The 55,432-nt window shown below is 70.3% G+C and carries 58 protein-coding genes (1 of these 58 cut by a window edge); 18 read left to right on the top strand and 40 right to left on the bottom strand.

The features are described from left to right. The 5 genes from VKN16_10485 to VKN16_10465 form a co-directional block, all read left to right on the top strand. Positions 1-142, top strand: partial view of a biopolymer transporter ExbD gene (locus VKN16_10485; protein ID HME94631.1) — the end only. Its footprint begins 293 nt before the window's first position; the window shows 142 of its 435 coding nt (coding positions 294-435); its start codon lies off the left edge, out of view; it ends in the stop codon at positions 140-142. After that, positions 139-1,023: a TonB family protein gene (locus VKN16_10480; GenBank protein ID HME94630.1), complete on the top strand. Its 885-nt coding sequence runs from the start codon at positions 139-141 to the stop codon at positions 1,021-1,023. Before VKN16_10485 ends, VKN16_10480 begins: the two co-directional genes overlap by 4 nt. A gap of 18 nt (positions 1,024-1,041) precedes the next feature. Further along, a complete protein-coding gene (gene tolB, locus VKN16_10475) occupies positions 1,042-2,388 on the top strand; it encodes a Tol-Pal system beta propeller repeat protein TolB (protein HME94629.1) in 1,347 nt (448 codons plus the stop codon). Positions 2,389-2,624: 236 nt separating this feature from the next. Next, positions 2,625-3,032: a peptidoglycan-associated lipoprotein Pal gene (pal, locus tag VKN16_10470; GenBank protein HME94628.1), complete on the top strand. Its 408-nt coding sequence runs from the start codon at positions 2,625-2,627 to the stop codon at positions 3,030-3,032. 20 nt (positions 3,033-3,052) lie between these two features. Further along, on the top strand, positions 3,053-3,967 hold the full coding sequence (locus VKN16_10465; protein ID HME94627.1) for a tetratricopeptide repeat protein: 915 nt from the start codon (positions 3,053-3,055) through the stop codon (positions 3,965-3,967). A gap of 27 nt (positions 3,968-3,994) precedes the next feature. Here the strand turns inward: VKN16_10465 and VKN16_10460 are convergent, their stop codons facing one another. Next, positions 3,995-4,519: a hypothetical protein gene (locus VKN16_10460; GenBank protein HME94626.1), complete on the bottom strand. Its 525-nt coding sequence runs from the start codon at positions 4,517-4,519 to the stop codon at positions 3,995-3,997. Between the two features lie 76 nt (positions 4,520-4,595). Here VKN16_10460 and VKN16_10455 point away from each other — a divergent pair, with 76 nt between their 5' ends. Beyond that, on the top strand, positions 4,596-5,216 hold the full coding sequence (locus VKN16_10455) for a CocE/NonD family hydrolase (protein ID HME94625.1): 621 nt from the start codon (positions 4,596-4,598) through the stop codon (positions 5,214-5,216). On the opposite strand, the gene VKN16_10450 is transcribed toward VKN16_10455, so the two are convergent. Beyond that, a complete protein-coding gene (locus VKN16_10450; protein HME94624.1) occupies positions 5,217-5,828 on the bottom strand; it encodes a DUF502 domain-containing protein in 612 nt (203 codons plus the stop codon). 9 nt (positions 5,829-5,837) lie between these two features. Between VKN16_10450 and VKN16_10445 the strand changes: the two genes are divergently transcribed. After that, the gene (locus VKN16_10445) at positions 5,838-6,596 is read left to right on the top strand and encodes an SDR family oxidoreductase (GenBank protein HME94623.1); all 759 of its coding nucleotides are present in this window, start codon (positions 5,838-5,840) and stop codon (positions 6,594-6,596) included. On the opposite strand, the gene VKN16_10440 is transcribed toward VKN16_10445, so the two are convergent. The 12 genes from VKN16_10440 to VKN16_10385 form a co-directional block, all read right to left on the bottom strand. After that, entirely contained in the window at positions 6,593-7,462 is an 870-nt protein-coding gene (locus VKN16_10440; GenBank protein ID HME94622.1) for a diacylglycerol kinase family protein, read from the bottom strand. The two genes, VKN16_10445 and VKN16_10440, sit on opposite strands and share 4 nt — an antisense overlap. A 17-nt stretch (positions 7,463-7,479) precedes the next feature. Continuing rightward, complete coding sequence (locus VKN16_10435; protein HME94621.1) at positions 7,480-8,163, bottom strand: MBL fold metallo-hydrolase; 684 nt, start codon at positions 8,161-8,163, stop codon at positions 7,480-7,482. Then, entirely contained in the window at positions 8,163-8,540 is a 378-nt protein-coding gene (locus VKN16_10430) for a hypothetical protein (protein HME94620.1), read from the bottom strand. Before VKN16_10430 ends, VKN16_10435 begins: the two co-directional genes overlap by 1 nt. A gap of 55 nt (positions 8,541-8,595) precedes the next feature. Then, entirely contained in the window at positions 8,596-10,368 is a 1,773-nt protein-coding gene (locus tag VKN16_10425; protein ID HME94619.1) for a DUF4340 domain-containing protein, read from the bottom strand. Between the two features lie 3 nt (positions 10,369-10,371). Next, complete coding sequence (locus VKN16_10420; protein ID HME94618.1) at positions 10,372-11,955, bottom strand: Gldg family protein; 1,584 nt, start codon at positions 11,953-11,955, stop codon at positions 10,372-10,374. Positions 11,956-11,973: 18 nt separating this feature from the next. Continuing rightward, positions 11,974-12,741, bottom strand: a complete 768-nt coding sequence (locus tag VKN16_10415) for an ABC transporter permease subunit (protein ID HME94617.1) — start codon at positions 12,739-12,741, stop codon at positions 11,974-11,976. Then, on the bottom strand, positions 12,741-13,712 hold the full coding sequence (locus VKN16_10410) for an ATP-binding cassette domain-containing protein (protein HME94616.1): 972 nt from the start codon (positions 13,710-13,712) through the stop codon (positions 12,741-12,743). The genes VKN16_10415 and VKN16_10410 overlap by 1 nt, the downstream gene beginning before the upstream one ends. A 49-nt stretch (positions 13,713-13,761) precedes the next feature. Continuing rightward, positions 13,762-15,438, bottom strand: a complete 1,677-nt coding sequence (locus tag VKN16_10405) for a formate--tetrahydrofolate ligase (protein HME94615.1) — start codon at positions 15,436-15,438, stop codon at positions 13,762-13,764. After that, entirely contained in the window at positions 15,404-15,817 is a 414-nt protein-coding gene (locus VKN16_10400) for a thioesterase family protein (protein ID HME94614.1), read from the bottom strand. Before VKN16_10400 ends, VKN16_10405 begins: the two co-directional genes overlap by 35 nt. Before the next feature lie 121 nt (positions 15,818-15,938). Continuing rightward, positions 15,939-16,916, bottom strand: a complete 978-nt coding sequence (locus VKN16_10395; GenBank protein HME94613.1) for an ATP-binding protein — start codon at positions 16,914-16,916, stop codon at positions 15,939-15,941. Positions 16,917-16,920: 4 nt separating this feature from the next. After that, positions 16,921-17,451, bottom strand: coding sequence for a bifunctional nuclease family protein (locus VKN16_10390; protein HME94612.1), 531 nt, complete (start codon positions 17,449-17,451; stop codon positions 16,921-16,923). A 70-nt stretch (positions 17,452-17,521) separates the two neighbouring features. After that, positions 17,522-18,736: an MFS transporter gene (locus VKN16_10385; protein ID HME94611.1), complete on the bottom strand. Its 1,215-nt coding sequence runs from the start codon at positions 18,734-18,736 to the stop codon at positions 17,522-17,524. 45 nt (positions 18,737-18,781) lie between these two features. Between VKN16_10385 and VKN16_10380 the strand changes: the two genes are divergently transcribed. Continuing rightward, complete coding sequence (locus VKN16_10380) at positions 18,782-19,702, top strand: hypothetical protein (protein ID HME94610.1); 921 nt, start codon at positions 18,782-18,784, stop codon at positions 19,700-19,702. Here the strand turns inward: VKN16_10380 and VKN16_10375 are convergent. The 16 genes from VKN16_10375 to VKN16_10300 all read right to left on the bottom strand — a co-directional run bounded on the left by VKN16_10375 (position 19,690) and on the right by VKN16_10300 (position 35,653). Next, a complete protein-coding gene (locus VKN16_10375) occupies positions 19,690-21,333 on the bottom strand; it encodes a sigma-70 family RNA polymerase sigma factor (protein HME94609.1) in 1,644 nt (547 codons plus the stop codon). The two genes, VKN16_10380 and VKN16_10375, sit on opposite strands and share 13 nt — an antisense overlap. 88 nt (positions 21,334-21,421) lie before the next feature. Next, a complete protein-coding gene (locus VKN16_10370) occupies positions 21,422-22,267 on the bottom strand; it encodes a PHP domain-containing protein (GenBank protein ID HME94608.1) in 846 nt (281 codons plus the stop codon). A 13-nt stretch (positions 22,268-22,280) separates the two neighbouring features. Next, positions 22,281-23,795, bottom strand: a complete 1,515-nt coding sequence (locus VKN16_10365; protein HME94607.1) for a leucyl aminopeptidase — start codon at positions 23,793-23,795, stop codon at positions 22,281-22,283. A gap of 5 nt (positions 23,796-23,800) precedes the next feature. Next, positions 23,801-24,256, bottom strand: coding sequence for an NUDIX hydrolase (locus VKN16_10360; GenBank protein ID HME94606.1), 456 nt, complete (start codon positions 24,254-24,256; stop codon positions 23,801-23,803). Continuing rightward, positions 24,253-25,083: a biotin/lipoate A/B protein ligase family protein gene (locus VKN16_10355; protein ID HME94605.1), complete on the bottom strand. Its 831-nt coding sequence runs from the start codon at positions 25,081-25,083 to the stop codon at positions 24,253-24,255. The genes VKN16_10360 and VKN16_10355 overlap by 4 nt, the downstream gene beginning before the upstream one ends. Positions 25,084-25,149: 66 nt before the next feature. Next, positions 25,150-26,631 (bottom strand): aminomethyl-transferring glycine dehydrogenase subunit GcvPB, encoded by a 1,482-nt coding sequence (gene gcvPB / locus VKN16_10350; protein ID HME94604.1) that lies wholly within the window; start codon positions 26,629-26,631, stop codon positions 25,150-25,152. A 7-nt stretch (positions 26,632-26,638) separates the two neighbouring features. Then, positions 26,639-27,982, bottom strand: coding sequence for an aminomethyl-transferring glycine dehydrogenase subunit GcvPA (gene gcvPA, locus VKN16_10345; GenBank protein ID HME94603.1), 1,344 nt, complete (start codon positions 27,980-27,982; stop codon positions 26,639-26,641). An 18-nt stretch (positions 27,983-28,000) separates the two neighbouring features. After that, positions 28,001-28,393, bottom strand: coding sequence for a glycine cleavage system protein GcvH (gcvH, locus tag VKN16_10340; GenBank protein HME94602.1), 393 nt, complete (start codon positions 28,391-28,393; stop codon positions 28,001-28,003). 9 nt (positions 28,394-28,402) lie between these two features. Further along, positions 28,403-29,524 carry a glycine cleavage system aminomethyltransferase GcvT gene (gene gcvT, locus VKN16_10335; protein ID HME94601.1) on the bottom strand — a complete coding sequence of 374 codons (1,122 nt, stop codon included), beginning with the start codon at positions 29,522-29,524 and terminating at the stop codon, positions 28,403-28,405. Positions 29,525-29,551: 27 nt separating this feature from the next. Next, on the bottom strand, positions 29,552-30,004 hold the full coding sequence (locus VKN16_10330; GenBank protein ID HME94600.1) for a hypothetical protein: 453 nt from the start codon (positions 30,002-30,004) through the stop codon (positions 29,552-29,554). Further along, positions 30,004-30,828, bottom strand: coding sequence for a 5-oxoprolinase subunit PxpA (locus VKN16_10325; GenBank protein ID HME94599.1), 825 nt, complete (start codon positions 30,826-30,828; stop codon positions 30,004-30,006). The genes VKN16_10330 and VKN16_10325 overlap by 1 nt, the downstream gene beginning before the upstream one ends. A 7-nt stretch (positions 30,829-30,835) precedes the next feature. Further along, a complete protein-coding gene (locus VKN16_10320) occupies positions 30,836-32,164 on the bottom strand; it encodes an aspartate aminotransferase family protein (protein ID HME94598.1) in 1,329 nt (442 codons plus the stop codon). An 11-nt stretch (positions 32,165-32,175) separates the two neighbouring features. Continuing rightward, entirely contained in the window at positions 32,176-33,105 is a 930-nt protein-coding gene (locus VKN16_10315) for a biotin-dependent carboxyltransferase family protein (GenBank protein HME94597.1), read from the bottom strand. Next, positions 33,102-33,833, bottom strand: coding sequence for a 5-oxoprolinase subunit PxpB (gene pxpB / locus VKN16_10310; GenBank protein ID HME94596.1), 732 nt, complete (start codon positions 33,831-33,833; stop codon positions 33,102-33,104). Before pxpB ends, VKN16_10315 begins: the two co-directional genes overlap by 4 nt. Positions 33,834-33,846: 13 nt before the next feature. Then, on the bottom strand, positions 33,847-34,635 hold the full coding sequence (locus VKN16_10305; GenBank protein HME94595.1) for a putative hydro-lyase: 789 nt from the start codon (positions 34,633-34,635) through the stop codon (positions 33,847-33,849). A 37-nt stretch (positions 34,636-34,672) separates the two neighbouring features. Next, positions 34,673-35,653: a hydroxyacid dehydrogenase gene (locus VKN16_10300; protein HME94594.1), complete on the bottom strand. Its 981-nt coding sequence runs from the start codon at positions 35,651-35,653 to the stop codon at positions 34,673-34,675. A gap of 153 nt (positions 35,654-35,806) precedes the next feature. Between VKN16_10300 and VKN16_10295 the strand changes: the two genes are divergently transcribed. Together VKN16_10295 and VKN16_10290 are read left to right on the top strand one after the other, a co-directional pair. Next, positions 35,807-36,415: a UdgX family uracil-DNA binding protein gene (locus tag VKN16_10295; protein HME94593.1), complete on the top strand. Its 609-nt coding sequence runs from the start codon at positions 35,807-35,809 to the stop codon at positions 36,413-36,415. Positions 36,416-36,591: 176 nt separating this feature from the next. Continuing rightward, positions 36,592-37,575, top strand: coding sequence for a sugar phosphate nucleotidyltransferase (locus tag VKN16_10290; protein ID HME94592.1), 984 nt, complete (start codon positions 36,592-36,594; stop codon positions 37,573-37,575). 21 nt (positions 37,576-37,596) lie between these two features. On the opposite strand, the gene VKN16_10285 is transcribed toward VKN16_10290, so the two are convergent. Next, a complete protein-coding gene (locus tag VKN16_10285) occupies positions 37,597-37,866 on the bottom strand; it encodes a hypothetical protein (protein ID HME94591.1) in 270 nt (89 codons plus the stop codon). A gap of 284 nt (positions 37,867-38,150) precedes the next feature. Here VKN16_10285 and VKN16_10280 point away from each other — a divergent pair, with 284 nt between their 5' ends. Beyond that, positions 38,151-39,548 (top strand): sigma-54 dependent transcriptional regulator, encoded by a 1,398-nt coding sequence (locus VKN16_10280; protein HME94590.1) that lies wholly within the window; start codon positions 38,151-38,153, stop codon positions 39,546-39,548. Between the two features lie 6 nt (positions 39,549-39,554). Further along, positions 39,555-39,905: a hypothetical protein gene (locus VKN16_10275; protein HME94589.1), complete on the top strand. Its 351-nt coding sequence runs from the start codon at positions 39,555-39,557 to the stop codon at positions 39,903-39,905. On the opposite strand, the gene VKN16_10270 is transcribed toward VKN16_10275, so the two are convergent. Genes VKN16_10270 through VKN16_10240 form a run of 7 tightly spaced genes read right to left on the bottom strand, consistent with a single transcriptional unit; the run spans position 39,902 to position 47,732 of the window. Continuing rightward, the gene (locus tag VKN16_10270) at positions 39,902-40,984 is read right to left on the bottom strand and encodes an IS630 family transposase (GenBank protein HME94588.1); all 1,083 of its coding nucleotides are present in this window, start codon (positions 40,982-40,984) and stop codon (positions 39,902-39,904) included. The two genes, VKN16_10275 and VKN16_10270, sit on opposite strands and share 4 nt — an antisense overlap. A 57-nt stretch (positions 40,985-41,041) precedes the next feature. After that, the gene (locus VKN16_10265; GenBank protein HME94587.1) at positions 41,042-42,943 is read right to left on the bottom strand and encodes a response regulator; all 1,902 of its coding nucleotides are present in this window, start codon (positions 42,941-42,943) and stop codon (positions 41,042-41,044) included. Further along, the gene (locus VKN16_10260) at positions 42,936-45,092 is read right to left on the bottom strand and encodes an ATP-binding protein (GenBank protein ID HME94586.1); all 2,157 of its coding nucleotides are present in this window, start codon (positions 45,090-45,092) and stop codon (positions 42,936-42,938) included. The genes VKN16_10265 and VKN16_10260 overlap by 8 nt, the downstream gene beginning before the upstream one ends. Further along, entirely contained in the window at positions 45,089-46,090 is a 1,002-nt protein-coding gene (locus tag VKN16_10255) for a SpoIIE family protein phosphatase (GenBank protein ID HME94585.1), read from the bottom strand. Before VKN16_10255 ends, VKN16_10260 begins: the two co-directional genes overlap by 4 nt. Next, a complete protein-coding gene (locus VKN16_10250) occupies positions 46,087-46,491 on the bottom strand; it encodes an anti-sigma regulatory factor (GenBank protein HME94584.1) in 405 nt (134 codons plus the stop codon). The genes VKN16_10255 and VKN16_10250 overlap by 4 nt, the downstream gene beginning before the upstream one ends. After that, positions 46,475-46,837 carry an STAS domain-containing protein gene (locus tag VKN16_10245; protein HME94583.1) on the bottom strand — a complete coding sequence of 121 codons (363 nt, stop codon included), beginning with the start codon at positions 46,835-46,837 and terminating at the stop codon, positions 46,475-46,477. Before VKN16_10245 ends, VKN16_10250 begins: the two co-directional genes overlap by 17 nt. 37 nt (positions 46,838-46,874) lie before the next feature. Beyond that, positions 46,875-47,732: an STAS domain-containing protein gene (locus tag VKN16_10240; GenBank protein ID HME94582.1), complete on the bottom strand. Its 858-nt coding sequence runs from the start codon at positions 47,730-47,732 to the stop codon at positions 46,875-46,877. A 381-nt stretch (positions 47,733-48,113) separates the two neighbouring features. Between VKN16_10240 and VKN16_10235 the strand changes: the two genes are divergently transcribed. Genes VKN16_10235 through VKN16_10210 form a run of 6 tightly spaced genes read left to right on the top strand, consistent with a single transcriptional unit; the run spans position 48,114 to position 54,121 of the window. Further along, positions 48,114-49,655, top strand: coding sequence for an ABC transporter substrate-binding protein (locus tag VKN16_10235; protein HME94581.1), 1,542 nt, complete (start codon positions 48,114-48,116; stop codon positions 49,653-49,655). Beyond that, a complete protein-coding gene (locus tag VKN16_10230) occupies positions 49,652-50,572 on the top strand; it encodes an ABC transporter permease (GenBank protein HME94580.1) in 921 nt (306 codons plus the stop codon). The genes VKN16_10235 and VKN16_10230 overlap by 4 nt, the downstream gene beginning before the upstream one ends. Then, positions 50,569-51,453 (top strand): ABC transporter permease, encoded by an 885-nt coding sequence (locus VKN16_10225; protein ID HME94579.1) that lies wholly within the window; start codon positions 50,569-50,571, stop codon positions 51,451-51,453. The genes VKN16_10230 and VKN16_10225 overlap by 4 nt, the downstream gene beginning before the upstream one ends. Next, on the top strand, positions 51,450-52,439 hold the full coding sequence (locus VKN16_10220; GenBank protein ID HME94578.1) for an ABC transporter ATP-binding protein: 990 nt from the start codon (positions 51,450-51,452) through the stop codon (positions 52,437-52,439). Before VKN16_10225 ends, VKN16_10220 begins: the two co-directional genes overlap by 4 nt. After that, positions 52,436-53,410 (top strand): dipeptide ABC transporter ATP-binding protein, encoded by a 975-nt coding sequence (locus VKN16_10215; protein ID HME94577.1) that lies wholly within the window; start codon positions 52,436-52,438, stop codon positions 53,408-53,410. The genes VKN16_10220 and VKN16_10215 overlap by 4 nt, the downstream gene beginning before the upstream one ends. Positions 53,411-53,467: 57 nt before the next feature. Next, the gene (locus VKN16_10210) at positions 53,468-54,121 is read left to right on the top strand and encodes a DedA family protein (GenBank protein ID HME94576.1); all 654 of its coding nucleotides are present in this window, start codon (positions 53,468-53,470) and stop codon (positions 54,119-54,121) included. Here the strand turns inward: VKN16_10210 and VKN16_10205 are convergent. Further along, a complete protein-coding gene (locus VKN16_10205; protein ID HME94575.1) occupies positions 54,072-54,674 on the bottom strand; it encodes a GNAT family N-acetyltransferase in 603 nt (200 codons plus the stop codon). The genes VKN16_10210 and VKN16_10205 overlap by 50 nt on opposite strands. Positions 54,675-54,718: 44 nt before the next feature. Further along, the coding region (locus VKN16_10200; protein ID HME94574.1) for a carbohydrate ABC transporter permease at positions 54,719-55,432 on the bottom strand (714 nt) is incomplete at its 5' end.

Genomic DNA, 55,432 nt, shown 5'->3' with positions numbered 1-55,432 from the left:
CAAGAACCGGCAGGACAAGACCCTGTACCTGCGGGCCGACCAGGCCCTGCAGTACGGCTTCGTCGTCGAGACCATGGACCGCATCCGCCGTTCCGGCATCGAGAAGCTGGGCATGGTCACGGAGCCGTCCCGCGCTCGATGAGCACCACGATGGCCGCCCGCCGCTACCCGATGGGGCCGCGTCCTGGCCCGCGCCCCGATCCCGGCCTGCGGCGGCTCGGACCGGCGCTGAGCGGGCGGCGCCTGCCGATGGCCGCGATCTTCTACTCGGCGCTCGGCCACATCCTGTTCTTCGGCGGGATCATGGCGTTCGTGATGTGGAGCGGCTGGCGACCCGAGAAGGTCCAGGTCGTCAACCTGGTGCCGATGGTCGCGGCGGTCGGGGTTCCCAACGCGCCGGTCGCGCCGGTCGCCCCTCGTCCGCAGGCGCCGGTCGCCCCGCGTCCGCCCGACCCGGAGCCTCAGCCGAAGGCGCCGACCCCGCCGCGCGAGGCGCCGCCCCGCGAGACGCCGAGCCTGCCCGCGCCGTCGCTGCCGACCGCGCGTCCGCTGCCCCCGCGCGCGCCCACGCTCCCTCGCCCCGGCGAGAAGGAGCTGCCGCCGCTGGCGACCCCGCCGTCGGGAGCGAAGCGCGGCGAGAAGACCGCCGAGTCGGCGCGCCCGCAGGAGTCCGCGTCGCTCGGCGCGCCGACCGGCGTCGTGACCGGGTCCGGCGCCCTCACCCTGGACGTGGGCGACTTCCCGTACGCGTGGTACCTGCGTCAGGTGCTGCAGAAGGTCGAGTTCGAGTGGCAGCGCCAGAACCAGCCGGCGGAGCCACCGCAGAAGCCGCAGATCTACGTCGAGATCCAGCGTGACGGCTCCATCGGGCCGCCCTCCATCCACAAGAGCTCGGGCAACGCGTTCTACGACAACGCGGCTCTCCGCGCGGTCATGAGCGCGAGTCCCTTTCCGAAACTGCCAGACGACTGGACGAAGCCGTCGCTCCGCATCCTGTTCACCTTCGATCTACGTCGTGGCTGACAGTGACATGGGTGAGTCATGCACAACCTGATGCGTCCCGGACGTCCGCTCGGCGCGCTGGCGGCCCTGGTGGTGCTGGCCGCGCTCGTCGGCGCGCTCTCCTCGCCGCCGGCCGCGCGATCGCAGGCCGCCGACGTGCTCCTCAACGTGCTCGCCACCGGCGCCAAGAAGCTCAACATCGTGATCCCCAACTTCACGCTGGTCGCGGGCACCGACCCCGCCGGGCTCGGCAAGAGCCTGCCCCTGGTGACGGCCCGGGACCTCACGTTCTCCTCGCTCTTCAGCGTGGTGACCGAGGTGCCGCCCATCGCGGCCGGCGATCCCGCCGCCCTGCGCGCCGCCTTCGGCAACTTCGCGGCGGCGGGCGCGCACGCCGGCCTGCACGGCCTGCTCACCCTGCGGGGCGACCGCGCCGAGGTCGAGATGCGGCTGCACGACCTGACCTCTCCCGAATTCCGGCTGATCGGCAGCAAGAAGGTCGAGATGCCGACGAACCAGGCGCGCCGCCTCGCTCACAAGATCGCCGACGAGGTGGTGATGCAGTTCACCGGGGAGCTGGGAATCGCCGACACCAAGATGGCGTACGTCGGCGTGGTGTCGGGCCACAAAGAGCTGCACATGATGGATTACGACGGGGCGAACCCGACCCGCGTCACGTCGAACAACTCGATCAACCTCTCGCCGGTGTGGAGCCCGGACACCCGCTCGCTCGCCTTCACGTCGTACATGCGCGGGTACCCGTACCTCTACCGTATGTTCCCGTTCGAGAACCGGCCGGTCCAGGTGCTCGCCGGCTTCCTCGGCATCAACACCACGCCCGCCTTCAGCCCGGACGGCCGCACGGTGGCGCTCACCCTGTCGCGCGACGGGAACCCCGAGGTGTATCTGCTGACCCTGGCCACCGGCGCCTTCCGTCGGCTCACCACCTACGCGGGCATCGATACCGAGCCGACCTGGTCGCCCACCGGGCGCGAGATCGCCTTCGTCTCCGAGCGGGCGGGCGGCGCCCACGTCTTCGTCATGGACGCCGAGGGAGCCAACGTGCGGCGGGTCACCCAGTCCGGCTTCAACACCCAGCCGCGCTGGTCGCCGAAGGGCGACACCATCGCGTTCACCTCCCGACAGGGGAACTTCGACCTCTGGGCGGTGAGCCCGGATGGATCGAACCTGCGTCGCCTCACCGCGGGCCCGGGCAACAACGAGGGCGCCTCGTGGGCGCCCAACGCGCGACATCTCGTGTTCCAGTCCAATCGCTCCGGCAACTATCAGCTCTACACGATGCTGGCCGACGGCAGCGAGCAGCAGCCGCTGCCGCGAGGAGCCGGCGAATCAACAAGTGCTTCTTGGTCACCGCGTCTTCCGTGATAGGATGACTCGGTGAAGCGCGGGGCGCACTGATTCTGACGAAGAAAACAAGGAGGATGTGACTCATGGCGCATCGATGGGGAAGCGCGCAGCTGCTCGCAATCCCAGTCCTCGCCCTCTCTCTATTCCTCGTGGGGTGCCCGAAGCGGCCCGCCACGACCGCGGCCTCGGCGCCGGCTCCGACCGGCACGCCGGCTCCATCCTCCCCGGCGCCGTCGAGCCCATCCACGCCCTCGATGACCCCGGCCCCGGCCGCGCCCGCGACCGCGGCGCCCGCCACGCCTCCGCGCCCGAGCGAGTTCGCGGAGAACGCGAACTTGAAGGACGTCTACTTCGATTTCGACAAGTACGACATCCGTGCGAACGACGCGAAGATCCTCGACACCAACGCGGCGTGGCTGAAGACCAACGATAACCTCGTGCTGATCGAGGGCCACTGCGACGAGCGCGGCACCAACGAATACAACCTGGCCCTCGGCGAGCGCCGGGCGAAGTCGACGATGAACTACCTCGTCTCCCAGGGGGTGCAGGCCAGCCGAATCACGATCATCTCCTACGGCAAGGAGCGCCCGGTCTGCACCGAGCACACCGAGGATTGCTGGGCCCGGAACCGGCGGTCGCACTTCCTGACCAAGTCTCGCTGAACCCGATCGGGGACCATTCCGTGCGCAGGACGCTGACGAAGGGGAGCCACCGGCTCCCCTTCGTTGCGTCCGCGATCCTCGCGGCCGGAGCGCTGGCCGTCGGGGGCTGCGCCGACGTCTCCGGGGATGCGCTCCAGCAGGACGTCGCCCAGCTTCGCCAGGACCTCAACTCGCTCACCCTCAACGTCCACCGCAGCCGCGGCGACACCGAAACCGTGGTGGGCCAGATCGATCGACGCACCCGCGAGCAGTCCGCCGAGACCAACAAGCAGCTCTCCGCCCTGAATTCCCGGCTCGACGCGCTGTCGCAGGACGTCGCGCGCGTTTCCGCCCGCATCGACGATCTCTCGCAGCGGGTGGAAACCCTCGCGCGCCAGCCGGCTCCGTCGGCAGCCCCGCCGCCGTCGAGCGGCGCCGCTCCCTCGGGGGGATCCGGCGCGATTCCCCCGCCCGCGCGCACCGGCGCGGGACCCGGCCCCGCGCCGGCGATCGCCGCGGTGCCGGCCCCCGCGCGGGCCGGCGCGTCCGCGGAGGAGAGCTACCAGGCCGCGTATCTGGACTTCAGCAAGGGCCTCTACCCTCTCGCCGTCTCCGGCTTCCGTGACTTCCTCCGCCGCTTTCCGGACTCGCCGCTCGCCGACAGCGCGCAGTACTGGATCGGCGAGGCCTACTTCAGCATGGCCCGCGCCACCGCGAGCCAGCCGGACAAGGCCCGCGAGAACATGGAGCAGGCGGTGCAGGAGTTCCGGAAGGTCGTGGTCGCGTACCCGCGCGGCAGCAAGGTGCCGACCGCGCTCTACAAGGAGGCGCTCGCCCTCGTCGAGCTCAAGCAGACCGCGCTGGCCCAGTCCAGGCTGCAATACCTCGTCGACCACTTCCCGCAATCCGAAGAGGCGCCGCTGGCCAAGGAGCGGCTGGCCGGTCTGAAGGAGTAGCGGGGTCCGCGCCGCGCGGCGCGGAGGCTACGATTGCTCGTCCTGTTCGGCGGGGTTGAACACCCAGATCACGGTCACGTCGTCATCCGGGTTCGAGAACACCATCACGCTGCGGTTCGGATCCGAGGTCGACACGTCCTGCACCTCGACGGGCGCGGCGATCGCCCGCGACACCGGAGCGTGAACGCTCGGCCAGAACACCAGGACGATGGCCAGCGTGGAGATCACCAGCCCGCTCAGGGCCACTCGGGGATGACCCCAGACCGGCTTCCAGTAGGGCAGCCACCAGGCGTCGCGAACCGGTGGGGGCGTCTCCCGGGCGATCCGGACGCGAACGGCCGGCCAGAACTGAGACCAGTCCGGATCCGCGACATCGGTCTCGGCGCTCCGAATGAGAGCCCGCAGCTCCCGGAGGCGCTCCACCTCGCGCCCGCAGCCCCGGCATCCTGCGACGTGCTGCGCGGCCCACCGGCCCATCCACGGGCCGAGCCCGCCATCCACGAGGCGCTCGAGCCGGGGACGATTCCAGAGACATCCGGGTGACGGCATCATGAAAAGTATACCTGTAGGCTGTGACGGCAGCCGGCCCTTGAATATTCCCGAGCCAGCCCCTAAGGTCGGGAATCGTATGGAAGAAGCGACCACCGTCGCGGTTCCGGGCGGGCCGAGCCTGGAAGCGCGCCTTCAAGGCCTCGACACTCCCGTCGGCGGGTTCGTTCTCTGCCACCCGCACCCGCTCTACGGCGGCGATATGGACAACCCGGTCGTGATCCGGGCCGCCGAAGTCGCCCGGGCCACCGGCTATGCGACCCTGCGCTTCAACTTCCGGGGCGTCGGGGCCTCTGAAGGCATCCACGACAAGGGCCTCGGCGAGCAGGACGTCCGGGCGGCCATGGCCACCCTGGCGGCTCGGCTCCCGGCCGGCGCTCCGGTCGGCGTCATCGGCTATTCCTTCGGAGCGCACGCGGCGGCCCGGGCGACCCGGCCCGGCGACGCCCCGCTCGGCCTCGTCGCGCCGCCGCTCGGCATGTACGACTGGGCCTTCCTCGGGCGCGGCGGGGGGCCGGTCCTGCTCACCGCGGGAACGCGGGACGACTATTGCCCGGCCGCGGCCCTGCATCGGCTCGCCGAAGCGACCGGCGCGCAGGAGCGCGTCATCGAGGGCGCCGACCACTTCTTCTTCGGGAAGCTCTATCCGCTGGGCGAGGCGATCGCGGCCTGGCTGGCGTCGATCCGCCCGGCCGCGTGATCAGAGCCGCTCGCGCGGGAGCCGCGAGGGGGTGGCGGTCCCGGCGGAGAGGATGATGCGGATGCCTTCCTCGACGGTGAGCCCGGTGGGGAGCGTGTCCTCCTTCGGCACCACGATGACGTCGCCCAGGTACAGGTTGTTGGTGGGCACGAACACCGTCACCATCTGGCGCTTCCCTTCGACCCCCTCGATCAGCAGCTCGGAGGTGACGAACCCGAACACGTATTCGCCCTTGCGCGGATGCTCGGCGAGCACCACCGCCTTGAACGAGTTGCGCTTCTGGGGCGAGAAGGATTCCAGCAGCTGCTTCACGGACGGGTAGATGCTGCGGAAGATCGGCACGTGGTCGAACAGCATCTCGATCCGGGCGAGCACGCGGCGCCCGAACACGTTGCGCGCGATGAGGCCCATGATGAAGATGATCACCAGCGCGGTCAGGAAGCCCAGGCCGGGAATGCGCCGGCCGATCATCTGCGTGTACACCGGGGAGAAGAAGTCGTCGATCGCGTTCCAGAAGACCCACAGCAGCCAGGCGGTGGCGATCGCGGGGACGGTGGAGAAGAGCCCGGTGATGAACCGGACCTTGATCCAGTTGCGAAAACTACCGGACATATCCAGCCGATGAGACCATACGCCCCCGGGCAAGTCAAGGAACTGACCGGCCGCGTCGCCCTCGTCACCGGCGGCGCCCAGCGCGTCGGGCTCGAGATCGCGCGCGCCCTCGCCGACGCGGGCGCGGACGTGGCGATCGGCTACCGGCGCTCCGCCGCGGCCGCGCGCGCGGCCGAGCGCGAGCTGCGGGCGCGCGGGGTGCGGGCAGTCGCGCTGCGCGCGGACATCGCCCGGCCGGCGGAGGCGCGCGCGCTCGTGGCCGCGGTGGCGCGGCGGCTGGGCCGGCTCGACATCCTGGTGAACAACGCGGCGGTCTTCTTCCGCACGCCGGTCGAGACCACCACCCCCGCGCAGTTCGACCGGCTGATCGCGGTGAATCTGCGCGCGCCCTTCTTCTGCAGCCAGGCCGCGGCACGGCTGATGGGCCGACGGGGCGGACGCATCGTCAATATCGCCGACGTGGGCGCGGTGCGCGCGTGGCCGGGCTACGTGCCGTACGGCGTCTCCAAGGCGGGCGTGATCATGCTGACCCGCGGCCTGGCCGCCGCGCTCGCGCCCCGCATCCAGGTCAACGCGGTGGCCCCGGGGGTGGTGCTGCTGCCCGAGGGCTTTCCCCGCGAGTCGGGCCGGCGCCTGGCCCGCCGCATCCCGATGGGCCGCCACGGCACCCCGGCCGACGTGGCCCAGGCGGTGCGCTTCTTCGCCACGTGCTCGCCCTACGTCACCGGCCAGGTGCTGTTCGTGGACGGCGGGATGTCGGCGGTCTAGACGAGCAGCCGGAGCGCGCCCGCCTGCGCGGTGATCTCGAGCGGCAGGCCGCCCGCGAGCTCGCCGTCGAGCTGCAGCGACGATGCCCCGGGCATGTCCACGCGGAAGGCGGGAGCGCGCCAGGAGCGCACCTTCCGGTTGGCGAGATGGCCGCCCCAGAACACGGTCGGCAGCCAGAGAGCCAGCTCGGCGCGACCGAGCCCCCCCAGCACGACGACGTCGAGCAGGCCGTCGTCCACGCGGGCGGCGGGCGCGATGCGCATGCCGCCGCCCAGGTGCGACCCGTTGCACACGAGCACGCTCGCCGCCGCGCCGGTCCACGACTCCCCGGCCGGCCCGTCGACGACCGCCTGCGATGGCCGGTAGTCACGCAGGCTGGCGAGCACCGCGGCCGGATAGCGCAGCCGCCCGCCCGCCGTTCCGGCCCGGCGGACAACCAGCGCATCGAACCCGACCCCGACCGCCGCGATGAAGAACCGCCGGCCGCCGGGCCACGCCGCCAGGCCGAGATCGCGCGAGACGACGTGCCCCTCCGCCAGTCGCCGCACCGCCCGGTGCGGATCGCGGAGCAGGCCGAGATTGCGGCAGGCATCGCGGCCGCGCCCGGTCATCACCGCGCCCACCGTCGCCGGGTGACTCTCGCGCAGCGGTGTCACCCCGTTGACCACCTCGTTGAGCGTGCCGTCGCCGCCGACCGCGACCACCAAGGGCACGCCGGCGCGCGCGGCCTCGTCGGCGAGCGCGGTGGCGTGGCCGGGCCCGCGCGTCTCGGCCACCTCGAAGGCGAGCGCGCGGCGGGCCAGCGTGTCGCTCAGCCGCGGCCACAGCCGCCGGGTGCGGCCCCCGCCGGCCGCCGGGTTGACGATGAGGAGGGCGGAGCGGGCTATGTGCGGCCGACGCGGCCGCCGCCCATGACCTGCAGGAACTCGGTCATGGACGCGAACCGCATCATCGGATTCTGACGCTTCTCGGCGCCGATGGTGGTCTGCGAGCCGCCGTAGTTGTGACCGGGCAGCACCACCGTCTCCTCGGGCAGCGCGCCCAGACGCTGGGTGAGCGACACGTACATCTCACTCGGGTCGCTGCCGGGCAGGTCGGTGCGGCCGCACGAGCGGATGAAGAGGGTGTCGCCCGAGATCAGGCAGCCGTCGATCAGGAAGCACTGCGAGCCCGGAGTGTGCCCGGGGGTGTGGACGAAGGTGAGCGGGATCGCGCCAACCTGCAGGGTGTCGCCGCCCTCGACCTTGACGAGATCCGAGCCGAAGCCCTTGAGGAACTCGCGCTCGGCCCGGTGCACGTAGACCTTGGTCGGATGCCGAGCCAGCAGCTCGGCGACGCCCGGGATGTCGTGCCCGAACAGGTGACCGCCCACGTGGTCCTGGTGCGTGTGGGTGACCAGCACGCCGGTCAGCCGCATGTCGTCGGCCGCGATGAGGTCGGCGATGCCGTCGATCTCCCAGGCCGGATCCACCACCACGCACTCACGGCTCGCCTGGTCGCCGATCAGATAGACGAAGTTCTGCATCGGGCCCAGCTCGACCTGCTTCAGGTACAGCCCCTCGGCCATCAGTAGCCGATCCAGACCTGCTGGTAGTACCCTCCGGCGACGACCTGGGGCTGATAGCCGCCGCCCACGAGAATCCCGCTCTCGGTGACGTAGCCGGGGACCCACACGTAGGTGGTGTAGGTGGTGGGCACCCACTGATACGCCCAGTATCCGGCGGCGCAGCACGGGCTGGTCACGATCGGGGGTGGGTAGCGGGGGCGATGCGGTGGGCGCACGGGCACGCCGCGATCCGGCTGGGGAGTGACCGCCGCCGGCGGCGGGGTCATCGCGAAGGGATTCGGAGCCAGCACGGTCGGCTTCAGCACGTCTCCCGCCGATGCCACGACGGGCGTCATCGACAGCAGGACCAGAGCCAGCACCACGGCCACCGTCTTCATATCCCCTCCGACGAACCGGCGGATGACCGTATTCTGGGCCGCCCGGAGGGGGCGGTCAAGCCGGGATCTCGGCGCGAGCCTTGCGCACGTCCTCCAGGTCCTTGCTGGACATCGCGTACACGCCGGGCTGGGACTTGAGCTTGACGTAGGTCACCGCGCCGTCGGTCCGCCCGACCAGGAGCGTGGCCAGCTCGGTCCCGTCGGCCTTCCACACCGTCACCTCGAGCTCGGGCTTATCGAGGCCGAACTTCGCGTCGTCACCGCCCTTCGAGGCGATCTCCTTCCAGCGGAGGCCCCGGAGCGAGACGAGCAGGCTCGCGACCTTGCCCTCCTTGGTGCCGCCCTTCACCGGCTCGACCTGCTTCCACTCGCTCTCGCCGCTCTTCTCCACGACCAGGGGCTTGTCGCCGCCGGTCACGCGGGCCCGCTTCACCTCGCTCGGCTCGAACGCGGGGATGAGCGTGCGGTCCCGCAGCTCGGAGACGGCGGGGGTCAGCTCGGCCAGGGCCTTGCCCTCGACGAGCATCACCGGCCCCTCTCCCTGCACCGCGGCCACCGCGGTGGGCTTGCCGCCGCGCTTCTCCGCGGAGGGCTGCAGCAGAAGCGACTTCGGCTCCTTCGCGCCGGCTTCCCAGAGCTTCACCACGACCTCCGGACGGCTCAGGAAGCGCCCCGCGTCGCCCGGCGACTCGGAGAGGAACGCCAGCGCGCGCAGGTCCCGCACCTTCCAGAGCAGCTGGGTCACCGCCCCGCTGTCGGCCCGGAGCGCCTCGGGCGCGGTCAGCTTCCATCCCGCGCCGTCCTTCTGGATGACGATGACGTCCTTGCCGTGGTCGACCTCGACCTTCTCGAGCTTGTCGTAGGCGTAGCTCACCACGACCTTGTCGCGCAGGGCGGCCACGTTCTTGGGAAACGCGGTCCAGAGCGCGTCCGCGGTGAGGATGACCCCCGGCTCGCCGTCGCGCTTGACGTAGACGCCTTTCTTGTCGGGCGCGGCGCGACCGACCAGGAGCGTGCGCGAGGAGCGGTCCTTGTCCTTGCCGATCCACAGGGTCACGCGCGCCGGCTTGTCGAGCCCGAAGGGCTGCAGCGACTTCGGCGCGTCGTCCACGAACTCGGTGGCCTTCGCGCCCTCGAGCTTGTCGAGGAACTCGGCGATGATGTCGGGGTCGGCGCGCAGGGCGCGCGGCTTGACGATCCGCCACTTGCCCGGCTCGTCGGCGGCGAGGCTGATCTGGTCGCCCTCGACGTCGAGGTCGATGCCGGTGACGTTGCGCCGGTCGAAGGCGATCACGCTGCGGTCGCGGAAATCGGCGACGGGCCGCGTGGCGTCGCGGGAGACGCTCTCCGAGAGCGTGATGACCGCGGGCTTGCCCCCCTCGCGCGCGTACACCCACACCCCGGTCGGGTTCTTGCTGCCGACCGTCAGCACCAGCGGCTGGGCCTGCCCCTTCACCTCGAGGCGCACTTCGGTCTGCGGCGGGTCGAGGCCGAAGTCGGCGGGCTTGGCCGGGTTGGCGTCGATCTCACGATCCATGCGGGCGGTGGCGAGCGTCGTCACCAGGTCGTCCACCACCGCCCGATCGCCGCGGGCCTTCACCGGCTCGAGCATCTCCCAGCCGTCGCCGGTGCGCTTCAGCCGCACGGTGCCGTCGGGGCGCACCAGGGTGACCGCCTCGACGTCCTTCGGCTCGACCGTCCAGATCCGCCCCTTGGCGGACTCCGCCTTCTCGCGTCGCGGGTTCAGCCAGTAGGTGTCGTAGTAGAAGAAGCCGCCGAGACCGGCGGCGAGCAGCAGCAGGACGACGATGGTCTTCCAGCCGGCCATGGGCTAGCGCGCGCGGCGCCGCTGCATGACCACCGCGATGCCACAGATCAGCACGGCTCCCGGCAGGACCAGGAGCGGCAGCCCCAGGACCAGATTGGATTGCGCGGAGGTCAGCACCACCGGATTCTGCTTCGGATCCTTGGCGCGGATGGAGATGAGATCCTCCTCCTCCGCGAGCCACGACACCACGTTGAGGAAGAAGTCGCGGTTGCCCTGCGCACCCAGGAACTGGTTGTCCGCGAAGTCGGCGGTGCCCACCACCACGATGCGGGCCTTCGGGGCCGGCTTCTTCGCGCCCTCGCCCGCGTCGGCCTTGGGCTCTCCCGGCACGTCCACCGTGGCCACCACCGCCACCGACAGCGGCCCCGTCTTCTCGCTCGGATCCGGGGTCGCCTTGCCGGTCTGGAAGACCGTCTTGTCGGTCTCGCCCCAGGACTGGCGGCTGGTCTGCGCCAGCGGCGAGGCCTGCACGCCCTTGGGCATGGACTTGGCCGGAGCCACCGAGCGGGTGAGCGGGAACAGGGTCATGATCCCGCCCATGTCCTTGGTGATGGGATGCGGATCGTACTGCCCGACCACCGGCACCAGCGGCCCCACCCCGAACAGCTGACCGAGCGGGTTCAGCTCGATCACCACGTCGTCGTCCACCACCACCCCGTACTTGCTCAGGTGCTTGACCGTCGCGTCGGCCTGGAACGGGCCCGACATGTAGAAGACCTTGCCGGCCTTCCCGATGTAGCCGTCCAGGGCGGCCAGCTCCTGCGGGAAGAGGTCGGTCTTGGGCGCGGGCACCATCACGATGCTGGCATCGTCGGGAATCTTGGGATCGCGGGCCAGGAACAGCTCCTTCACCTCGTAATTCGCCTTCTCCATCTGCTCCTTGGCCTGGCTGAACCCCCCGCGGTCGGTGGCTCCGATCTCCCGCTCGCCGTGGCCCTTCACCACGTAGATCACCCGCTTGCCCGCGCGGGTCACCTTCACGATCGCGTTGGTCAGCTTCTCCTCCTCGGCGTCCAGCACCTTCTCGGTGCGGACCTGGCCGGGCGGGCCGCCCTCGAGCACCACGGTGCCATAGCTCTCCACGCCGTACTGGCGCGCGAGGGCGGGCGCCCGGTCGGTGTCCTCGAGCCGCCACGTGAACTTGCCGCCCGAGTAGGTCGCGTACTGGGCGAGCAGGTCCTCGGCGGTCTTCTTGCCCGGGGTATCCGATCGGAAGAACGCGATGGCGCTCACCGGCGACTTGAGGGTGCGCAGCACCTGGATGGTCTGGGGCGAGACGCTGTTGCGCTTGTTCTCGGTGAGGTCCCAGCGCGTGTTGTGGCGGAACGAGATCGCATTGGCCGCCACCACGATGCCCAAGGCGAGCAGGGCCATCACCGCCGCGCCGGTGCCGTAGCGCACGGTGCGGGTGCCCATCGCGGTCTGCGCCTCGCGCGCGTTCAGGATCAGCGAGAGGAGCAGGAAGGCCACCCCCGCGGCCAGGAACACCCAGCGCGCCGGCACTCCCGGATAGAAGAGCCAGAGGCCCGCGGCCACCAGCAGGCACACGACCGCGGCGGACACCGCGTGGCGCTTGATCAGGCCCATCGGATCACGTCCACGAGGCTAGCCCTTCCATCGCTTCGAGTCGAGGGAGCGCAGGGTGAGGAACAGCGCGAGCGCCACCCCGCTCACGTAGTACACGAGGTCCTTGGTGTCGATGAGCCCGCGGGTGAAGCCGTCGAGGTGATCGCCGATCGAGAGGTACTGGAGCACGCCGCGCAGGGTGCCGCCCGCGAACTCGGCGCCCCATCCCACGATCCAGAACGCGAGCAGGATGCCGAACGTGCCGAAGCCGGCCACGATCTGGTTCTCGGTCATCGAGGAGACCAGGACGCCGACGGCCAGGAATACCGCGCCGGTCAGGAGCAGCCCGAGATAGCCGCTCAAGATCGGCCCCCACTCCACCTTGGTGAAGTAGGCGACCAGGCCCGGATAGAGCAGGGTCAGAACGAGCAGCAGGGCGAAGAGGGCCAGGGAGGCCAGGTACTTGCCGGCGAGCACCTCGCCGTCGCGCACCGGATAGGTCAGCAGCAGCTCGATGGTGCCGGAGCGCTTCTCCTCGGCGAAGAGGCGCATGGTCAGCATCGGGATGAAGAACAGGAGCACCACGCTCATGTTGGTGAACAGCGGGCGCATCACGTTCTCGATCACGTTGAGGTTCTGGCCGAACTGCGGCTGCATGAACGAGCGCATCGACGCGTCGCTGTAGAACAGGAAGATCTGGCTGAAGAACCAGCCGGAGATGAGCAGGAAGAAGGTGAAGACCACGTAGGCGACCGGCGAGCCGAAGTACAGCCGCATCTCCTTCTTGAAGATGGGCAGCCAGCCCATCAGCGCGCCTCCTCGGTGGCGATCACCTCCACCGAGTCCTGCTCACCCGCGACGACCCGGATGAATACCTCCTCCAGACTCATGCCGACCTGGTGCAGCTCCTGGAGGGCCCAGCCCTTGCCGGTGACGAGCCGCACCAGATCCGGCCGCACGTCGCGGTCGCGTTCCGCCTCCACCAGGAAGCCCACCGCGCCGTCGCGAGAGGCCAGCGGCTCGATGCCCACCACTCCCGGCACCGCGCGCAGCGCGCCCGCCACGTCGCCGGTGGCGCCGGCCACCCGCACCTCGATCCGCGCGGAGGGGAAGGCCTGGCGGACCAGGTCGGACTCGGTGCCCTGGGCCACGATGCGTCCACGATTGATGATGATGACGCCGTCGCAGACCATCGAGACCTCGGGCAGGATGTGAGTGGACAGGATCACGGTGTGCTGGCCGGCCAGCGAGCGGATCAGCGCGCGGATCTCGGCGATCTGGCGCGGATCGAGCCCGATGGTCGGCTCGTCGAGGATCAGCACCTCCGGATCGCCCAGGAGCGCCTGGGCCAGCCCCACCCGCTGGCGATAGCCCTTGGAGAGCTTGCCGATGAGACGGTTCTGCATGTCGGTGATGAAGCAGCGCTCCATCACGTCGGCCACCCGCCCCCGCCGCGCGGCGCGCCCCACCCCCTTGATCTCGGCCACGAAGTCGAGGTACGAGGCGACCGACAGGTCGGGATAGAGCGGCGCGTTCTCGGGTAGGTAGCCGATGCGCCGACGCACCTCGAGGGACTGGGAGAACACGTCGAAGCCGGCCACCGTCGCGGTGCCGCCGCTCGCGGGCATGAAGCACGACAGGATCTTCATGGTGGTGGACTTGCCCGCGCCGTTGGGCCCGAGAAAGCCCACGATGCGGCCCTTGTCCACGCTGAACGACACGTCGTGGATGGCCTCGACCAGCCCGTAGCGCTTCGTGAGATTGTCGACCTGGATCATGGATGCGGTCCGGTTTCCGCCGGAACCGTCGGTCAGTATATCACGCGGCTCAGAAGAGCCCGGTGATGACGCCCGCCGGAGTCACGTCCACCTTTTCCGCGTTGGGCCGCCGCGGGAGGCCCGGCATCGTGGTGATGTCGCCGGTGATCGCGACGAGGAACCCGGCGCCCGCCGAGATGCGCACGTCGTTGACCGTGATCTTGAACCCGCGCGGCCGGTTCAGGAGCGTCGGATCGTCGGAGAGCGAGCGCTGGGTCTTGGCCACGCAGATCGGCAGCCTCCCGTAGCCGAGACTCTCGGCCTGGGCGATCTGGCGCTCCACCCGCTTGGGGTATTCGACACCGTCGGCGCCGTAGACGCGGCGGGCGATCGTGTCGAGCTTCACGGTGATCGGATCGTCGAGGGAGTAGAGCGGCTGGAACGCGGAGCGCTCCCGGCCCAGGAGCGCGAGGAGGCCGTGGGCCAGCGCCTCGCCCCCCTCCCCGCCCCGCCCGAACACGTCGGCCACGTGCGCCTCCACCCCGAGTCGGGCGCAGCGCTCCGTCACCGCCGCGTACTCCCGCTCGGTATCCGACGGGTAGCGGTTCAGCCCGATCAGCACCGGCACCTTGAACTGGCGCACCGCCTCCACGTGGGCCTCGAGGTTGTCGAGGCCGGCGGTGAGCGCGGCCACGTTCTCGCGGTCCAGCTCCGGCACCGGCACGCCCCCGTGGTACTTGAGCGCCCGCGCGGTGGCCACGATCAGGGCCGCGTCGGGCTTGAGGCCGGCCAGGCGGCACTTGATGTCGAAGAACTTCTCGGCCCCGAGATCGGTGGCAAAGCCGGCCTCGGTGAGGCAGATGTCGCCCAGCTTGAGGGCCAGGCGGGTGGCCAGCACCGAGTTGCAGCCGTGGGCGATGTTGGCGAAGGGCCCGCCGTGCACCAGGGCCGGCGTGCCCTCCATGGTCTGCACGAGGTTGGGATGGATCGCGTCGCGCAGGAGCGCGGCCATCGCCCCGGTCACCCCGAGCGCCTCGGCGGTCACCGGCTTGCCGGCGGCGGTCAGCGCGACCAGCATGCGGCCCAGCCGCTGCTTGAGATCCATCAGGTCCTCGGCCAGGCAGAGGGCGGCCATGATCTCGGACGCCGAGGTGATGAGGAAGCCCGCCTCGCGCGGCACCCCGTCCATCCGCCCGCCGAGGCCGACCACCACGTTGCGCAGGGCGCGGTCGTTGACGTCGAGGATCCGCTTCCACGCGACCTGGCGCACGTCGATGCCGAGCGGGTTGCCGTGGTGGACGTGATTGTCGATGGCGGCGGCGAGAAGGTTGTGGGCGGAGGTGATCGCGTGGAAGTCACCGGTGAAGTGCAGGTTGATGTCGTCCATCGGCACCACCTGCGCGCGACCGCCGCCGGTGCCGCCGCCCTTCATGCCGAGCGTGGGTCCGATCGACGGCTCGCGCAGCGCGATGACCGGGCGGGACCCGATGCGCCAGAGCGCCTGCCCGAGCCCGATGGTCATGGTGGTCTTGCCGTCGCCGGCCGGCGTCGGGGTGATCGAGGAGACCACCACGAGCTTCCCGTCGGGGCGATCGCGGCGGGCCGCGAGGGCGTCCACGTGCACCTTCGCCTTGTCGCGGCCGTAGGGCATCCACTCCTCGGTGCCCAGGCCGAGATCGCGGGCGATGTCGGCGATCGGGCGGGGCGCCCGCTCAGCCGCGGGTCGGGACGGGGTCGAGGTCGGCATCGGGCATGATCTCCTTGAGCCAATCGGGGATGGGAATCATCTGGGCGGTGGCCGGATTCCAGCACGCGTGTCGCGTGAATCCGGTGGCCACCGACTCCCGGGCTTCGTTCCGGATCTCGTAGGTGAAGCGGAAGCTGGCCCGCCGGCGCTCGCTCACCCGTGAGGTGATCTCGAGCAGGTCGTCGAGGCGGGCCGGCTTGACGTACTTCACGTACGCCTCCACCACCGGCAGGTGCACGCGCTCGTTCACTCGGGACATCGGCCAGCCGCAGCCGCGCAGGTATTCCACGCGGCCGACCTCGAAGTAGGTGAGATAGTTCCCGTAGTAGACGACCGACATCGTGTCGGTGTCCTTGTAGCGCACGCGCAGATGCGTCACCGAGGGCATCGACGCGGATGTTACCAGACGGCCGGGGTCAGGTCTTACATTCCGACATTTTCTCGCTGGCCGACGAGGCCTCGCGGGGCGGAAATGTCGGAATGTAAGACCTGACCCCGATCTAGAGGTACTGCCCGTAGCGAATCTTCTCGACCACCGCGCGGATGCGGCGATAGACGTCGACCTGGCGGAGGAGGTCCTGGGTGGTGACGAGGCCCGGCTCCAGCCCCTGCCCGGCGGCGTGCACCTTCTCCTCCAGCGCGCGGCGGAGGATGTCCCGGATCTCCCCACCGCTCATGCCCCCCATCGGCGGCAGCAGCACGCGGTAGTCCAGCTCGGCCACCAGCGGCCGGCCCGCGTGGTGCTCGGCCCGTAACCGCGCCAGGGCCAGGATCTGCTGCTGCGCGGCCCCGTCGGGCAGCGGCACCTCCACCAGGTGATCCAGGCGTCCCGGGGCGACCAGCGAGGGATCCACCGCGTCGATCCGCGCGGTGGCCGCGATGATCACCAGGCGGGAGAAGTCGTCGAGGGTGTCGATCCGCTCGCACAGAGCGGCCACGATGCGCGCGCCCGCCTCGCGCGCCTGGGCGGGCGGCAGCAGGTGCTCGAGGCCGAGCGCCTCGGCGTGATCGAGCAGCACCACGCCCTTGCCCTGCTCCCTGGCCAGGCCCAGCACCTCCTGGAGCAGCTCGCCGGTGTTGGGCCCGAACTTCGAGGTCAGGGTGCCGAGATTCAGGTGATAGAAGACCGCGCCCGCCTCGGTGGCCAGGGCCCGGGCCAGCAGCGTCTTGCCGGTGCCGGGCGAGCCGTAGAGCAGCATGCCCTTGGGCGGGATGATCCCCCACGTGCGGTACAGCTCGGGATCGGTGAGCGCGGTGATGAAGTTGCGCACGAGGCCCTTGGCCTCGGCGAGCCCGCCGATGTCGTCGAACGACGTCTCGGGCTTGACCTGCACGTCGACGCGCCCGGTCAGCTCGGCGAGCTTCTCCCCGAGCTTGCTGAAGATCTCGCCGATGCGGCGCTGGATCGCCCACTGCTGCCCGTCGGCGTCGACGGACGCGGGGACCGGGACGCCGTCGCGCGGAGAATCGGGGGCCACGCGCCTAGATCCGCTCGCCCGCGCCGGGGCTCGGCACGCGATCGGCCTTCTCGAACACGCGCTCCTCCGCGAAGACGGGCGCCTTGGCCCGGATGGCGAGGGCGATCGCGTCGGACGGCCGCGAGTCCAGCTCCATCGGACTGCCCCCCACCGTCAGGTACAGGGTGGCGTAGTAGGTGTTGTTGCGCAGGTCGGTGATCACCACCTTCGACACCGCGACCTGGAGCCGGCCGAACAGGGTCAGGAACAGGTCGTGGGTGAGCGGCCGCGGCGGCGTGATGTGCTCGAGGGGAACCGCGATCGCGGTGGCCTCGGCCGCGCCGATCACCATCAGGAAGCGCCGCTGCTTGTCGCGCTTGCTCTCCAGCAGCACCCCGTGCTGGCCCCGCGGATCACTGAAGACACCGACCACGCTGACCTCCTGCGCCGCGCTCCCGGCGGGCGGGGCGATCTCGCTCGGTTCTCGAGCGCCCGCGAGCAGGAGCCCGAGCGCGAGCAGCAGCACGACGCGACGGAATGGGCGGAGCCTGGCCATGTCGGACCTCCCGGACGCAACGTGCGAGCAGTATCGGCCCGCGCTCCGGGGCGTGTCAACCGCGCGAGCGTCAGGAGGCGGCGGGCGCGGGCGCGGCCGCCGCGTAGCCCACGCGCAGTCGCGTGCTCAGCAGCGAGCCGATCACCAGCAGCAGGGTGAGCGCGGTCCACATCGCCGAGTAGCCGAGCCCGTGGGCCACGTAGCCGAAGGCGATCGCGCCGGTGGTGTTGCCGACGAGGATCACCGAGCTGAAGATGCCCACCGCGCTGCCGCGCCGCCGCTCCGGCGTCACGTCCATGAGCAGCGCCGACATCGCGGGGTACAGGAAGCCGTGCGCGCCGCCGGCCAGGAACCCGGCGAGGAACAGGAACGGCAGCACCGGCAGCCCGAGGGCGGGACGGAACAGCAGGGCCACCACCGCGATGATGCCGGTCGCGGCGGCCTGCACGAACATGCACGGGATGATGACCGCGCGGCGGCCGCGCACGTCGATCAGGGTTCCGCCCAGCACGCGCACCAGCATCGCGGCCACCGCGTAGGCGGTGTAGAACAGCCCGACGCTGGTGACGCCCAGCACCTCGCCGAAGGTGGGCAGGAACGTGAAGACCGTGCCGGTGCCGAGGCCGAAGAAGAACCCCAGCGCCATGTGCATGTGCCGCACCTCGAGCAGGCCCTCCTGGATGACCTGCAGGCCGGGCCGCGCCCCGAGGGCGGCCGGGCGCACGTCCCGCACGCTCCACGACGAGGCGGCGGCGGCCGCCGCGATGACCGCGGCCGATGCGAAGAAGGTGGGAAAGCCGAAGCGGCGGATCATGAGCTCGCCGAACAGCGGGGCCAGCGACGTGGACACGAGCCCGGAGAGGCCGAAGATGCCCAGGGCCCACCCGCGCCGCTCCACCGGGACCATCTCCACCACGTGGATGTAGTTGGAGACGAAGAACGCGGAGAAGGCCACCCCCTGGAGCGCGCGCAGCGTGCCGAGCAGCGGCAGCGGGCTCGACACCACGAAGAGCGCGCAGGAGACGACCAGCAGCGCGCTGCCCAGCCGCATGAAGAAGCGCCGGCCGAGATAGTCGATCAGCGCGCCCACCACCGGCTGGCAGACGATGCCGGCCGCGCTGTAGAGGCCCTGCACCAGTCCGATATCCGCCTCGTCGCCGCCGAGCCCGTGAATGTACAGCGGCAGCAGGAGGAAGCCGTTCAGGGCGCCGAAGAAGAGGAAGTTGGTGAGCATGATCCGGGCGAACGGACCATGGGTCAGGAGCTCGAGGGCGGAACCGGTCACGCGCGTTGCGAGGGAATCGACCGCGACAGTAGAATGGCCGGCGGCATGAATCCACGCGAGTATAGCACGCGGTCCGACGCGTCCGCGCTCGCCCCGCGCGTCGCCGAGGTGATGAGCGCGGCGGCGCAATGGCAGACCGTCGGGCGCGGCCGGCTCCTCGCGCCCGCCGCGCTGCAGAGCTGGCCCGGGATCGTCCACGGCGGCGCGCTCGCGGCCCTGCTCGACCGCGCGGCGCGCGCGCTCGCGGCGGACGAGCGCCCGCGTCGCATCGAGGCGCGCCTGACCTCGTCGGTGCCGATCGAGCGCGCGCTCGATCTGGAGGGCCACGCCGAGGGCTCCGCGGTGGGCGTGACCATTCTCGAGCGCGGTCAGCTGCTCACCTCGGCCACGATCACCGCGCCGGACGAGTGGGCGGTCGCCTCCGACGAGGCTCCGCCGTCACTTCGCCCGGCGAGCGACGCCGACGGCTGGCCGATGCCGCGCTCGGAACAGTGTCTGGCCTGCGGCGCCGACAATCCGCTCGGCCTGCGGCTGGGCCTGCGCTTCGATCGGCACGGCGTCTGGGCGCGCTTCGAGCCGCGTCCGCCCTGGCAGCGGCCCGACGGGCGCCTCGAGCCCGCGCTGGCCGCGGTGATCCTCGACGAGATCGCGTGGTGGCTGGGCGCCCTCGTCAGCCAGGAGGGCGGCCTCACCAATCGCATCCGCCTCACGCTGCCGCGTCCGGATGTGGCGGTGGCCGGCCCGCTGCTCGCGGGCGGCCGCTTCGACGCGGTGACGCCGGTGGACCGGCGGCGCACGTTCTGGCGCACGCACGGCGCGCTGATCGGCGCGGACGGCGCGGTGCTGGCGACGGCGGCCATCGTTTTCCGCGCCGGCGCCGACTACTCGGCCCGGCAGATGACCTATTTCCGCTCGCGCACCGATCCCGAGATCTTCGCCCGCCTGTTTCCCGCCTACGCGGGCTGAGGATCGGAGGACGATCGCGCCGCGCGGGCCAGGACGTCGTCGATCCCGCCCGTGAAGTAGAACGCCTCGTCGGGGATGTCGTCGTGCATGCCGTCGAGGATCTCGCGGCACCCGCGCAGCGCCTCCGCCCGGCTCACGAAAACACCGGGCCGCTTCGTGTATGGCTCGGCCACGAAGAATGGCTGCGCGAAGAAGAGCCACATCTTCCGCGCCCGACGGGGCTCGAGCTCGGTCACTCCTGCGGGCGGCACGATCGCGGCGGGATTGGCACTCGCCGCCATCGAGAGGAGGCGTCGGACCCGCCCCGCGATCTCGGCGGGCGCCGCCTCCGTCGGAGCCGCCTCGAACAGGCGGGAGCGTGAGACCAGCGCGTCGACCGTCGGATAGATGCGGACGTCGGCCAGCGCCCGCGACAGGCGGATGAGCACATCAACCTCCGGCAGGCGAGATACCTGTTCGGGCCTCCACTCCTCCTCCCCGGCGAAGTAGAACGTCTGGACGGCTCCGAGGGTGCCGCCGGTGTACCCTTCCTTCTCCCACACCTCCTGGAACGACGTGCTGCTGGGGCCGGGTGGCACGAACGCGAAGATCGACACCCCGCCGGCCGCCGAGCGCAGGCGCCAGCACAGCTCCTCGACTACCACGACGGTGCCCGCGCGATACTCGCCCGCGATCGACACGGTGCCACCGCGGACCAGCGGACACAGGACGTCGATGACCTTGATGCCGGTCTCCAGCACCTCCGGGAGCCGCGCCACGTCGGCCGCCGGCCCGGGCAGGAGGCGCACGGCACCGTCGAGCGCCTCGCGACTCATCAGCCCTTCGGTTCGCTTGCCGGAGCTCAACACCGTCATTCCCGGAGTCAGGCCGTCGCTCGGTGAAAGCGGCACGCAGCGCACCACGCCGTCCTTGAGCAGCTGGACCACCTGCACCCTCACGGACCGGCGCTGTGCCTGGTCGCTCACCGTGAGCTCGGTGAGCGGATCGGGCAGCCGGGTCGGATCGAAGAGCACCTCGCACACTCCATCTCGCGCCCGCACGATGCGTCCGATCCGGGCGGCAAAGTCGTCAGGAAGCCGGTGCGCCTCCAGCGTGTCCTTTACCATCGTCAGGGTCCTCCGCTTGAGCTGCGCGCGGGCGGCGTGCAGTCGGTTGTTGACCGTCGTCACCGGAAGACCCAGGAAGGTGGCAATGTCCTGCTGCGTGCACTGGTGCACGTAGAACAGCGTCACGACCTCGCGCAGGGCGGCGGGTAGTCGACCGATCGAGTCCAGAACGGTGGCGACGCGCTGCTCGTGCTCGAGCCTCCGGTCGGGGCCCACCTCCTCGGTCGCCACGGCCAGCGCGTCACTCAGGGGTAGCGCGTCGAGGTGCTTCTGCCGGAGGAGGCGGTGGGCCTGGTGGCGGACGATCCCGCGGAACCAGCCGGGAAACGCGGCGGGGTCTGCCAGCGTCGAGAGCCCGAACCATGCGGCGACGAACGCTTCCTGGACGACGTCTTCCGCCTGGGGCAGATCCCGCAGAAGCGCCAGCGCATAGCCGAATGCCATCTGCTGAAAGCGGCGGGTGACCTCGGCGAACGCATCGAGGTCACCCCCGCGGGACCGCTCGACCAGCCCTTCCAGGTCCATTCGGCTCCTCCACCTCAAGGTGCCAGGGGGCGGCCGTCGCCTTTGTGGGAACTTCCTCCGGAACGGCCGGCAGGTGAAAGGGGGCGGGTCAGGCGGGACGGGAGGCGCGCGCCTGCGCCACCTTCGCCTGCAGGGCGTCCCACGTGGCGAGCGGGACGGTGGGATGCCCCAGCGTGGCCGCCCGCACCGCCGGGCCGTGGAAGTCGGATCCGCCGGTGGCGACGAGATCGTACCGGCGACAGAGATCCAGGTAGGTCCCGCGCTGCGCGGGGGAGTGCTCCGAGTAGTAGCACTCGATGCCCATGAGCCCGGCCTCCACCATCGAGGGGATCAGCTCGTCGCGCTCGGCGAGGCCGGGATGGGCGAAGACCGGCACGCCGCCCGCGCGGCGCAGGAGCCGCACCGCGTCCTCCGGTGTGAGCTTCCGCCGCGGCACGTGGGCCGGCTTGCCCGAGGCCAGATACCGGTCGAAGGCCTCGCGCACCGTCTTGACGTAGCCGCGCTCGACCATGACCCGGGCGACGTGGGGGCGCCCGGCCGAGCCCTCCTGTACCAGCGCGAACACGCGCTCGACGTCGATGGGCAGCCCCAGCGCGGCGAGCCGCTCGGCGGTCCGGTGCACGCGCGCGCGCCGGTCTGCTCGCTGGGCGAGACAGAACTCCTGGAACCACGCGGCCTCGTACTCCATGCCGTAGCCGAGGACGTGGATCTCGGCGCCCTCGACGTCGCAATTGATCTCGATGCCCGGCACGATGGTCAGCGGCGGGTGGGCGCGCGCGGTCGCGATGGCCTCGGCGAGGCCGTCGGTGGAGTCGTGGTCGGTGATCGCCAGCACCCGCACCCCGCGGCGCGCCGCCTCCGCCACCAGCTCGCTCGGGCGATACGTGCCGTCCGAGGCGACGGTGTGGGTGTGGAGGTCGACGCCGCCGCCCACGGACCGGCTCGCGCTACCGCCGGCCGTCGAGCGCGGCGACGTAGGCGAGCAGCGTGCGCACCGTCACGCCGGTGCCGCCCTTCGGCCCCAGGGGCAGCTCGCGCTCGGTGAACGCGGTGCCCGCGATGTCGAGATGGGCCCACGGCACTCCCCCGGTGAACTCGCGCATGAAGAGCGCGGCCACGATCGCCCCGGCGCCCCGCTGGCTCGAGATGTTGTTGAGATCGGCCACGTCGCTCTTGAGGCCGTCCTTGTACTCGTCGTGCAGCGGCAGCCGCCACGTCCGCTCGCCGGCCACGTCCGCGGCGCCGAGCACCCGCGCGGCCAGGCCGTCGCTGCTCGCCATGAGGCCGGACACCCCCTGGCCCAGGGCGATGACCACCGCCCCGGTCAGGGTGGCCATGTCGATCATCTCGTCGGGCTCGATGTGCTTGACCGCGTACGACAGCGCGTCGGCGAGGGTCAGCCGACCCTCCGCGTCGGTGTTGCCGATCTCCACCGTGAGCCCGTTCATCGCGCGCACGATGTCGCCCGGCCGCTGGGCGGTCCCCGAGGGCATGTTCTCGGTCGCCGCGATCAGCCCGTGCACCTCGACCCGCGGCTTCAGACGGGGCAGCGCCTGGAAGAGGCCCAGCACCGCGGCGGCGCCCGCCATGTCGTCCTTCATGCGCAGCATGCCGTCGGCGGTCTTGAGGTCGAGCCCGCCCGAGTCGAAGGTGATGCCCTTGCCGATGATCACCACCCGCCGGCGCGCGCGGCCCTTCGGCTTGTAGGTGAGGTGGATGAACTTCGGCGGCTCCTGGCTGCCCTGGGCCACTCCGATGTAGGCGCCCATGCCCATCGTCGCGCAGTCGTCGCGCTCGAGAACCTTGAGCGTGAGCCCGCCTTCCTTGGCGATCTCGCCCGCGCGGCCGGCCAGGAAGGTCGGCGTCACCACGTTGGCCGGCTCGTTGACCAGATCGCGGGTCAGGCAGGTGGCCTCCGCCCAGATGCGGCCGAACCGCAGACCCTCGCGCGCGCCGGCCGCGCTGCGGCGATCCGGCTCCAGCAGGGTCAGGGACCGGACCGCCTTGCTGTTCTTCTCCTTCAGGTACTTCTCGAAGCGATAGGTGCCGAGCCACGCCCCCTCGACCACCGCCTGGGCGCGGTCACGCGGCGACAGGCCGTCGGGCGGCATGAAGACCGCGATGCTGGCCGCCCCCAGGTCGCGCGCGCGCCGCACCGCGGCCGCCGCGGCCCGGCGCACCGGCTCGGCGTCGCCGCGCGAGCGGCCGTCGCGCCGGTGCGGCCCGAGCCCCACCACGAGGACCCGCTCGGCGGGCAGCTTGCCGCCGGTGTGCACGTAGGAGATCTGCCCGGGCTTGCCCTCGAACTTCTCGCTCGCGAGCGCGCGGGTGAGCAGTCCGTCCAGGGCGCGATCCACCGCGGTGATCTCGGCGGGCGGTCGACGGTCGTCCGCGTACCGGCCCAGCACGAGCACATCCGCGCGTGCGTCCGCGGGCTTCCGGGTCTCGAGCGCCAGATCCATCGTGTTCAGCCTCCCTGACCGACGATCACGGCCCGGTGCACCATGGCCGCGAGCCCGTCGGTGGTGTCGTAACGGTCCAGGTCCGCGATAGGTACCCAGCGTACCTCCGCGGCGTCACTGCCAGCTCGCGGCACGCCCGATTCGATGGCGGCCACGTAGTCGATGATCACGTAGTGGTAGTGCACGCGCTCGGACTCCGATCCGTTGATCGAGGCCAGCCGCACCCGGTCGATGACTCCGCACAGGCCGAGCAGCCGCACCGCCACGCCGCATTCTTCCATGACCTCGCGGCGCAGCGCGTCCTCGATCCGCTCGCCCAGGTGCACCAGACCGCCCGGGACGCTCCACTTGCCCTGAGACGGCGGCTGCCCGCGCTTGACCAGGAGCACGCGGTCACCGTCCAGGATGACCGCGCCCACGCCGACGCGCGGGGCGTCCGGGTACTCGCGCGCGAAGGTCATCCGATCGCGGTGGCCACCACCGGCGCGCGGCCGGCCCGCGTCCATCGCAGGGTGGCGTACTTGTCACGGACGAGGGCCTCGGCCCGGTCCATCTCCTCGGCGGAAAGGCCGCCCGGAGAGAGATCGAGGCCGTGCACCGCGCGGAATCCGTCGGCCAGCGCGGCCAGGCTCTCCTCGAACGACGGCCGCCGACCGAGCACGGCCTCGAGCGTGGTCATGCCGGCCAGCGGATCGCGCTCGGTGGGAAACACGCGGCGGAGCCGATCCGGCGCGGCCCCCAGCATCAGCGAGCCGTGCTGGAGGAAGCCGGTGCCCTGCCGGCGCTGGGCGCTGCCGACGATCTTGAGCCCGCCGATCTCCAGCTCGTAGGACCCGGTGCGGGCGAAGCAGAACGTGGGCATCGCAGCGGGATCCGACGGCTGCACCGGCACCATCTCGACGGGCGCCCCGATGCGGTTGATGCCGGCGGCGAGCGCGCGGCCGATCCACTGATAGGTCTGCAGGAGGTCGCCGGCGCCCTCGAAGTCGCCGGTCGCGGCCACCACGCTGTAGGTCAGCTCGAGGTCGGGCCCCTCGTGCAGGATCGCGCTGCCGCCGGTCGGCCGGCGGACGAGCCCGATACCGAGCGACGAGGCCGCGGCCTCGTCGATGCGCGCGTCGAGCGGCTGGCCGTAGCCCAGCGAGATCGTCGGGGGCTGCCAGGCGAAGAATCGCAGCGTGGGCGGGGTGGCGCCCGCGAGCCGGCCGCGGAGGAGCGATTCGTCCAGGGCCATGTTGAGTGCCCCGTCGAGCGGCTCGGTCACCAGGAGGCGGAAGGGAGCGGCCATTGGACGATCACCCCTCACCCTGCCCTCTCCCCTGAGGGGAGAGGGTGCTTCGGCGCGGCGCGAGGGTCATCGGGCGGGACGCCACCTCAGCACGGGCTGGCGCGCGGCCCGCGTCTGGTCGAGCCGGCGCACCGGAGTGGTCAGCGGCGCCTGGTGGATCACGTCGGGGCTCGTCTCGGCCTCGCGGGCGATCTGGATCATGGCGTCGCAGAACTGATCGAGCGTCTCCTTGGACTCCGTCTCGGTCGGCTCGATCATGAGCGCCTCCTCGACGATCAGCGGGAAGTACGTGGACGGGGCGTAGAAGCCCAGGTCGAGGAGCCGCTTGGCGATGTCCATCGCGGTGACCCCGAGCTTCTTCTGCCGGCGCGCCGAGAGCACGCACTCGTGCATGCACGGGCCGGGGGCCGAGCGGTCGTAGTCGTCCTCGAGGCGCTTCAGGATGTAGTTGGCGTTGAGCACCGCGTTCTCGGAGACCGAGCGGAGCCCGTCGGGCCCCATGGTGCGAATGTAGGCATAGGCCCGCACGAGCATGCCGAAGTTGCCCCAGAAGGCCTGCAGCTTGCCGATGGACTGGGGCCGGCTCCAGTCGAGCGCGTACGCTCCCGCGCCCGCATCGTCACGCTTGACCACGACCGGCGCGGGCAGGAACGGGGCGAGGTGCGCCTTGATGCCCACCGGCCCCGAGCCGGGCCCGCCGCCGCCGTGCGGGGTGGTGAACGTCTTGTGCAGGTTGAAGTGGCAGACGTCGAAGCCGAGATCACCGGGACGCGTGATGCCGAGGATGGCGTTGAAGTTGGCGCCGTCCATGTACACCTGCACGCCCTTGGCGTGACACATCTCGGTGATCTGGAAGATCTTCGACTCGAAGAGCCCGAGCGTGTTGGGCTGGGTGATCATGAACGCGGCCACGTCCTCGTCGAGATGCCGCTCGAGGTCGGCCAGGTCCACGTCGCCGTTGGCTTCCGACCGTAGCTCCACGACCGCAAAGCCGGCCAGCGCGGTGGACGCGGGATTCGTGCCGTGCGCGGAGTCCGGGATCAGCACCTTGTGGCGGCGCTCGCCGCGCGCGAGGTGATAGGCGCGGATCATCAGCACCCCGGCCAGCTCGCCCTGAGCCCCGGCCGCCGGCTGGAGCGAGACTTCGTCCATCCCGGAGATCTCCGCCAGGTCGCGGGCCAGCTCCCACATGAGCCCGAGCGCCCCCTGGCTCGCCGCCTCGGGGGCCAGCGGGTGCAGGCGCGCGAAGCCGCCGAGGCGGGCCATGTCCTCGTTGATCTTCGGGTTGTACTTCATGGTGCACGAGCCGAGCGGGTAGAAGTGCGTGTCCACCCCGTAGTTCATCTGCGACAGGCGCGAGTAGTGGCGGATCACGTCGACTTCCGAGACCTCGGGCAGCTCGGCCGCGGTCTCCCGGACGTGGTGCCTGGGCAGCAGCGCGGCCGGATCGCCGTCCGGCACGTCGCTCTCGGGCAGCGAGTAGGCGAAGCGGCCGGGCGAGGACAGCTCGAAGATCACCTTGTCGTAGGACGCCTTTGCGGTGTGCATGGCGGCCTCAGGCGACCGCCGCGGCCAGCGCCGCCGCGTAGGCGTCGATCTCTTCCTTGGTCCGCTTCTCGGTCACCGCGACCAGCAGGCAGTCCTTGTAGGCGCGGTCGAATCCCTTGAGCGGCACCCCGGCGAGGAGCCGGTCCTTCATCAGTCGCTTGATCACCCGCTCCGGGGACTTCGGGACCTTGAGCGTGAACTCCTTGAAGAAGGGCGCGCCGAAGCGCAGCGACACCCCCGGGACCTTGGTCAGCTCGCGCGCCGCGTAGTGGGCCTTCGCGGTGGACAGCTCGCCCACCTTCCGCAGCCCGCGCTTGCCCAGGATCGAGACGTAGATGGTGGCCATCAGTGCGCAGAGCGCCACGTTGGTGCAGATGTTCGAGGTGGCCTTCTCGCGGCGGATGTGCTGCTCGCGGGTCTGGAGCGTCAGGACGAAGCCGCGCTGGCCGTCGACGTCCACGGTGGCGCCGACCAGACGCCCCGGCATGCGCCGCACCAGCTCTTGCTTGACCGCGAAGACCCCGAGGTTCGGGCCGCCGAAGCTCATGGGGACGCCCAGGCCCTGTCCCTCGCCGACCACGATATCGGCGCCGCAGGCGCCCGGGGGCGTCAGCAGGCCGAGATTGACGGGTTCGGCGACCACGATCAGCAGCGCGCCCGCCTCGTGCGCGATGTCGGCGACCGCGCGCACCTCCTCGAGGCAGCCGAAGAAGTTCGGGTACTGGATCACCACCGCCGCGCTGTGCGGAGAGAGCGTCTTGCGGAGCGCGTCGGGGTCGGTGACCCCGTCGCCGAGCGGCGCGGACTTGATCTTGAGCCCGGGGCCTTCGACGTAGGTCTCGACCACCTGGCGGTAGAGCGGGTTCACCCCGCGCGAGATCATCAGGGTGTCGCGCCCGGTCGTGGCATGGGCCATCAGGGTGGCCTCGGCCAGCGAGGAGGCGCCGTCGTAGATCGACGCGTTCGCCACGTCCATGCCGCAGAGCTCTGCCATCATGGTCTGGTACTCGAAGATCGAGCGCAGAGTCCCCTGGCTGGCTTCCGGCTGGTACGGGGTGTAGGCGGTGAAGAACTCGCCGCGGGAGATCAGGTGGTTGATGGGGCTGGGGATCGCGTGGTCGTAGGAGCCCGCCCCGAGGAAACAGGCATACTCGTCGGCGCCCGCGTTGAGCCCGGCCATGCGCTGCAGGTGCCGGACCAGCTCGGTCTCGGCCATCGCGCGCGGCAGGTTGAGCGGACGCGAGAGCCGGGCCTTGGTCGGGATGCGGACCAGCAGGTCCTCGATGGAGGAGGCGCCGATGGCCGCCAGCATCTCCTTCTGCTGGGCGGGAGTGTTGGAGATGTAGCGCATGCGGGCTGCCTTTCCGGCCTAGTGCGCGCCGTCGGCGGTGAGCTTCTGGTAGTCGGCCGCGCTCAGGAGCCCGTCGACGTCCTTCGGGTTGGCCATGCGGATCACCAGCATCCAGCCCTTCCCGTAGGGATCGGTATTCACCAGCTCGGGGCTCTTGGGCAGCGCGTCGTTGACCTCCACCACCTCGCCCGAGACCGGCGCGAAGAGATCGGAGACCGCCTTCACCGATTCCACCACTCCGAACGTCTTCATCGCGGTGACCTTCGCGCCCACCTTGGGCAGCTCGACGAAGACCACGTCGCCGAGCTGCTCCTGGGCGAACGCGGTGATGCCGATGCGGGCGCGGTCGCCGTCCACCTTGGCCCATTCGTGCTCGCGCGTGTACTTGAGCTCCGCCGGAACGTTCGCCATCGACTTCTCCTAGGCCTTCTTGGTGTGCGAGGGATGGAAGGGCGTCTTCACCACGCGGGCCGCGTGGGTCGCGCCCCGGATCTCGACCGCCAGCTCGCTGCCGACCGCGGCCTGCGCGGACGGGACGTAGCCCATCCCGATCGAGCGCTCCACCGACGGGCCGAACGAGCCCGAGGTGACGACGCCGACGGGCGCGCCGCCGGCCATCAACCGGTAGCCGTGGCGCGGGACCGCGCGCTCGGCCATCTCGAAGCCGACGAGGCGCCGGGCCACTCCGCGGGCGCGGAGCGCCTCGATGGCCTCACGGCCGATGAACTCGCCCTTGGCGGGCTTCACCACCCAGCCGAGGCCCGCCTCGAGGGGGTTCGTGGTCTGGTCGATGTCGTTGCCGTAGAGCGCGTACTTCATCTCGAGGCGCAGGGTATCGCGCGCGCCCAGGCCGATCGGCTGCAGCCCGTCGGGGCGGCCCGCCTCGATGAGAGCCGACCAGAGCCGCTCCGCCTGCGGGGCCGCGACGTACAGCTCGAAGCCGTCCTCGCCGGTGTAGCCGGTGCGCGAGATCACCGCGGGCACGCCGGCCACCGCGCCGGTGGCGAAGTGGTAATAGGCGATGCCGGTCACGTCGCGATCGGCGAGACGGCCGACCAGCCCCTCGGCGCGCGGCCCCTGCACCGCGAGCAGCGCGGTCTCGTCGCTGACGTTCTTCCACTCGGCCCGTCCCACGCTGTGCGACGTCACCCACGCCCAGTCCTTGTCGATGTTCGAGGCGTTGACCACCAGCATGAACCGGTCGGCGCCCATCTTGTAGATCGTGAGGTCGTCCACGATGCCGCCCTCCGGATAGCAGAGGGCCGCGTACTGCACCTGGCCGATCTCGAGCGTGGAGGCGTCGTTGGTGCAGAGGCGCTGGACCGCGGCGAGGGCGTCCGGCCCGCGAACCTCGAACTCACCCATGTGGCTGATGTCGAAGAGGCCGACCGCGCGACGCACCGTCCGGTGCTCGTCGATGATGCCGGTGTACTGCACCGGCATGTCCCAGCCCCCGAAGGGAACCATCTTGGCGCCCGCCTTGACGTGGACGTCACGCAGCGGGGTGCGCTTGAGCGGGCCGGTGGACGCAGCGTCCGTCATCAAGAGATCGGCTCGGGCCGCCTCATCTTACTGGATGCCCTCTGGGGTCGCAACGACGCGGTAGCCGCGGCTCTGCATGCAGGCGACGTACGCCCGCTCGAAGCGGCCGCGCCCGTCGAGGCCGAGCGCGCCGCCCGCGATGGCGCCCGCGCCGGCGCCGGCGATCAGCCCCTCGGTGGCCGTCGACTCGGTCGAGGCCGGCAGCCCGGTCACGAGACCGCCCAGGGCGGCGCCGCTCGTGCCGAGGACGAAGATGTTCCGGAGCGCATTTGCCAGGGGCGAATCGTCGCCGTTGTAGTTGGTGGCCACGCCCATCTCCGCCTTGCAATCGATGGCATCGAGACGGTGCCGGGTCTCGGACTGGTCCTGGACCGCGGTGGTCGGCGGCAGCTTCCCCACGTGCACCACCCGCTTCGTGGTGGCACAGCCGGCGAGCGCGAGCGCCGCGGCCAGGAGGACGAGCGCGGTGCGGCCGCCCATCACTGCGCGGGCAGCCAGTCGCGCAGCGGCTTGATCTGACAGCCCGCCTTCTCCAGGGCCTCGCGGACCGAGCGAACGATTTTTTCCGCCCCGGGCGTGTCGCCGTGGCAGCAGATGGTCTGCACCGAGACGTCGATGTCCACGCCGTCGATGGTGCGCACCGTGCCGTGCATCGCCAGCTGCACCGCCTGGGCCGCCGCCCTGGCGGGGTCGGTGATCAGCGAGCCGGCGAGCTTGCGCGACACGAGCGTGCCGTCCACCGTGTAGGCGCGATCGGCGAAGCCCTCGGAGGCGACCCGCGCGCCCATCTTCCGGCAGGTCGCGTCGTAGCGGCCGGACCCCATGGTCATCAGGATGAGACCGGAGTCGATCGCCGCCCGGCCGGCCGCGGCGGCCAGCGCCTCGTCGCGCTCCATCATGCTGGGGAGGATCCCGTGGGGCTTCATGTGCTGGAGCGCGGCGCCGGCGGCCCGGGCGATCTCGCGCAGCGCTCCGGTCTGGTAGCAGAAGCAGTCCTGCAGCTCGCGCGCGCTCACGTCCATCTGGCGGCGGCCGAAGCCCATCAGGTCGGGCAGCGAGGGATGCGCGCCGATCGCCACCCCGTGGGCGAGGGCCAGCTCGACGGTCCGACGCATGATGTGGGGATCGCCGCCGTGGAAGCCGCACGCCACGTTGGCCGAGGTGATGAACGGCATGATGGCCTCGTCGGCTCCGAGCGTCCAGCGCCCGTACGACTCGCCCATGTCGCAGTTGAGGTCGATCGTTTTGCGAGCCGCAGCCGAAGGCGAGGCGAGCGCATTTGAAAGAGGGGCAAGGGAGGTCATCGCCGCCCTACTCGAGCACCCGGCCGAGCGTCTCCACGAAGCGGTCGACGTCGGCGTCGGCCATGGCCAGGGAGCAGGCGCCGAGCCCGCGCTGGGAGAGCAGCACGCCCTCGTTGACCAGCCCGAGGAAGGTGCGCGCGGGCGCGGTCGGGTCCTCCGGGCGCGCCGAGCGGTAGTCGCCGAGCTTCTTCTTCGTGTGGTGGATCCAGAAGAGCGAGCCTACGCCGGTGATCTGCCCCGCGTAGCCCTTCTTGCGGAGGAGGCGGCGTACCCCGTCCCGCAGCCGGTCTCCAAGCGCCTCGAGACGCGCATACGCGTCGGGGGTGAGCTGCTCCATGGTGGCGATGCCGCCCGCCATGGTGAGCGGGTTCGCGTTGAAGGTACCGCCGTGGTTGATGCGGCCCTTGCCGTCGCGCGGATCGTAGGGGTTCATGACGTCGGCGCGCCCGCCGAAGGCGCCGACCGCGAGGCCGCCGCCGATGATCTTGCCCAGCGTGGTGAGGTCCGGTCGGATGCCGAAGCGCTCCTGCGCGCCGCCACGGCCCACCCGGAACGAGATGACCTCGTCGAAGATCAGGAGGATGTCCAGGCGCTGGGTGACCTCGCGCAGCTTCTCGAGGAAGCCCTCGCGCGGCGAAATCATGCCCGCGTTCGCAAAGAGCGGGTCGACGATCACCGCGGCGATGTCGCCCGCCTGCTTCTCGAGGATCTTCTCGCAGGCGTCCGCGTCGTTCCACGGCAGCGTCACCACGTGCTTCATGACCACCGGCGGCACCCCGGCGGACCACGCCACCGACTTCGGCCGCTTGCGCGAGCCGGCGGAGGCCGGATCCGGGGCCACGCTCACCAGCACCCAGTCGTGGGTGCCGTGGTAGGCGCCCTCGAACTTCGCGATCTTCGCGCGACCCCGGTACGCGCGGGCCACCCGCACCGCGTGCATGGTCGCCTCGGTGCCCGAGTTGGCGAACCGCACCACCTCCAGGCCCGGAATGCGCGAGGTCAGGATCTCGGCCAGCCGGATCTCGTGCTCGCTCGGCCCCGGGAACGACATCCCGTGCGCCGCCGCGTCCTGGATCGCCTTGACCACCTGCGGGTTGGCGTGGCCCAGGATCAGGCTCGTGTAGTTGCCGTTGAAGTCGAGCCGCTCGACCCCGTCGGCGTCCCAGACGCGCGCGCCCTCGCCGCGGGTGATGTAGAACGGGTACGGGTCGAAGAAGGTGGTGGTGCGGCTGTTGCCGCCCGGCATGACGCGGAGCGCTTCCTCGAAGAGCTGCCGGGAGCGGGGAGTCTTCGCCTGGAAGTCGGTGATCGCGCGCTCGAGCGTCTCATGAGTCATGGGGGCTCCTCCTATTCGATGGCGGTATCCAGGGTCCGGCGGCTGTCCCGAAGCATCGCATGAGCCTCGGCGACTGTCACGCGTCGGAAACGCAGGCGGCCGCCCGGCTTGACCTGCCCGATCCGGCCCAGGTCGAACGAGCACACGGTGGCGATCTTGGTGTAGCCGCCGGCGGACTGCCGATCCGCGAGCAGCACGATCGGCTGGCCCTCGCCGATGACCTGCACGCCGCCCATCGGGACGCCGTCCGAGATGATGTCGTGGCCGCGGGTGTGCTCGATGAACGGCCCCTTGAGCCGGGCCCCCATGCGATCGCTCTGCGGCAAGATCTCGTACGGCCCGGTGAGGAACGCGTCGACGCCCGCGCGGGTGAAGCGATCCTCCTGCGGCCCGAGGATCACCGCGACCTCGGCGTCTGCCGGATACGCGGGGATCCGATCGGGGCGGACCCGACGCGCCGATGACGCGACCGCGCGGCCCAGCGCCAGCCGGTCGCCCTTGCGCAGGGCGCGGCCCTCGAGCCCGCCGAGACGCCCGCGCGGATACGTGGCCCGCGACTCGAGGACGAGCGGCGTCTGGATGCCGCCGGCGACCGCCACGTAGGTCCGCACGCCGCGGCGCACCGGCCCGAGACGGAGCACGTCGCCCGCCTGCACGGCCAGGCTCTCCCACGTCGGCGCCGGCGCGCCGTTCAGGGTCGGCGCCATGTCGGCGCCGGTGATGGCGACGACGCGCGCGTCCGTGAACTCGAGGCGCGGGCCCAGGAGCGTGCACTCGAGCCCGGCCGCGTTGTCGTCGTTGCCGACCAGGCGATTGGCGAGCACGAAGGCCTCGCGGTCCATCGGCCCCGACGTGGGAATGCCGACCCTCAGATGGCCGAAGCGCCCCAGGTCCTGGATGGTGGTGAGCGGCCCGCCGTCCTGGACGAGGAGGTCGCTCATGCCGTGTCGATCCGCGGCGTGAACCGCCCCGCGTCGACGGCGGCCGCGATCGCGTCGAACTCGGCGCGGTCGATCGCGCGGAAGCGCACGTGATCGCCCGCGCGCAGCAGGATCGGGTCCGCCGCGGTGGGATCGTAGAGCCGCACCGGCGTCCGCCCCAGCACCCAGAACCCGCCGGGACTCTCGATCGAATAGATGCAGCACTGGATGCCGCCGATGGCCACGCTGCCCGGCGGCGTCTTGGTCCGCGGGTTCGTCAGGCGCGGGATGGTGAGCCGGCCGGGCATGCCGGTCATGTAGGGCAGCCCGGGCGTGAAACCCACGAAATAGATGTAGTACTCGGCGGCCGCGTGCATCCGCACCAGCTCGTCGGGCGAGAGCCCAAGCTTCTCGGCGGCGGGCCCCAGCTCGAAGCCCATCTCGGCCTCGTAGCAGCACGGCAGCTCCACCGTGCGCGCGGGCGGCAGCACGTCGGGGCGCGCGCGCGCCCACAGCTCGCGCAGGCGGGCGGTGAGCGCGTCGTAGCCGATCACCAGCGGATCGTAGTAGACGAGGAGGGCGCGATAGCTCGGCACCGTCTCCCCGACCCCGGGCAGGTGCGCCTGCTGCAAGAGGTACTCGAGCGCGAGGACCCGGGCGTTCAGCTCCCGGTCGATCTCCTCACCCAGCTCGACGGACACCGCGCGGTCGCCGCACGGCAGGAGCCGCGGCTCGGGCCAGATCGTCACCGCGAGCGAGCGATCAAATCGCGGCGAGCGCGTGGTTCGGCAGGTCGGTGATGAACATGTGCCCCGGGCTGTGGGTGATCATGAACGCAGGCTTGGAGGCCAGCGCCACCGCCTGAGGCGTCACCCCGCACGCCCAGAACACCGGCACTTCGCCGGGGCGCACGCCCACCGAGTCGCCCCAGTCGGGCTTGTTCACATCGGCGATGCCGAGCACGGAGGGATCGCCCACGTGCACCGGGGCGCCGTGCGCGCTGGGAAAGCGCGCGGAGGCGGTCACCGCCTTGGAGATCATCCCGGTGGGGATGGGCCGCATCGACACCACCATCGGGCCGTGGAACCGGCCGGCCGGGCGACACGCGATGGAGGTCTTCCACATCGCCACGTTCTTGCCCTCGTCGATGTGCCGCATCGGGATGCCCGCGTCGAGCAGGGCCCACTCGAAGGTGAACGAGCACCCGAGCAGGAACGCGACGAGGTCGTCACGCCAGAACGGGGTGACGTCGGTCACCTCGTCGGCCAGGACGCCGTCCTTGTAGATCCGATACCGCGGCAGGTCCGTCCGCAGATCTGCACCGGGGGCCACCGCCACCGGCTCGGGGGAGCCGACGTCGGTCACCTCGATGAGGGGGCACGGGCGCGGGTTGCGCTGACAGAAGAGCAGGAAATCGTACGCCTGCTCCTTCGGCAGCACCGCCAGGTTGGCCTGCACGAAGCCGGGCGCGAGCCCGGCGGTCACCGCATTCAGTCGGCCGGCCCGGATGTCGGCCCGGATCTCCTTCGGATGGCGCGCGTCGATCGGCATGGCGTCGTTCTCCCCTGCTTCAGTCTTGATGCCCAGTCTACGTGAGGTGCCCGAGCCGGGGCCACAGATCGGGGTTGGCGAGCACGTGCGGCTTCTCGCCGCGCAGCACGCGGAGCATCTCGGCGGTCACCTGCAGGGCCATGCCCCGCATCGTCTCGCGGGTCACCCCCGCGATGTGGGGCGATACGATGACGTTCTCGAGCTGGAACAGCCGGTTGTCCGACGACGCCGGCTCCTCCTCGAACACGTCGATGCCCGCCGCGCGGATCTTGCCGCTCTCGAGCCCGGACACCAGCGCGTCCTCGTCCTGCGTCTTGCCCCGGGACGTATTGACGAAGATCACGCCGTCCTTCATCTGCGCGACCGCGGCGGCGTCGATCATGTGGTGCGTCTCCTTCGTATGCGGGGTGTGGCAAGTGATCACGTCGGCCTGCCGCAAGAGCGAGGCCATGTCCGGCATCGGCTCGACGCCCCGGTTGCGCACCTCGTCGGCGGGCACGTACTTGTCGTAGCCGATCACCCGCATGCCCAGGGCGTTCGCGGTGCGGGCCACCCGCCGCCCGATGTTGCCCACCCCGATGATGCCGAGGGTCTTGCCGTTCATCTCGAGCAGGCCGTCCCAGCGGGCCTTGCCCCAGTCGGCCTTGCGCGTGCGCTGGTCCACCACCACCGCCTGCTTGGCGCAGGCCAGCATCAGCATGATGGCGTGCTCGGCGACCGAGTTGGAGTTCGACCCCGGGGCGTGCACCACCGCGACCCCCAGCTCGGTCGCCGCGGGCAGGTCCACGATGTCGAGGCCGACCCCGTGCCGGCCCACGACCTTGAGCTTCGGGCAGGCGGCCATGAGCGAGCGGCTGCAGTCGGGCTTGGACCGGAACAGGATGCCCTCGGCCTCCCTCGCGGCCGCGATCATCCCGGCCTCGGTCTCGGCGCTGGTGACCACCACCCGGGCTTCCGCCTCGAGCTGCTTCATCCCATCGGGGTGGATGGGCCCTCCGAGCACGACGAGCGGCTTCATCGGGAGCTCTCCTTCCGCGGTTCGCCTGTCGGCAACGGCTCGCATTATAGCGGAGCGGCCGTACCGAGTCATCACGACGCCCCCGACTCGATCCGGCCCTCGGCCTCGCGCCCCCCTCGCGGCCTTGGCACGAGCCGTGCGGCGGTGGGGGCCATGCGCAAGTCCACGCTGGACGATCTGAGGCGGGCGGCCGCCTCCTGTACCGCGTGCGATCTTTACAAGCGTGCGACGCAGACCGTCTTCGGCGAAGGGGCGGCGCGGGCCGAGATCGTGCTGGTCGGCGAGCAGCCCGGTCACGAGGAGGACCTGGCCGGTCGGCCCTTCGTGGGGCCCGCCGGCCGGCTGCTCGACGAGGCGCTGTCGGAGGCCGGGCTGGACCGCCGGCGGATCTATGTCACCAACGCGGTCAAGCATTTCAAGTGGACGAAGGACAAGAGCGGCGGCAAGCGGCGCATCCACGACAAGCCCAACCAGAGCGAAATCGAGGCCTGTCGTCCCTGGCTCCAGCAGGAGCTCTGGCTGCTCCGCCCGGCGGTGGTGGTCTGCCTGGGCGTGACCGCGGCGAGCGCGGTGCTCCGGAAGCGCGTCACGATTCGCGCCAGCCGCGGGGCGGCTCTCGAGTCGCCCGACGGCTTCCGCACGCTCGTGACCGTTCATCCCTCGGCGATCCTGAGAATCCCGGATCGCGAGGATCGCGAAGCGGAGCGCCGGCGATTCGTTCACGATCTGGAGCGCGCCGCGACGATCCGGGCGTCGCGGTAGAAACAACCGAGTAGAACTTCCCGCGTCGCCCCCGCCGTCCCCCGAAGTTTCGCGCAACTCGCGCGCGGCATGGCGCGCCGAGCGCGACGCCCGATGGCACGTCGCTTGAACCTCCGACGCCGCTGCTCATTCGGCCATCCACAAGGAGTCGAGGGTCCGCTCGACAGGAGGAGAAGATGACCAAGCCGGCAGACGCGGAGCTCCCCGAACTGCTTCCCGACGCTCACGTCCTGGACCGGCAGAGCTGCTGGGCCGTCGTCCTGGCGGGCGGTGAGGGCATTCGGCTGCGCTCGCTCGTGCGGCAGGTGCTCGGAGCCGACCGGCCCAAGCAGTACGTGCGACTCCTGGGTCCCCGCACCTTGCTGCGCCAGACCCTGGACCGGATCTCGCTGGCGATCCCGGACGGCCGGACCGTGATCGCGACGGTGCGGCAGCACGCCGGCTACATCTCCGAGGAGTTCGCGGGGCGACCGCATCCCACGATCCTGCCGCAGCCGTTCGATCGTGGCACCGCCGCCGGCATCCTCTATCCCGCCCACTGGATCGCCTGGCGCAATCCCGAGGCGACGATCGCGATCTTCCCCTCCGACCACTTCATCCTCGGCGAGGCCGCGTTCATGGCCCACGTGGCGGAGGTTGCCGCGTGGGTGGACAAGAATCCGGACCGGCTGGTCCTGCTCGGCGCTCAGCCCACCTCGCCCGAGGTCGAGTACGGCTGGATCGAGCCGGACGAGCGCCTGGGGGAGCTGTCGACCGGCCCCGTCCGGGCGGTGCGGCAATTCTGGGAGAAGCCGTCGGTCGCGCGGGCGCGGACGTGCCTGGTCGGTGGCCACCTGTGGAACACCTCCGTGATCGTCGGCAAGGTCGCGACGCTGCTGCAGGCCGGCTGGCAGGCCCTCCCCGCTCTGAGCGATCGGCTCGCCCGCGTCGAGCCGTTCGTGGGCGGCGAGGAGGAAGCCGACGCGATTCGTCAGGCCTATGAGCTGATGCCGAAGGCCAACTTCTCGCGCGCGGTCCTGGAGGCGTGCCCGGAGATGCTGGCGGTTTCCCGGCTGCCGCGGATCGTCTGGTCGGATCTGGGCAGCCCGCACCGGGTGATGGAGGCGCTCACCCGCATGCGGATACGGCCGGAGTGGGCCAGGGCCCTCACTCCGGCGTGAGGCAGTCCGCCGGAGCCGCGCTCAGGCGGTCGCGGCGGCCTTCGGCACCGTCCGGAGCGGGGCCGGTGAGAGCGTGATCTGCAGGTCGCAGTAGTCCCGCATCAGCCCCGCGTCCTGCTCCCGGATCTCGGCCAGGACCGTCTGGCCGCCCTGGCCGGTTCGAAGCTGCGTCGCGGCCTTCGAGAGGATACGCTGCTGCCGCGCCAGCTCGTGCTGCGTGTCGGAGATCTCCTTCATCCGTCGCGTGATCGCGCCCAGTAGCGATCCCTGCAGCTCGCTCCGATCGGCCATGGTGTTCCTCCTGCACGAGGGGGAAGCAAGCGCGCTGCCACGCGCAAGTCGCATCGACCCTGGTGATCGTTCAGGAACGGCGCGGCGGCCGCCGCGAAATCGCTCGATCCTTACCGGGTAGGAAGTTCGGAATCGGGGATCGCCCATCCGTGAGGCGTCGTTTCTACCGACACCAACGGGATCGTTCGAGATGGCGTGGCGACGCGTGTTGAAGGAATTGACGAAGGTTTCTCACCAGTTGGGGTGAATTCCCGCCAGGCATGGCGATTGCTCAACGGACAACCATGGCTTCGAAGCCTCACATCCTGATCGTCGACGACGAGGAAGACTCGCGCAGCGCGCTGCAAACGATCCTCGGGACGTGGGGTTATGCGACGGATGGGGCGTCGGAGGGACGAGAGGCCCTGCAGAAGGCGTCGACCCTGCGCCCGTCGCTCGTCATCACCGATCTGGTGATGCCCGACATGGACGGCCTCGCGCTGCTGGACGCCCTGCAGCAGGAATTGCCGCGCGTGCCGGTGATCATCCTCACCGGACAGGCCTCGGTGGATACCGCGGTCTCGGCCATGCGGCAGGGCGCGTACGACTACCTCACGAAGCCGGTCGACCTGGACCGGGTCCGCCTGCTCATCGAAAAGGCGCTCGATCGGGCGCGCACCCTCGACGAGATCATGGTCCTGCGTCGCCGCGTCAAGGAGGTCTGGGGGCTCGGCCGGCTCATCGGCCGGAGCGCGCCAATGCAGGAGGTCCACCGGCTGATCGAGCAGGCGGCCGCCACCCCGGCCCCGGTGCTGATCCACGGCGAGACCGGCACCGGCAAGGAGCTGGTCGCCCGCACGCTCCACGAGCTGTCCACGCGCGCGAACGGGCCGTTCGTGGCGGTCAACTGCGCGGCGATGCCCGAGACGCTGCTGGAGAGCGAGATCTTCGGCCACGAGCGCGGCGCGTTCACCGACGCGCGCGACCGGCGCGAGGGCTGCTTCGAGCTGGCCCACGGCGGCACCCTGCTGCTGGACGAGGTGGCCGAGATGCAGCCGGGCACCCAGGCCAAGTTCCTCCGGGTGCTCGAGGAGGGCTCCTTCCGGCGGCTGGGCGGCAAGACGGAGATCCGGGTGGACGTACGGGTGGTGGCGGCGACCAACAAGGACCCGATCGTGGCCCTGAAGGACGGCGCATTCCGGGAGGACCTCTACTACCGGCTGAACGTGTTCAGCCTCTCGATCCCCCCGCTGCGGCAGCGGGTGGACGACATCCCGCTCATCGTCACCGGGTTCATCGAGGAGTTCAACGGCAAGTACGACAAGCACATCACCGGTGTGGACGACGCCACCCTGAAGATCCTCATGTCCCATTCGTGGCCGGGCAACGTGCGCGAGCTGCGCAATGTAGTGGAGCGGGCCTTCATCGCCTGCGAGGGCGACGTGATCACGCCGAAGACCCTGCCCGCCACCTCGCCGGTGACCCCGGTGCCGGCCTGGAGCGGCGATCCCGACGCGCTGACCGTGCCCCTCGGCCTGCCGCTCCGCGAGGTGGAGAAGCAGTTCGTGCTGCGGACGCTGGCCGCCGAGAACAACAACAAGACCCGCGCCGCCGATCGGCTGGCCATCAGCACCAAGACGCTCCACAACATGCTCCAGCGCTGGGGCCTGCTCCACAAGGCGCCATCTCGCAGCGGGCCATGACCCGTCATGAAGCCGCCGAGCCTTGCCGACGCGACGCACGAGGCCATCTCTCGCCTTCGTCGGATCGAGGGGGCGCTGCAGAACCTGCCCTCGGGGCCGGAGCAGGCTCCGCTGGTCGGTGACCTCAGCGCGCTCCGCGAGACCCTGGAGCGCCTGGAACAGCTGGAGCGGGACGAGCGGCACCGGCTCGGGCACGATCTGCGGGTGCCGCTGAACACGCTGGCCGGGTGGACCCATATCCTGCGGCTGGACGCGGCCACCTCGTCCACGGTGCAGCGGGCGGTGGACGTGTTCGAGCGCAACGTCCGGGCGCTGACCCGCCTGATCGAGACCTATACCGCCGATCCCGGACGCTAGTGTCCTGTCTCTAACGCTTCTTTACAACGCTTGATCTTGCGTAGGATGGCCGAGGCCGTGGCGGTCCAGATGAATGGACGAGGGTCGTTGTTGTGTTCGCGGACGTAGCGGCGAATGGCGGCGATCAGAGCCGACACGCTGCGGAACGTGCCGCGGCGCAGACGCTTGCGCGTGATCTCCGCGAAGAAGCGCTCGACGAGATTCAGCCAGGACGCCCCGGTCGGGGTGAAGTGGAAATGAAACCGTGGGTGGGCCGTGAGCCATGCCTTCACGGTGGGATGCTTGTGCGTGCCGTAGTTGTCGAGAATGAGATGGAGGTCCTGGCGGCGTGGCGTCTGCCGATCGATCGTGTCCAAGAACGCGATGAACTCGGTGTGCGTGTGGCGCGCCTGACACCGCTCGATCACGTGCCCCTCGAGGATATTCAGGGCCGCAAAGAGCGTGGTGGTGCCGTGCCGCGCGTAATCATGCGTCTGGCGGGCCGGGATTCCGGGTCGCAGCGGCAGGATCGGCTGCGTGCGATCCAGCGCTTGAATCTGGCTCTTCTCATCGACGCTCAGCACCAGGGCTTGCGCCGGCGGGTTCACATAGAGGCCGACGATGTCCCGCAGCTTGCGCACGAAGTCGGGATCACGGCTGAGCTTGAAGGTCTCCACACGATGGGGCTGGAGATTGTGCGCTTGCCAGATCCGATGCACCGTGGCCGGACTCACCCGCTGGCGCTTCGCCAACGTGCGCACGCTCCAGTGCGTCGCGTCCGGGGGCGTCGTCTGCAGCGTGGCATTCACGATCGCTTCCACCTTCTCAGGCCGGATCCGCTTCTTGCGCCCCGGCCGCGGCGCGTCCTTCAGCAGGCCGGCCACGCCCGCTTCGGTGTACCGTTGCCGCCAGAGGAGCAGCGTCGGCCGGCTGATCCCCAGTTCCTTGGCCAGCGCATGATTCGGCCGCCCCGCGGCGGCGCCCAACACCATGCGCGCCCGAAGCGCGACGCGCTGGGGCGTCTTGCCGCTCCGGATCAATGTCTCCAACCACTCCTGATCCTCTCGGCTCACACGGAGGGCGCGGGCGGGTTTCCACATGATGAGCGACGATAGCATGGCCCGGCCTCATTGTAAATCTATTTCAGAGACTGGACACTAGGGGCCCGTTCCGCCGCGAATCGCCGCCGCGAGCTTCACCGGATCGACCGGCTTCACGAGATGGGCATCGAAGCCCGCCCCCTGGGAGCGCTTCAGATCGTCGGGCAGCCCGTAGCCCGTCAGGGCCACCAGCCGGACGGCACGCCCCGCATGGTCGGCTCTCACGCGCCGGGCCACCTCGTAGCCGTCGAGCGCGGGCAGTCCCAGGTCCACGAGGGCCACGTCGGGAACGACCTTGAGGATGGTGTCGACGCCGCCCGGTCCGTCCGCCGCTTCGTGAACCTCGTGGCCCGCGTGCTCGAGCATGTACCGCAGCATCTCGCGGCCGTCACGGCTGTCCTCCACGATGACAATGCGTCGCGGGTTCGGCGTGGAGGGCGCTTCGGGCTTGCGCTCGTCTTCTCGCGGGGCCGCGATCTGGGGCAGCTCCACGGTGATCGTGCTGCCGTGCCCGAGTCCCGGGCTTTCGGCGGTGACCCGGCCGCCATGGAGCTCGACCAGCCGACGCACCAGTGTCAACCCGATGCCGAGACCGCCTTCCGCTCGGTCGAGCGTCCGCTCGCCCTGGTAGAACAGATCGAAGATCCGGTCGATCATCTGCAGGGTCATGCCCATCCCGGTGTCCTGGACGGAGAGTCGAGCCACCCGACCGTCTCCTCGTACCGTGACCAGGATGCGACCGCCCCGCGGCGTGTACTTGATCGCATTCGATAGCACGTTCATCACGATCTGCTCGACCCGCGCCTGATCGGCCTCGACCCATGTCGGCTCGGTGCGCAGGGTGATCGTGTGGTGGGGCGTCTCTCCCGGGGACATGAAACCGGCCACGCATCGCTGGGCCGCCTCGGCCAGGTCCACCGGGACGGGGTGGAGGACGATCTTGCCGGTGGTGACGCGCCCCACGTCGAGCAGGTCATCGACCAGCCGGCCCAGCTGGGCCACCTGGCGGCCGATGACGACACGCGCCTTCAGCGAGGTCTCCTCGGTGGCCGGCTGAGCGTCCAGCACCCGGACCGCGGTTCCGATGACGTCGAGCGGGTTACGCAGCTCGTGACCGAGCATGGCCAGGAACTCGTCCTTCGCGCGGTTGGTGGCTTCGGCTTCCTCGCGAGCCTGCTGCTCGCGTGCGAACAGCGCCGCGCGGACCTCGGCCGCTTGCCGCTCGATGGTCACGTCGCTGACGATGCATACGAACCCGGTGAGCGTGTCGCCTTCGAGCACCGGATCCACGAGGAAACGAAGCCAGCGCCGATCGCGCCGGAGGTCGAGGGTCTCCCGGCGTCGGGTCTGCTCGACCCGCCGGGTGGGCGACGGCTCCGAGCCTCCGCCGAAGCTCGTCCAGATCTCGGTCCACGGACGGCCGGTCAGATCGGCCGGCGCGATCTCCACGAGCGCCGCGAAGGCGGCATTGACCCGCGCCACCGTGCCGGCGGCCCCGAGCAGGCAGACGCCGTCGCCGATCGCGTCGAACGTGGCCTGCCAGCCGCGACTGGCCGCACGCAGCCCTTCTTCGGCTCGACGCAGGCGCAGCAGGGAGTGGATCGTGGCGAGCAAGACCGCCGGCTCGACCGGATCGATGAGATAGCTATCCGCCCCGCCCTCGTACGCCAGGTCCTGCGCCCGGTCACTGACGAACGTGGCCGACACGTGCACGATCGGCAGGGTGGTCGTGGCCGGATCGGCCCGGAGCCTGCGGCAGACCTCGAAGCCGTCCATGTCCGGCAGATTCACGTCGAGAAGGACGAGGTCCGGGCGACTGTCCCTCGCGATCTCGAGCGCCTGGCCGCCGGTACCCGCATCGAGCACCTGGAAGCCGGCGCGCTTCAACATCTCGGTGCGCGCATAGCGCGCCGCCTCGTAGTCGTCCACGTTGAGGATGAGCGCCCGTTTCTCAACCACTGTCCATCTCCCTTCGGGTCACGTTCGAGAGCGCGGCGCGCAGCTCCGCCACCGCCGCCCCGTCGGCCAGGCCTTGCTTCGACAGGACCTGGAGCGCGTGCGGAGCCAGGCGCCGTCGCTCCTCCTCGCTGAGGGCCTTGGAGGTCAGGATCACCACCGGAATGTCCATCGTGGCCGGGTCCCGCTTCAGCTGCGCGAGCACGTCGAAGCCGGACATCTCGGGCATCACCAGGTCGAGAATGATGGCGTCCGGGTGCTCCGCGCGTGCGTCGCGCAGGCCTTGCGTCGCCCCCCCGGCTTCCCGGATCTGGAACGGGGCGCCCGCGAGACGGTTCCGGACCAGATACCGGGAAATCTCGTCGTCGTCGATCACCAGGACCCGGCGCCCCGGTTGGCGATCGAGCAGGCGGCGCAGGGTGCCGAGCAGCCAGTCCGGATGCACCGGCTTGATCGCGCAGGCATCCGCGCCCAGCGTCAGGCCCTTCGCCTGATCGTCGATGCTCGAGACGACGACGATGGGGACGTCCCGCGTATCCCCGCGCCGCCGCAGCTCGCCGACGAACGCCCCGGCCTCTTCGTCGGCGAGCCGAATATCGAGCACCAGGGCGACCGGATGGCGCTGGTCGATGAGGCGCCGGGCCTCCGCAAGCGTACGCGCGGGCAGGACCTGGAAAGAAGAGCCGCGGAAGTAGTAGTCGTAGGGGACCGAGTCCTGGCTACTGTCCTCGACGACCAGGACCGGGAGCGCGCCGACCTGGGTCGACCCCGGGAGAGCGACCTTCGTCTGCTCCGGCTCGACCTCGTGCGGGCAGCGGATCGGGATCACCACGCGGAAGGTCGACCCGATCCCGAGCGTGCTCTCGACGGTGACGCGGCCGCCGAGGAGCGTGGTCAGCCGCCGCACCAGCGGCAGGCCGAGCCCGGTGCCGTGCACCCTTCGCTGCATCGGATTGTCGATCTGGTCAAACTCCTCGAAGATGCGCTGCTGGTCCTCGGGGGCGATGCCGATGCCGGTATCGGCGACCGAGAACTCGATCGCCATGTCCCCGATCCGCCGGGCCCCCACGCGGATCTCGCCGCGCTCGGTGAACTTGAGCGCGTTCGAGAGCAGGTTGCGCAGGATCTGGGAGACCTTGGCCTCGTCGGTGTGCATCGGGGGCAGGTCCTGGGGATCATCGAAGACCATCTCGATGGATTCGTTCAGGAGCAGCGGCCGCAGCATGCCGCGCAGGGTCGCGAACAGATTGGCCACATCGAAGTCGACCGCGCGCACCACCACCTTGCCCGCTTCCACCTTGGCCAGGTCGAGCAGGTCGTTGACGAGCTCGATGAGATCCTCGGCCGCCTTGCGCACGTAGCCGACCTGACGGCGCTGCTCCAGGGACAGCGGGCGCTCGGCGTCCTCGAGCAGGAGCCGGGAGAGCGCGAGCATCGAGTTGAGCGGAGTGCGGAACTCGTGGCTCATGTTGGAGAGAAAGCGCGACTTCATCTCGTCGGCACGCCGGAGCGTGTCGGCCTTCTCGTCCAGCTCCGCGTAGAGCGCGAGGACGCCGCGGTTGGTGTCCTGTAACTCCGCGTTGAGCCGCGAGAGCTCCTCCTGCCGCTGCCGCAGCTCGTCGAGCGTCCGGAGCAGCTCTTGGTTCTGCTGCCGGATCTCCTCCAGCGGATTCCGTGGCGTTTCTCGCGCGAGGGCCGCCGCGATTGCCGCGAGCTGCGGGGGGTCGACCTCCGCCGCACGACGGGGAAACAGCTTCCCGAGCGCGACGGTGACGCCGACCCCCGGCCGATTGGTCACCTCGAAATGATCGACCAGCCGTCGCGCCCCCAGCATGCCGATGCCCATGCCGGTCGAGGAGCGATACCGGCCGGCGAGGATCGTGTCGAGGTCGCGGATGCCGGGTCCTCGATCGCTCACCCGCACCAGCAGTCGCTGGGGCGCATCGCGCCCTTCCACGAACATCTCGACCTTCCCGCCGCCCGCGTACATGAACGCGTTGCGGGCAATCTCGGACACCGCGGTGGCGATGCGGGTCTGGCCCTGGCCGTCGAAGCCCAGGCGGGCGGCCAGATCGCGCGCGCGCTGGCGCACCGCCACCACGTCCTGCTCGTCGCGGACGAAGAGGGACGCGAGCGACACGCTCGGGGTCACGGGGCGCGCAGCCGGGCCGCCACGACGGTGACGTCGTCGCGTCCGCGGCACCAGTCGCGGTAGAGCACTCCCGCGACCAGGGTGGGATGGCGGCTGGGCAGGCCCGGATAGCGCTCGATCTGCCAGCGGCTGCTCAGCCCGTCGGAGTGCATCACGAGCACGGCGTCCTCGGACCACGGGTAGGTGAACTCGTGGATACGTCCAGCGTCGTGTCCCGCGGTGCCGTTGGCCGAGACCATGTGGCGGCTCGTACCGTCGGCCACGATCGTCCCCGCCACGTTGCCGAGTCCCGAGTAGGTCGCCACCCCGCGGCTCCGGTCGATGCGCGCCACTGAAACCGCGGCGCCCCGACTACCCCGGAGCGCGTCGTGGATCGCCGCGATCTGGGCGCTCGGGGGCAGGCCCGGCGCGGCTTCGAAGACGCGCACGGCCAGACGGGAGGCGTCGGCGGCGCCGAGACCGTGGCCGAGTCCGTCGACGACCATGAGCGAAGGACACTCCGGGTCGTCGGCTACCGCGAAGCCGTCGCCGCAGACCTTTTCGCCCGCCTTGGGCACCGTCACCGTGCCCACCTCGAGCGTCACCGGGCGAGCGCCGTGGCGGGCGAACGGTGACACGCGGGCCACGATGGCCGTGCCGCCCGGGCGCATCGTGTACACGTCCACCAGCGAGGCCAGCCGCTGCACTGCGCCCAGTCCGGTGCCCGGACTGCCCATGGTGGAATAGCCGTCGCGGAAGCACTCCGCGACGTTCGCCATGCCGTCTCCGCGATCGAGGGCCAGGACCTCGACCGCCCCCTCGACCGCTCGGACCAGGAGCTGACCGCCGCCCCCGTGCTTGACGAGATTGCTGGCGAGCTCGTTGACCACGAGGGCCAGCCGGCCCTGCAGCTCTGCGTCGAGACCGGTCGAGACGGCCAGATCGAGAATTCGCCGCCGAGCCTCACCGATCTGGCTGGGCTCGTCGACCACGAACGGCAGCGGATTCGTGACGATCACTTCCACCTCGTGATGCACACCCAGGTGCCCCGTCCCGGCGCCGACCTGATGTCAAAGGTGCTGCTCAGCCGGCGCGCTCCGCCGAGACCGAGCCCCAGGCCGGAGCCGCTGGTGTAGCCGTCGCGCAGCGCCTGCGACACGTCAGCGATACCCGGCCCCTTGTCCTCGAACGTGAGACGCAGTCCCCGGCGTGAGCCGTCCGTGAGCTCATCCAGCCGCGCCGTGCCGCCCCCGCCGTGGATGAGCGTGTTCCGGGCCAGCTCGCTGGCCGCGGTCACGATCTTGGTCTGGTCGACCAGGCTGAAGCCGAGCGCGACCGACCACTGGCGGGTGACCTGGCGGACGCGGACGACGTCCTCGTCGGAGTGGATTCCGATCGTCTCGTCAGGCGCGGGGGCCATCGAGATCCCCGGTCTGGCCCAGGCGCCGGCGGATCAGGGCCATGCCTTTCTCGGCGTTCAGGGCGGTGCGGACTCCCTCCAGTCTCAACCCGAGCTCGATCAGGGTGATCGCGACCGCGGGCCGCATGCCGACCACGACGGTCTCCGCATCGAGGATGCGGGCCATGTTCGCGATGTTCCCAAGGGCGCGGCCGATGAACGAGTCGACGATCTCGAGGGCCGAGATGTCGATCAGCACACCCCGCGCGCGGTGCAGGACGATCTGGTGGGTCAGCTCGTCCTGCAAGGTCATGACGAGCCGATCGTGCATCTCGACCTGGATGGTGACGAGCAGGAATTCCCCCATCTTGAGGATGGGGATGCGCTCGCCGGGGGGCTTGCCGTCAAGCACGCGCGGCGGTTCTCGTCACGGTGGCGCCGACGCGGCCCATCGCGAGCACGAACGCGTCGGCCAGCGTGGCCTTGGTGGCGACTCCGCCGAGGTCCACGCCCAGGTGGACGATCGTCTGGGCGATCTGGGGTCGGATGCCGCTGATGATGCACTCGGCGCCCATGAGCCGGGCGGCCCCGACCGTCTTGAGCAGGTGCTGGGCCACGAGGGTGTCGACGGTGGGCACGCCCGTGATGTCGACGATGGCGATCGACGCTCCGGTGTCCACGATCCGCTGCAGCAGGCTCTCCATCACGATCTGGGTGCGCTCGCTGTCGAGGGTTCCGATGAGGGGCACCGCGAGGATCCCTTCCCACAATGAGACCACGGGGGTGGAGAGCTCGAGCAGCTCTCGCTGCTGCCGGACGATGATGTCCTCGCGACTCTTCCGGAACGCCTCGGTCGTGAACAGCCCGAGCTGGTCGAGCAGCAGCGTGGCGGTCCACAGCTCGCGCGCGAGGCTCTCCGCGTCACTCCGGTACTCCTGTTGCAGGCGAGCGAAGAGCGGTTCCTTGAAGGAGAACACGAACGAAGCGGTCTCGCTCGGGGTCGAGCCGTGACGCGCGCGCGAGGCCGAGATATCGGCCAGCAGGTCGCGCATCTTCGTCCAGGCGCGGCCGTCGGTCTTTCCGGTGGCATCGACCTCCATCGCCTCCACCAGCAGCCGGACGAACGCGCGCGCGTGGTGTTCCACCTCCGCGCGGTCGACCGTCCGGCCCCCGCTCTTCGCGAGCAGATCGATCCAGTCGGTCAGGATGGGCGACTCGTGCTGACGCACGATCGCGGCGAGCCTGCTCTGCCGATCCACCATGAGGGCGCTCCTGTGCGCAGGGATGTTGGTGAGCCAGTCGCTCGTAGAGGCTCATTAGACTCAACGGCTACGGTCTTTTCAAGGGCTCATGTCGGTCCGGCGACGCGTTCACGCTCGACCGGTAAAAACTTCCAGGGCGGTGGTCGAGCTCACGAGCGTCAGACCTGCGGACCGGCCCATTGACAAGGCGGCGGTTTCGAAGATAATCACCGCACCCGCAAGCCCGAATCAGGCTTTGGTCCAGCTTCCCGAGCGTTCCGACCCTTCGTCTCAGGAGGAGACGGTGGTGACCCGACTCCGGCGGAAGATGCCCGACGGCCCTTCCGGCGGCCCCTCGGCCGCGCGCTCATCGCTCTGCCCGCCGAACTCCTCGAGGCCTTCATGAAACTCGCCCGCTCGTTCGTCGCCCTCGCCATCGCGTCGGCTCTGCTCGCCGGTGTCACCGCCTTGCCCGCCGCCGGTGCGGAAGGCCAGGCCACCTGGGCGGTGCACATCTCGCTGGCCCCGACCTGGTTCGATCCGGCCGAGACCGCCGGCATCATCACGCCGTTCATGGTGCTCTACGCACTGCACGACGCGCTCGTGAAGCCCATGCCGGGCAAGCCGATGACCCCGTCGCTGGCCGAGTCGTGGACTCAGTCGAAGGACGGGCTGGAGTACGAGTTCGTGCTGCGCAAGAACGTGCGCTTCCACAACGGCGACGTGATGAACGCCGAGGACGTCAAGTTCTCCTTCGAGCGGTACCGCGGGGCCAGCGCCACGCTGCTCAAGAGCAAGGTGGCCAAGGTGGAGGTGGTCGACCCCCTGCGCGTGCGCTTCACCCTCAAGCAGGCCTGGCCGGACTTCATGGCCTTCTACGCGACCCCGGCCACCGGGGCGGCGTGGATCGTGCCGAAGAAGTACGTCGAGCGGGTCGGCGACGAGGGCTTCAAGAAGGCGCCGGTCGGAGCGGGACCGTACAAGTTCGTCTCGTTCAAGCCGGGCGTCGAGCTGACCCTGGAGGCCTTCGAGCAATACTGGCGCAAGCCACCCAGCGTGAAGACGCTGGTGCTGCGCACCATCGGCGACGAGTCCACCCGGCTGGCCGCGCTCAAGCGTGGCGAGGTCGACGTGGCCTACTCGATCACCGGGCCGCTCGCCGAGGAGGTCAAGCGGGGGCAGGGCCTGAAGCTGGTGCCGACGTACTTCACGTTCACCACGTGGCTGGTCTTCCCCGATCAGTGGGATCCGAAGTCGCCCTGGCACGACCGACGCGTGCGTCAGGCCGCCAACCTCGCCATCGATCGGGCCGGCATCAACGCCGCGGTGTACCTGGGGCTCTCCAAGCTGTCCTTCTCGTTCATCCCGCAGGGCATGGACTACTTCTGGGCGCCCCCGCCCTCCCCCTTCGACCCCAAGCGGGCGAAGCAGCTCCTGACCGAGGCGGGCTATCCGAACGGGTTCGAATCCGGCGATCTGTCCGGCGACACCATCTACGGCGTCGCCATCGGGGAGCCGGTGGCCAACTATCTGCAGCAGGTCGGCATCCGCCTTCGCCTGCGGCCGATGGAGCGCGCGGCGTTCTTCAAGGAGTATGGTGAGAAGAAGCTGCGCGGCGTGATCTTCAGCGGCAGCGGGGCGCCCGGCAACGCGCCCACGCGGCTGGAGCAGTACGCGGTGACCGGCGGCCGGTACAGCTACGGGGCGTATCCCGACATCGACGGCCTCTACACCGAGCAGGTGAACGAGATGAACCCGAGAGTGCGCCAGCAGATCCTCACCAAGATCCAGCAGCTCGTCCACGAGAAGGCGATGTTCGGGCCGGTCATCGAGCCCGCGTTCCTGAACGGGGTCGGCCCGCGCCTCGAGGTGCACGGCCTCGGGCTCATCGCCAACCACGCCTACTCCGCGCCCTACGAGGACCTGAGGCTCACGCGGCCGTGAAGCAGTACATCGCCAAGCGCGTCGGCTACGCCTTCATCTCGCTCATCATCCTCTCGCTCATCATCTTCCTGCTCGTGCGGCTGACCGGGGATCCCACCGTGCTCCTGGTCGAGCCGGGCGCGAGCCAGGCCGACCTGGACGCGATGCGCAAGCAGTTCGGGCTCGACCAGTCGCTCTGGGTGCAGTACGGCCATTTCGTGGCGAGCCTCGTGCGGGGCGATCTGGGCCACTCGTTCTACTACCGCACCCCGGTCCTCGAGCTCTACCTCTCGCGCCTGCCCAGCTCGCTGCTGCTCGCGGGTGCCGCGATGGTCTTCTCGCTCGTGATCGGCATCCCCACCGGTATCGTGGCCGCGGTACGGGTGAACCGCTGGTGGGACAGCGCGGGCAAGATCTTCGCGCTGCTCGGCCTGTCGCTGCCCTCGTTCTGGGTCGGCCTGCTCCTGATCCTGTTCTTCTCGGTCTATCTGGGCTGGCTCCCCTCCTCGGGGTCGGGCACCGCGCTGCACCTGCTCATGCCCGCCTTCGCGCTCGGCTGGTACTTCGCGGCCGCCCACATGCGCCTCACCCGCTCCTCCATGCTCGACGTCCTGGGCTCGGAATACGTGAAGCTGGCCCGCCTCAAGGGCCTGCCGGAAGCGCTCGTGATCAGCAAGCACGCGTTCAAGAACGCGCTGATCCCAGTGCTCACCCTCGCCGGCATCAACCTGGTCATCATGGTCAACGTCGCGGTGGTGGTGGAGACGGTGTTCGCCTGGCCGGGTATCGGCCGTCTCCTCTACGAGGGCATCGCGTTCCGGGACTTCCCGGTCGTGCAGGCGACCGTGATCCTGAATGGAGCGATGGTCGTGATCGTGAGCCTCCTCGTCGACATCCTCTACGCGGTGATCGATCCGCGGATCCGGCTCGCGCGATGAACGGCAGCCGGTCGGCCGCGCTCACCGTCGCCTGGCGCTTCGCCGCCTTCCGCACCGAGGGCTTCCCCATCATCGCGTGCTCGATCCTGGGCGGGCTGCTCTTCGTGGCCATCTTCGCCAACGTGCTCGCCCCGCACGATCCCGAGGTCGGCGCCCTCGGGGAGCGCTTCCGCCCGCCGGTGTGGCAGCAGGGGGGCAGCGAGAAGTTCCTCCTGGGCAGCGACCACCTGGGGCGCGACGTGCTCTCCCGCCTCATCTTCGGGGCGCGCGTCTCGATCGTGGTGGGCTTCACCGCGGTGATCGTGGCCGGCGTGCTCGGCACCGGGCTCGGCATCCTGTCCGGCTATCTCGGCGGCTGGGTGGACCAGGTCATCATGCGGCTGACCGACAGCTGGCTGGCCCTGCCCGCGCTCACCTTCGCGATCTTCCTGGCCGCGGTGGTGGGGCCGAGCGAGATGAACATCGTGATCATCCTGGGCCTGGTCTACTGGACGCGCTACGCGCGGGTCATCCGCGGCGAGGTGCTCTCGCTCAAGGAGCGCGACTTCGTGCGGCTCGCCATCGTGGCCGGGTGCTCCAAGCGCACGATCATGAAGCGGCACATCCTGCCCAACGTGCTCAACTCCGCCATCGTCCTCGGCACCCTCATGCTCGGGGTGGTGGTGGTGACCGAGGCCGCCCTCTCCTTCCTGGGGGTCGGGGTGCCGCCTCCGAAGCCGGCGTGGGGGCTCATGCTCGCCGACGGCAAGAAGGGCCTCATGGCCGGCTACTGGTGGCTCACCGTCCTGCCCGGCTGCTGCATCATGCTCATGGTCCTGTCCGCCAACCTGCTCGGCGACTGGCTCCGCGTGAAGCTCGATCCGCAGCTCCGCCAGCTGTGAGCGACGCTCCGCTCCTCGAGCTGTGCAACCTCTCGACGCACTACGTGAGCGCCCGGGGCACCCGGGTGGTGCGCGCGGTGGACGACGTGTCGCTCACCCTCGCCCCGGGCAGCACGCTGGGCATCGTGGGCGAATCCGGCTCGGGCAAGAGCACGCTGGCGCTGACCATCCTGCGCCTGCTGCCGCCCGCCGCCAAGATCACCTCGGGAGCGATCCGCTTCGAGGGCGAGGACCTCCTCACGAAGTCGGACGGCGAGATGCGGCGGATCCGCGGCAAGCGGATCGCGATGATCCTGCAGGACCCGATGGCCTCCCTGAACCCGCTGTTCACCATCGGCGACCAGGTCGCCGAGCCGCTGCGCGTGCACGAAGGAGAGCGGCGCGCTACCGCATGGACCCGCGCCACCGGCCTGCTGAAGTCGGTGCGCATCTCCGCGCCCGAGTCGCGGGTGCGCGAATACCCGCACCAGATGTCGGGCGGCATGCGCCAGCGCATCGTGGGCGCCATCGCCATCTCGTGCGCGCCGCGGCTGCTGATCGCCGACGAGCCCACCACCAGCCTCGATCTCACGATCCAGGCCCAGTACCTGAACCTGCTGCGGGACTTGCAGCGACAGCACCAGCTGGCCCTCATCTTCATCACCCACAACCTGGGCATCGTGGCCAAGATGTGCGATCAGGTCGCGGTGATGTATGCGGGCCGGCTCGTCGAGTGGGGCCCGGTCACTCGCATCTTCGATTCCCCTGCGCATCCCTACACGCGGGCGCTGCTCGAATCGATCCCGCGCATGGGCGACAGCCGCGACCGGCTCACCGCCATCGAGGGCCAGCCGCCGGACCTGGCCGGCCTGCCGTCCGGCTGCGCGTTCCACCCGCGCTGTCCGCAGGCCATGGCCCACTGCCGCGAGGAGGCGCCGCCCGAGACCGCGCTGGGCCCCAGCCACACCGCGCGGTGCTGGCTCAATGTGCCGGCGGTCGCGCGATGAGCCCGCCCCTGCTCGAGGCGCGCAGCCTCATCAAGCACTTCCCGGTGCGCCGCGGCCTCCTGTCACGTCCGGTCGGCGTGGTGCGCGCGGTGGACGACGTGACGTTCTCGGTCGGCGTGGGCAAGACGCTGGGCCTCGTGGGCGAGTCCGGCTGCGGCAAGACCACCACCGCCAAGCTCGTGCTGAAGCTCGAGGACCCGACCGGAGGCGAGCTGCGCTTCGAGGGCCGCGACATCCGCGGCCTCGACGCGGAGGGGGTGAAGGGCTACCGCCGCGCGGTGCAGGCGGTGTTCCAGGATCCGTTCGCCTCGCTCAATCCGCGCATGCGCGTCGACGCCATCATCGCGGAGCCCCTGGTCACCCACGAGCGGCTGGACGGAGCCGAGGTGGCCAAGCGGGTGAGCCGGCTCATCGATCTGGTCGGGCTGCCCGAGCGCACCGCCCGCCTGTTCCCGCACGAGTTCTCGGGCGGCCAGCGCCAGCGCATCGCAATCGCGCGCTCGCTCGCGCTCTCGCCCCGTCTGGTGGTGCTGGACGAGCCGGTCTCCGCCCTCGACGTGTCGATCCGCGCGCAGATCCTGAACCTGCTGCGCGACCTGCAGGCCCAGCTGGGCCTGTCGTATCTGTTCATCGCGCACGACCTGGCCGCGGTGGCCCACATGAGCCACACCATCGCGGTCATGTACCTGGGGCAGATCGTGGAGATCGGCGACGCCCAGACCATCGCGACGCGGCCCCGGCATCCCTACACGCAGGCCCTCTTCGCGGCGGCCCTGCCGTCGCATCCGGCGGAGACGCGCGAGGAGATGGTGCTCTCCGGGGAGGTGCCGAGCCCGCTGAATCCGCCCGCGGCCTGCCGCTTCCACCCGCGCTGTCCGCACGCGATGCCCCGCTGCTCCACCGAGGAGCCGGTGCTGCGCGAGACGGACGGGCGCCAGGTGTCCTGCCACCTCTACGCCTCGCCCGCCTGAGCGCGCGTTCCCGCGAATTCGGCCGCCCGGCCGGCGGGACGGTACAATGTTGCGGCCATGGACCTGGTCTGGTCGCTCGTCGACGTGCTGCTGCACCTGGACCGGCACCTCAGCGAGGTCATCCAGCACTACGGGGTCTGGACCTACCTGATCCTGTTCCTGATCGTCTTCTGCGAGACCGGGCTGGTGGTGACCCCATTCCTGCCCGGCGACTCGCTGCTCTTCGCGGTCGGCACCTTCGCGGCCATCGGGGCGCTGGACCTCTGGCTCGCGATGCTGCTGCTGGCGGTGGCCGCGATCCTGGGCGACAGCGTCAACTACGCGATCGGCGCGCGCCTCGGGCCGCGGGTGTTCCGGCGGGAGGGCGTGCGCTTCCTCAACCGCAAGCATCTCGAGCGCACCCACGAGTTCTACGAGCGCTACGGGGCCAAGACCATCGTGATCGCGCGGTTCGTCCCGATCGTGCGGACCTTCGCGCCGTTCGTGGCCGGGATCGGGCGGATGAGCTATCCGCGGTTTCTCTTCTACAACGTGGCGGGGGCGCTGCTCTGGATCGTGAGCCTGGTGGTGGGCGGCTACCTCTTCGGCAACATTCCGGTGGTACGCCGCAACTTCTCCCTGGTGGTCTTCGCGATCATCGGGCTGTCCATCCTGCCCGCGGTCATCGAGCTGTGGCGTCAGCGTCGCGCCGTCGGAAGCTCAGCCGGGTGATCCCCTCCTCGGTCTGGCGCTCCTCGATCCGCGTGCGCGTCGACAGCAGCCGCAGCATCCGATGGTTCTCGGTGAGCACGTAGGCCCGGAAGCGCCCGATCCCGCGGGCGGCCGCCGCGCTCAAGACCGAGTCCAGCAAGATCGTCCCGAGGCCCCGCCCCTGCCAGCCGTCCTCGACCACGAAGGCCACCTCGGCGAGGTCCGGCTCGTCACCGCGCTCGTAGCGGCCCACCCCGATGATCTGATACCCCGACACCGTCTCATGCTCGGCCACCAGGGCGAGGCGACGCACGTAGTCCACGTTGGCGAAGAAGTGATACCAGTCGGTGGGCAGGCGCTGCATGACGGTGAAGAAGCGCTGGTAGGCGCTGTGCCGGCTCAGCCGGTCGTAGAGGAGGGCGAGCTTCGGCTCGTCGTCGGGACGAATGGGCCGGATCCGAACCGCGGCCGCGTCGCGCAGCACCACGGTCCGGTCCAGATCGCGCGGGTACGGCGCGGCGGTCTGGACCGCGGGTCGGTCGGAGCGGGCCGGGCCGGGCTCGATGGGTTCCACGCCCTTTGGATGCCGCGGGGGGCGGGCGCGTTCCGCGCGGGGGCCTACTTGATGGCGCCCGCGGTCAGGCCGGAGACGTAGTAGTCGAGGAAGAAGACGTAGAGGATGACGATCGGCACCGAGCCCAGCACCGCCCCGGCCATCAGGGAGCCCCAGAAGTAGATGTCGCCCCGGATCAGCTCGGTCGTCACCCCCACGCTGGCCGTGATCTCCTCCGAGGAGGAGGTGAAGGTCAGCGCGTAGATGAACTCGTTCCAGGACAGCGTGAAGGCGAAGAGGATCGCGCACACCAGGCCGGGGATCGCGATGGGCATCACGATTCGCAGCAGCGCCTGCAGCCGCGTGGCCCCGTCCACCATCGCGCACTCCTCCACCTCCTTGGGCACGGTGCGGAAGTAGCCCATGAGCAGCCAGGTGCAGAACGGCACCAGGAAGGTGGGGTACGTCATGACGAGGGCCCACTTGGAGTCGGCGAGCCCGACCCAGTTCACGATCTGGGCGAGCGGAAGGAACAGGAGCGAGGTGGGCACCAGGTAGGTCACGAAGATGCCGGTGCCGAAGGCGCTCACCCCGAGGAAGCGCAGCCGGGCCAGCGCGTAGGCCGCCACCGTCCCGATGAGGACGGAGATGCCGGTGGCGATGATGGTGACCATCAGGCTGTTCTTGGTCCAGGTCAGGAACTCGGTGTCCCACAGGAGCTTGGTGTAGTGCTCGAGCGTCGCGCCCTGCCTGATGAGGAGCGGTACGTCGTGGCGGTC

The sequence above is a fragment of the Candidatus Methylomirabilota bacterium genome (assembly GCA_035315345.1).
Taxonomy (GTDB): domain Bacteria; phylum Methylomirabilota; class Methylomirabilia; order Rokubacteriales; family CSP1-6; genus CAMLFJ01.
This window is presented reverse-complemented; position numbering and strand designations above follow the sequence as displayed.

Excerpts from the sequence above, each read along its gene's own strand:
- VKN16_10480 (HME94630.1), top strand. The coding sequence starts at position 139 with ATGAGCACCACGATGGCCGCCCGCCGCTACCCGATGGGGCCGCGTCCT.
- tolB (HME94629.1), top strand. The coding sequence starts at position 1,042 with ATGCACAACCTGATGCGTCCCGGACGTCCGCTCGGCGCGCTGGCGGCC.
- pal (HME94628.1), top strand. The coding sequence starts at position 2,625 with ATGACCCCGGCCCCGGCCGCGCCCGCGACCGCGGCGCCCGCCACGCCT.
- VKN16_10460 (HME94626.1), bottom strand. The coding sequence starts at position 4,519 with ATGATGCCGTCACCCGGATGTCTCTGGAATCGTCCCCGGCTCGAGCGC.
- VKN16_10455 (HME94625.1), top strand. The coding sequence starts at position 4,596 with ATGGAAGAAGCGACCACCGTCGCGGTTCCGGGCGGGCCGAGCCTGGAA.
- VKN16_10450 (HME94624.1), bottom strand. The coding sequence starts at position 5,828 with ATGTCCGGTAGTTTTCGCAACTGGATCAAGGTCCGGTTCATCACCGGG.
- VKN16_10445 (HME94623.1), top strand. The coding sequence starts at position 5,838 with ATGAGACCATACGCCCCCGGGCAAGTCAAGGAACTGACCGGCCGCGTC.
- VKN16_10435 (HME94621.1), bottom strand. The coding sequence starts at position 8,163 with ATGGCCGAGGGGCTGTACCTGAAGCAGGTCGAGCTGGGCCCGATGCAG.
- VKN16_10430 (HME94620.1), bottom strand. The coding sequence starts at position 8,540 with ATGAAGACGGTGGCCGTGGTGCTGGCTCTGGTCCTGCTGTCGATGACG.
- VKN16_10425 (HME94619.1), bottom strand. The coding sequence starts at position 10,368 with ATGGCCGGCTGGAAGACCATCGTCGTCCTGCTGCTGCTCGCCGCCGGT.
- VKN16_10420 (HME94618.1), bottom strand. The coding sequence starts at position 11,955 with ATGGGCCTGATCAAGCGCCACGCGGTGTCCGCCGCGGTCGTGTGCCTG.
- VKN16_10415 (HME94617.1), bottom strand. The coding sequence starts at position 12,741 with ATGGGCTGGCTGCCCATCTTCAAGAAGGAGATGCGGCTGTACTTCGGC.
- VKN16_10410 (HME94616.1), bottom strand. The coding sequence starts at position 13,712 with ATGATCCAGGTCGACAATCTCACGAAGCGCTACGGGCTGGTCGAGGCC.
- VKN16_10405 (HME94615.1), bottom strand. The coding sequence starts at position 15,438 with ATGCCGACCTCGACCCCGTCCCGACCCGCGGCTGAGCGGGCGCCCCGC.
- VKN16_10390 (HME94612.1), bottom strand. The coding sequence starts at position 17,451 with ATGGCCAGGCTCCGCCCATTCCGTCGCGTCGTGCTGCTGCTCGCGCTC.
- VKN16_10380 (HME94610.1), top strand. The coding sequence starts at position 18,782 with ATGAATCCACGCGAGTATAGCACGCGGTCCGACGCGTCCGCGCTCGCC.
- VKN16_10375 (HME94609.1), bottom strand. The coding sequence starts at position 21,333 with ATGGACCTGGAAGGGCTGGTCGAGCGGTCCCGCGGGGGTGACCTCGAT.
- VKN16_10365 (HME94607.1), bottom strand. The coding sequence starts at position 23,795 with ATGGATCTGGCGCTCGAGACCCGGAAGCCCGCGGACGCACGCGCGGAT.
- VKN16_10360 (HME94606.1), bottom strand. The coding sequence starts at position 24,256 with ATGACCTTCGCGCGCGAGTACCCGGACGCCCCGCGCGTCGGCGTGGGC.
- VKN16_10355 (HME94605.1), bottom strand. The coding sequence starts at position 25,083 with ATGGCCGCTCCCTTCCGCCTCCTGGTGACCGAGCCGCTCGACGGGGCA.
- gcvPB (HME94604.1), bottom strand. The coding sequence starts at position 26,631 with ATGCACACCGCAAAGGCGTCCTACGACAAGGTGATCTTCGAGCTGTCC.
- gcvPA (HME94603.1), bottom strand. The coding sequence starts at position 27,982 with ATGCGCTACATCTCCAACACTCCCGCCCAGCAGAAGGAGATGCTGGCG.
- gcvH (HME94602.1), bottom strand. The coding sequence starts at position 28,393 with ATGGCGAACGTTCCGGCGGAGCTCAAGTACACGCGCGAGCACGAATGG.
- gcvT (HME94601.1), bottom strand. The coding sequence starts at position 29,524 with ATGACGGACGCTGCGTCCACCGGCCCGCTCAAGCGCACCCCGCTGCGT.
- VKN16_10330 (HME94600.1), bottom strand. The coding sequence starts at position 30,004 with ATGGGCGGCCGCACCGCGCTCGTCCTCCTGGCCGCGGCGCTCGCGCTC.
- VKN16_10325 (HME94599.1), bottom strand. The coding sequence starts at position 30,828 with ATGACCTCCCTTGCCCCTCTTTCAAATGCGCTCGCCTCGCCTTCGGCT.
- VKN16_10320 (HME94598.1), bottom strand. The coding sequence starts at position 32,164 with ATGACTCATGAGACGCTCGAGCGCGCGATCACCGACTTCCAGGCGAAG.
- VKN16_10315 (HME94597.1), bottom strand. The coding sequence starts at position 33,105 with ATGAGCGACCTCCTCGTCCAGGACGGCGGGCCGCTCACCACCATCCAG.
- VKN16_10305 (HME94595.1), bottom strand. The coding sequence starts at position 34,635 with ATGCCGATCGACGCGCGCCATCCGAAGGAGATCCGGGCCGACATCCGG.
- VKN16_10300 (HME94594.1), bottom strand. The coding sequence starts at position 35,653 with ATGAAGCCGCTCGTCGTGCTCGGAGGGCCCATCCACCCCGATGGGATG.
- VKN16_10295 (HME94593.1), top strand. The coding sequence starts at position 35,807 with ATGCGCAAGTCCACGCTGGACGATCTGAGGCGGGCGGCCGCCTCCTGT.
- VKN16_10290 (HME94592.1), top strand. The coding sequence starts at position 36,592 with ATGACCAAGCCGGCAGACGCGGAGCTCCCCGAACTGCTTCCCGACGCT.
- VKN16_10285 (HME94591.1), bottom strand. The coding sequence starts at position 37,866 with ATGGCCGATCGGAGCGAGCTGCAGGGATCGCTACTGGGCGCGATCACG.
- VKN16_10280 (HME94590.1), top strand. The coding sequence starts at position 38,151 with ATGGCTTCGAAGCCTCACATCCTGATCGTCGACGACGAGGAAGACTCG.
- VKN16_10275 (HME94589.1), top strand. The coding sequence starts at position 39,555 with ATGAAGCCGCCGAGCCTTGCCGACGCGACGCACGAGGCCATCTCTCGC.
- VKN16_10270 (HME94588.1), bottom strand. The coding sequence starts at position 40,984 with ATGTGGAAACCCGCCCGCGCCCTCCGTGTGAGCCGAGAGGATCAGGAG.
- VKN16_10250 (HME94584.1), bottom strand. The coding sequence starts at position 46,491 with ATGGCCCCCGCGCCTGACGAGACGATCGGAATCCACTCCGACGAGGAC.
- VKN16_10245 (HME94583.1), bottom strand. The coding sequence starts at position 46,837 with ATGGGGGAATTCCTGCTCGTCACCATCCAGGTCGAGATGCACGATCGG.
- VKN16_10240 (HME94582.1), bottom strand. The coding sequence starts at position 47,732 with ATGGTGGATCGGCAGAGCAGGCTCGCCGCGATCGTGCGTCAGCACGAG.
- VKN16_10235 (HME94581.1), top strand. The coding sequence starts at position 48,114 with ATGAAACTCGCCCGCTCGTTCGTCGCCCTCGCCATCGCGTCGGCTCTG.
- VKN16_10225 (HME94579.1), top strand. The coding sequence starts at position 50,569 with ATGAACGGCAGCCGGTCGGCCGCGCTCACCGTCGCCTGGCGCTTCGCC.
- VKN16_10215 (HME94577.1), top strand. The coding sequence starts at position 52,436 with ATGAGCCCGCCCCTGCTCGAGGCGCGCAGCCTCATCAAGCACTTCCCG.
- VKN16_10210 (HME94576.1), top strand. The coding sequence starts at position 53,468 with ATGGACCTGGTCTGGTCGCTCGTCGACGTGCTGCTGCACCTGGACCGG.